This window comes from Candidatus Nitrososphaera evergladensis SR1, assembly GCF_000730285.1.
GTDB classification, from domain to species: domain Archaea; phylum Thermoproteota; class Nitrososphaeria; order Nitrososphaerales; family Nitrososphaeraceae; genus Nitrososphaera; species Nitrososphaera evergladensis.
Window position 1 is genome coordinate 2751129 of the sequence record NZ_CP007174.1, and the last position, 57066, is coordinate 2808194.

General features: G+C 48.5%; 62 protein-coding genes, 1 tRNA gene and 1 pseudogene (2 of these 64 running past the window's edge). 31 read left to right on the forward strand and 33 right to left on the reverse strand.

All coding sequences use genetic code 11. The annotated features are described in order from the left end of the window. Together cysS and NTE_RS15085 are read right to left on the reverse strand one after the other, a co-directional pair. Window positions 1-451: the start of a cysteine--tRNA ligase gene (gene cysS, locus NTE_RS15080; RefSeq protein WP_148701768.1), read on the reverse strand. 959 nt of this gene lie to the left of the window's left edge; only the first 451 of its 1410 coding nucleotides appear in the window; the start codon lies at window positions 449-451; the stop codon falls past the left edge of the window. Window positions 452-494: 43 nt separating this feature from the next. Beyond that, the gene (locus NTE_RS15085) at window positions 495-800 is read right to left on the reverse strand and encodes a Rieske (2Fe-2S) protein (RefSeq protein WP_148701769.1); all 306 of its coding nucleotides are present in this window, start codon (window positions 798-800) and stop codon (window positions 495-497) included. 41 nt (window positions 801-841) lie between these two features. On the opposite strand from NTE_RS15085, the gene NTE_RS15090 reads away from it, so the two are divergent. The 6 genes from NTE_RS15090 (at window position 842) to NTE_RS15110 (ending at window position 5873) form a co-directional block, all read left to right on the forward strand. Continuing rightward, window positions 842-1420, forward strand: coding sequence for a hypothetical protein (locus tag NTE_RS15090; RefSeq protein ID WP_158385649.1), 579 nt, complete (start codon window positions 842-844; stop codon window positions 1418-1420). 48 nt (window positions 1421-1468) lie between these two features. Further along, window positions 1469-2710, forward strand: coding sequence for an adenosylhomocysteinase (locus tag NTE_RS15095; protein WP_226987055.1), 1242 nt, complete (start codon window positions 1469-1471; stop codon window positions 2708-2710). 41 nt (window positions 2711-2751) lie between these two features. Beyond that, window positions 2752-4413, forward strand: coding sequence for a methionine--tRNA ligase (gene metG, locus NTE_RS15100; protein ID WP_148701771.1), 1662 nt, complete (start codon window positions 2752-2754; stop codon window positions 4411-4413). Next, entirely contained in the window at window positions 4410-4964 is a 555-nt protein-coding gene (locus NTE_RS15105; protein WP_148701772.1) for a nicotinamide-nucleotide adenylyltransferase, read from the forward strand. The genes metG and NTE_RS15105 overlap by 4 nt, the downstream gene beginning before the upstream one ends. 9 nt (window positions 4965-4973) lie before the next feature. Next, the gene (locus NTE_RS17415) at window positions 4974-5108 is read left to right on the forward strand and encodes a hypothetical protein (RefSeq protein ID WP_264357923.1); all 135 of its coding nucleotides are present in this window, start codon (window positions 4974-4976) and stop codon (window positions 5106-5108) included. Window positions 5109-5183: 75 nt separating this feature from the next. After that, complete coding sequence (locus NTE_RS15110) at window positions 5184-5873, forward strand: mechanosensitive ion channel family protein (protein WP_148701773.1); 690 nt, start codon at window positions 5184-5186, stop codon at window positions 5871-5873. 139 nt (window positions 5874-6012) lie between these two features. On the opposite strand, the gene NTE_RS15115 is transcribed toward NTE_RS15110, so the two are convergent. After that, a complete protein-coding gene (locus tag NTE_RS15115; RefSeq protein ID WP_148701774.1) occupies window positions 6013-7686 on the reverse strand; it encodes a DUF7482 domain-containing protein in 1674 nt (557 codons plus the stop codon). Between the two features lie 239 nt (window positions 7687-7925). Here NTE_RS15115 and NTE_RS15120 point away from each other — a divergent pair, with 239 nt between their 5' ends. From NTE_RS15120 to NTE_RS15140, 6 genes are all read left to right on the forward strand, one after another. After that, complete coding sequence (locus tag NTE_RS15120) at window positions 7926-8666, forward strand: pirin family protein (protein WP_226987056.1); 741 nt, start codon at window positions 7926-7928, stop codon at window positions 8664-8666. After that, window positions 8653-9249 carry an NADPH-dependent FMN reductase gene (locus tag NTE_RS15125; RefSeq protein ID WP_148701775.1) on the forward strand — a complete coding sequence of 199 codons (597 nt, stop codon included), beginning with the start codon at window positions 8653-8655 and terminating at the stop codon, window positions 9247-9249. The genes NTE_RS15120 and NTE_RS15125 overlap by 14 nt, the downstream gene beginning before the upstream one ends. Before the next feature lie 95 nt (window positions 9250-9344). Next, window positions 9345-10286: a S1C family serine protease gene (locus NTE_RS15130; RefSeq protein ID WP_148701776.1), complete on the forward strand. Its 942-nt coding sequence runs from the start codon at window positions 9345-9347 to the stop codon at window positions 10284-10286. Window positions 10287-10333: 47 nt separating this feature from the next. After that, entirely contained in the window at window positions 10334-10621 is a 288-nt protein-coding gene (locus NTE_RS15135) for an SUI1 family translation initiation factor (protein ID WP_148701777.1), read from the forward strand. A gap of 134 nt (window positions 10622-10755) precedes the next feature. After that, entirely contained in the window at window positions 10756-10911 is a 156-nt protein-coding gene (locus NTE_RS16820; protein ID WP_158385651.1) for a hypothetical protein, read from the forward strand. A gap of 137 nt (window positions 10912-11048) precedes the next feature. Further along, a complete protein-coding gene (locus tag NTE_RS15140; RefSeq protein WP_148701778.1) occupies window positions 11049-11798 on the forward strand; it encodes a MarR family transcriptional regulator in 750 nt (249 codons plus the stop codon). Here NTE_RS15140 and NTE_RS15145 read toward each other — a convergent pair. Next, complete coding sequence (locus NTE_RS15145; RefSeq protein ID WP_148701779.1) at window positions 11795-12049, reverse strand: hypothetical protein; 255 nt, start codon at window positions 12047-12049, stop codon at window positions 11795-11797. The two genes, NTE_RS15140 and NTE_RS15145, sit on opposite strands and share 4 nt — an antisense overlap. 211 nt (window positions 12050-12260) lie before the next feature. Here NTE_RS15145 and NTE_RS15150 point away from each other — a divergent pair, with 211 nt between their 5' ends. Continuing rightward, complete coding sequence (locus NTE_RS15150; protein WP_148701780.1) at window positions 12261-12866, forward strand: Ntn hydrolase family protein; 606 nt, start codon at window positions 12261-12263, stop codon at window positions 12864-12866. Further along, window positions 12867-13532 (forward strand): Ntn hydrolase family protein, encoded by a 666-nt coding sequence (locus tag NTE_RS15155; RefSeq protein WP_148701781.1) that lies wholly within the window; start codon window positions 12867-12869, stop codon window positions 13530-13532. Here NTE_RS15155 and NTE_RS15160 read toward each other — a convergent pair. Genes NTE_RS15160 through NTE_RS15175 form a run of 4 tightly spaced genes read right to left on the reverse strand, consistent with a single transcriptional unit; the run spans window position 13519 to window position 15270 of the window. Then, window positions 13519-13926, reverse strand: a complete 408-nt coding sequence (locus NTE_RS15160) for a winged helix-turn-helix transcriptional regulator (RefSeq protein ID WP_148701782.1) — start codon at window positions 13924-13926, stop codon at window positions 13519-13521. The genes NTE_RS15155 and NTE_RS15160 overlap by 14 nt on opposite strands. Before the next feature lie 34 nt (window positions 13927-13960). Continuing rightward, window positions 13961-14200 carry a hypothetical protein gene (locus tag NTE_RS15165; protein ID WP_148701783.1) on the reverse strand — a complete coding sequence of 80 codons (240 nt, stop codon included), beginning with the start codon at window positions 14198-14200 and terminating at the stop codon, window positions 13961-13963. A gap of 49 nt (window positions 14201-14249) precedes the next feature. Further along, window positions 14250-14933 (reverse strand): hypothetical protein, encoded by a 684-nt coding sequence (locus tag NTE_RS15170; protein WP_148701784.1) that lies wholly within the window; start codon window positions 14931-14933, stop codon window positions 14250-14252. Window positions 14934-14973: 40 nt separating this feature from the next. After that, a complete protein-coding gene (locus tag NTE_RS15175; RefSeq protein WP_148701785.1) occupies window positions 14974-15270 on the reverse strand; it encodes a winged helix-turn-helix domain-containing protein in 297 nt (98 codons plus the stop codon). A gap of 182 nt (window positions 15271-15452) precedes the next feature. On the opposite strand from NTE_RS15175, the gene NTE_RS15180 reads away from it, so the two are divergent. Next, entirely contained in the window at window positions 15453-15998 is a 546-nt protein-coding gene (locus tag NTE_RS15180) for a PepSY domain-containing protein (protein WP_148701786.1), read from the forward strand. Window positions 15999-16100: 102 nt separating this feature from the next. Further along, window positions 16101-17192, forward strand: a complete 1092-nt coding sequence (locus NTE_RS15185) for a hypothetical protein (RefSeq protein WP_148701787.1) — start codon at window positions 16101-16103, stop codon at window positions 17190-17192. A gap of 17 nt (window positions 17193-17209) precedes the next feature. Here NTE_RS15185 and NTE_RS15190 read toward each other — a convergent pair whose 3' ends face one another. Both NTE_RS15190 and NTE_RS15195 read right to left on the reverse strand, forming a co-directional pair. Beyond that, window positions 17210-17824: a hypothetical protein gene (locus tag NTE_RS15190; RefSeq protein ID WP_148701788.1), complete on the reverse strand. Its 615-nt coding sequence runs from the start codon at window positions 17822-17824 to the stop codon at window positions 17210-17212. 39 nt (window positions 17825-17863) lie between these two features. Continuing rightward, on the reverse strand, window positions 17864-19372 hold the full coding sequence (locus NTE_RS15195; protein ID WP_148701789.1) for an ammonium transporter: 1509 nt from the start codon (window positions 19370-19372) through the stop codon (window positions 17864-17866). Window positions 19373-19711: 339 nt separating this feature from the next. On the opposite strand from NTE_RS15195, the gene NTE_RS15200 reads away from it, so the two are divergent. From NTE_RS15200 to NTE_RS15220, 5 genes are all read left to right on the forward strand, one after another. Then, window positions 19712-20296 (forward strand): hypothetical protein, encoded by a 585-nt coding sequence (locus NTE_RS15200; RefSeq protein WP_148701790.1) that lies wholly within the window; start codon window positions 19712-19714, stop codon window positions 20294-20296. A gap of 30 nt (window positions 20297-20326) precedes the next feature. Further along, entirely contained in the window at window positions 20327-21898 is a 1572-nt protein-coding gene (locus NTE_RS15205; protein ID WP_148701791.1) for a DEAD/DEAH box helicase family protein, read from the forward strand. Then, the gene (locus tag NTE_RS15210; RefSeq protein WP_148701792.1) at window positions 21892-23688 is read left to right on the forward strand and encodes a DUF790 family protein; all 1797 of its coding nucleotides are present in this window, start codon (window positions 21892-21894) and stop codon (window positions 23686-23688) included. The genes NTE_RS15205 and NTE_RS15210 overlap by 7 nt, the downstream gene beginning before the upstream one ends. A 70-nt stretch (window positions 23689-23758) precedes the next feature. Beyond that, window positions 23759-23867, forward strand: a tRNA-Asp gene (locus NTE_RS15215). A gap of 127 nt (window positions 23868-23994) precedes the next feature. Then, the gene (locus tag NTE_RS15220; protein ID WP_158385653.1) at window positions 23995-25266 is read left to right on the forward strand and encodes a tyrosine-type recombinase/integrase; all 1272 of its coding nucleotides are present in this window, start codon (window positions 23995-23997) and stop codon (window positions 25264-25266) included. A gap of 18 nt (window positions 25267-25284) precedes the next feature. On the opposite strand, the gene NTE_RS16825 is transcribed toward NTE_RS15220, so the two are convergent. The 11 genes and pseudogenes from NTE_RS16825 to NTE_RS15260 all read right to left on the reverse strand — a co-directional run bounded on the left by NTE_RS16825 (window position 25285) and on the right by NTE_RS15260 (window position 33160). Next, on the reverse strand, window positions 25285-25434 hold the full coding sequence (locus NTE_RS16825) for a hypothetical protein (protein WP_158385655.1): 150 nt from the start codon (window positions 25432-25434) through the stop codon (window positions 25285-25287). Between the two features lie 162 nt (window positions 25435-25596). Further along, on the reverse strand, window positions 25597-26013 hold the full coding sequence (locus NTE_RS15225; protein WP_148701794.1) for a hypothetical protein: 417 nt from the start codon (window positions 26011-26013) through the stop codon (window positions 25597-25599). Between the two features lie 320 nt (window positions 26014-26333). Continuing rightward, window positions 26334-26876, reverse strand: coding sequence for a P-loop nucleotide/nucleoside kinase family protein (locus NTE_RS15230; RefSeq protein WP_148701795.1), 543 nt, complete (start codon window positions 26874-26876; stop codon window positions 26334-26336). Then, a complete protein-coding gene (locus NTE_RS17650; RefSeq protein ID WP_148701796.1) occupies window positions 26873-27448 on the reverse strand; it encodes an ASCH domain-containing protein in 576 nt (191 codons plus the stop codon). The genes NTE_RS15230 and NTE_RS17650 overlap by 4 nt, the downstream gene beginning before the upstream one ends. Beyond that, the gene (locus NTE_RS15240; protein ID WP_148701797.1) at window positions 27417-28652 is read right to left on the reverse strand and encodes a hypothetical protein; all 1236 of its coding nucleotides are present in this window, start codon (window positions 28650-28652) and stop codon (window positions 27417-27419) included. The genes NTE_RS17650 and NTE_RS15240 overlap by 32 nt, the downstream gene beginning before the upstream one ends. 12 nt (window positions 28653-28664) lie before the next feature. Continuing rightward, on the reverse strand, window positions 28665-29588 hold the full coding sequence (locus tag NTE_RS15245; RefSeq protein ID WP_148701798.1) for a radical SAM family protein: 924 nt from the start codon (window positions 29586-29588) through the stop codon (window positions 28665-28667). Between the two features lie 89 nt (window positions 29589-29677). Then, complete coding sequence (locus tag NTE_RS16830; protein WP_158385659.1) at window positions 29678-30073, reverse strand: DUF4186 family protein; 396 nt, start codon at window positions 30071-30073, stop codon at window positions 29678-29680. Window positions 30074-30299: 226 nt separating this feature from the next. Beyond that, entirely contained in the window at window positions 30300-31697 is a 1398-nt protein-coding gene (locus NTE_RS15255) for an XRE family transcriptional regulator (protein WP_148701800.1), read from the reverse strand. A gap of 68 nt (window positions 31698-31765) precedes the next feature. Next, a pseudogene (locus NTE_RS17655) lies at window positions 31766-32205 on the reverse strand (DUF6932 family protein). 253 nt (window positions 32206-32458) lie between these two features. Beyond that, window positions 32459-32629: a hypothetical protein gene (locus NTE_RS16835; protein ID WP_158385661.1), complete on the reverse strand. Its 171-nt coding sequence runs from the start codon at window positions 32627-32629 to the stop codon at window positions 32459-32461. A 123-nt stretch (window positions 32630-32752) separates the two neighbouring features. Then, on the reverse strand, window positions 32753-33160 hold the full coding sequence (locus NTE_RS15260; protein ID WP_148701801.1) for a hypothetical protein: 408 nt from the start codon (window positions 33158-33160) through the stop codon (window positions 32753-32755). Between the two features lie 325 nt (window positions 33161-33485). Between NTE_RS15260 and NTE_RS15265 the strand changes: the two genes are divergently transcribed. Next, window positions 33486-34481, forward strand: a complete 996-nt coding sequence (locus NTE_RS15265) for a hypothetical protein (RefSeq protein WP_148701802.1) — start codon at window positions 33486-33488, stop codon at window positions 34479-34481. Window positions 34482-34896: 415 nt separating this feature from the next. Here the strand turns inward: NTE_RS15265 and NTE_RS15270 are convergent, their stop codons facing one another. The 3 genes from NTE_RS15270 to NTE_RS15280 form a co-directional block, all read right to left on the reverse strand. Continuing rightward, window positions 34897-35685: a hypothetical protein gene (locus NTE_RS15270; protein ID WP_148701803.1), complete on the reverse strand. Its 789-nt coding sequence runs from the start codon at window positions 35683-35685 to the stop codon at window positions 34897-34899. An 85-nt stretch (window positions 35686-35770) separates the two neighbouring features. After that, the gene (locus NTE_RS15275; protein ID WP_148701804.1) at window positions 35771-38074 is read right to left on the reverse strand and encodes a sialidase family protein; all 2304 of its coding nucleotides are present in this window, start codon (window positions 38072-38074) and stop codon (window positions 35771-35773) included. Between the two features lie 456 nt (window positions 38075-38530). Further along, window positions 38531-39469, reverse strand: coding sequence for a hypothetical protein (locus NTE_RS15280; protein ID WP_148701805.1), 939 nt, complete (start codon window positions 39467-39469; stop codon window positions 38531-38533). A gap of 578 nt (window positions 39470-40047) precedes the next feature. Between NTE_RS15280 and NTE_RS15285 the strand changes: the two genes are divergently transcribed. Beyond that, window positions 40048-40536, forward strand: coding sequence for a hypothetical protein (locus NTE_RS15285; RefSeq protein ID WP_148701806.1), 489 nt, complete (start codon window positions 40048-40050; stop codon window positions 40534-40536). Window positions 40537-40610: 74 nt separating this feature from the next. On the opposite strand, the gene NTE_RS15290 is transcribed toward NTE_RS15285, so the two are convergent. Together NTE_RS15290 and NTE_RS15295 are read right to left on the reverse strand one after the other, a co-directional pair. Beyond that, window positions 40611-41468 carry a hypothetical protein gene (locus NTE_RS15290; RefSeq protein WP_148701807.1) on the reverse strand — a complete coding sequence of 286 codons (858 nt, stop codon included), beginning with the start codon at window positions 41466-41468 and terminating at the stop codon, window positions 40611-40613. A gap of 3 nt (window positions 41469-41471) precedes the next feature. Then, the gene (locus NTE_RS15295; RefSeq protein ID WP_148701808.1) at window positions 41472-42083 is read right to left on the reverse strand and encodes a hypothetical protein; all 612 of its coding nucleotides are present in this window, start codon (window positions 42081-42083) and stop codon (window positions 41472-41474) included. Window positions 42084-42629: 546 nt separating this feature from the next. Here NTE_RS15295 and NTE_RS15300 point away from each other — a divergent pair. Beyond that, the gene (locus tag NTE_RS15300) at window positions 42630-43298 is read left to right on the forward strand and encodes a hypothetical protein (RefSeq protein WP_148701809.1); all 669 of its coding nucleotides are present in this window, start codon (window positions 42630-42632) and stop codon (window positions 43296-43298) included. A 159-nt stretch (window positions 43299-43457) separates the two neighbouring features. Then, window positions 43458-45353: a hypothetical protein gene (locus tag NTE_RS15305; RefSeq protein ID WP_148701810.1), complete on the forward strand. Its 1896-nt coding sequence runs from the start codon at window positions 43458-43460 to the stop codon at window positions 45351-45353. Window positions 45354-45448: 95 nt separating this feature from the next. Here the strand turns inward: NTE_RS15305 and NTE_RS15310 are convergent, their stop codons facing one another. The 3 genes from NTE_RS15310 to NTE_RS15320 all read right to left on the reverse strand — a co-directional run bounded on the left by NTE_RS15310 (window position 45449) and on the right by NTE_RS15320 (window position 49330). Then, window positions 45449-46444, reverse strand: coding sequence for a nucleotidyl transferase AbiEii/AbiGii toxin family protein (locus tag NTE_RS15310; protein ID WP_148701811.1), 996 nt, complete (start codon window positions 46442-46444; stop codon window positions 45449-45451). 4 nt (window positions 46445-46448) lie between these two features. Then, the gene (locus tag NTE_RS15315) at window positions 46449-47600 is read right to left on the reverse strand and encodes a type IV toxin-antitoxin system AbiEi family antitoxin domain-containing protein (protein ID WP_338031177.1); all 1152 of its coding nucleotides are present in this window, start codon (window positions 47598-47600) and stop codon (window positions 46449-46451) included. A gap of 272 nt (window positions 47601-47872) precedes the next feature. Next, window positions 47873-49330 carry a hypothetical protein gene (locus tag NTE_RS15320; protein ID WP_148701813.1) on the reverse strand — a complete coding sequence of 486 codons (1458 nt, stop codon included), beginning with the start codon at window positions 49328-49330 and terminating at the stop codon, window positions 47873-47875. Window positions 49331-49571: 241 nt separating this feature from the next. On the opposite strand from NTE_RS15320, the gene NTE_RS15325 reads away from it, so the two are divergent. The 3 genes from NTE_RS15325 to NTE_RS15335 all read left to right on the forward strand — a co-directional run bounded on the left by NTE_RS15325 (window position 49572) and on the right by NTE_RS15335 (window position 52434). Beyond that, window positions 49572-50255, forward strand: a complete 684-nt coding sequence (locus NTE_RS15325) for a hypothetical protein (protein WP_148701814.1) — start codon at window positions 49572-49574, stop codon at window positions 50253-50255. A 7-nt stretch (window positions 50256-50262) separates the two neighbouring features. Next, entirely contained in the window at window positions 50263-51585 is a 1323-nt protein-coding gene (locus tag NTE_RS15330; protein ID WP_148701815.1) for a ParB/RepB/Spo0J family partition protein, read from the forward strand. 84 nt (window positions 51586-51669) lie between these two features. After that, complete coding sequence (locus NTE_RS15335) at window positions 51670-52434, forward strand: hypothetical protein (RefSeq protein WP_148701816.1); 765 nt, start codon at window positions 51670-51672, stop codon at window positions 52432-52434. Between the two features lie 81 nt (window positions 52435-52515). On the opposite strand, the gene NTE_RS15340 is transcribed toward NTE_RS15335, so the two are convergent. The 4 genes from NTE_RS15340 to NTE_RS15355 all read right to left on the reverse strand — a co-directional run bounded on the left by NTE_RS15340 (window position 52516) and on the right by NTE_RS15355 (window position 54219). Beyond that, window positions 52516-52791 (reverse strand): hypothetical protein, encoded by a 276-nt coding sequence (locus NTE_RS15340; protein ID WP_148701817.1) that lies wholly within the window; start codon window positions 52789-52791, stop codon window positions 52516-52518. Window positions 52792-52813: 22 nt separating this feature from the next. Continuing rightward, window positions 52814-53317 (reverse strand): hypothetical protein, encoded by a 504-nt coding sequence (locus tag NTE_RS15345; RefSeq protein WP_148701818.1) that lies wholly within the window; start codon window positions 53315-53317, stop codon window positions 52814-52816. A 34-nt stretch (window positions 53318-53351) separates the two neighbouring features. Further along, window positions 53352-53642 (reverse strand): hypothetical protein, encoded by a 291-nt coding sequence (locus NTE_RS15350; protein ID WP_148701819.1) that lies wholly within the window; start codon window positions 53640-53642, stop codon window positions 53352-53354. 97 nt (window positions 53643-53739) lie between these two features. After that, window positions 53740-54219, reverse strand: a complete 480-nt coding sequence (locus tag NTE_RS15355) for a PrgI family protein (protein WP_148701820.1) — start codon at window positions 54217-54219, stop codon at window positions 53740-53742. A gap of 73 nt (window positions 54220-54292) precedes the next feature. Here NTE_RS15355 and NTE_RS15360 point away from each other — a divergent pair, with 73 nt between their 5' ends. The 3 genes from NTE_RS15360 to NTE_RS15365 form a co-directional block, all read left to right on the forward strand. Next, window positions 54293-56146 (forward strand): VirB4 family type IV secretion system protein, encoded by a 1854-nt coding sequence (locus NTE_RS15360; protein WP_148701821.1) that lies wholly within the window; start codon window positions 54293-54295, stop codon window positions 56144-56146. A 62-nt stretch (window positions 56147-56208) separates the two neighbouring features. After that, window positions 56209-56340 (forward strand): hypothetical protein, encoded by a 132-nt coding sequence (locus NTE_RS17420; RefSeq protein ID WP_264357924.1) that lies wholly within the window; start codon window positions 56209-56211, stop codon window positions 56338-56340. A 229-nt stretch (window positions 56341-56569) separates the two neighbouring features. Beyond that, window positions 56570-57066, forward strand: the 5' portion of a protein-coding gene (locus NTE_RS15365) for a hypothetical protein (RefSeq protein ID WP_148701822.1). The gene runs 145 nt beyond the window's last position; only the first 497 of its 642 coding nucleotides appear in the window; its start codon is at window positions 56570-56572; the stop codon falls past the right edge of the window.

The window sequence follows — 57066 nt, forward strand, 5'->3', positions numbered from 1 at the left end:
CATACCCGGCAAATTTCTTGACGCGAAAATATACGCCGTTTAGCGTAAGGTAGGCATAGCCCTTGTCCACCAGTCCTTTTATCAGGTTGATCATTTCGGTTATGTGCTCTGTCGCCTTTGGGTGCACGTCGGCCGCAAGCACGTTCAGGCCGCTAAAATCGTGGAAATAGGCGTCGATGTACTTGCTTGAAATCTCTTCTGCCTTTTTGCCCTCTGTCTTTGCGCGGTTGATTATCTTGTCGTCAACGTCGGTGAAGTTCTGCACAAACTTGACTTTATAGCCCTTTGCCATCAGGTAGCGCCTGAGCACGTCAAAGACAATGACCGTCCTTGCGTGGCCGATGTGCGAGCTGTCATAGACGGTGACTCCGCAGACGTACATCCGGACTTTGTCGTCGTCCTCGGGTTTCAGATCCTCGACTTTGCGGGTCAGGGTGTTGTACAGCTTCACGGCAGATGACAGTAGCACAGTGCAAAAAGGGCCCTTTTATCCTTTAGACGTCGATGTAGATGTCGTTGCCCCTGACGTCCACCTTGTACGTGGTCATCTTGACGCCCTCAAGGTAGTCCAAAAGCTCGCCCGTGCGGATGTTATAGTGCCACGAGTGCCACGGGCACTCGACCACCTCGCCGTCAACCTTGCCGGGCGCAATGGGCTTGTCCTGGTGCCGGCACAGCGCCTCCAAGGCGTAATACTTGCCGTTTGAGTAAAAGAGCGCGATCCTGGTGCCGTTGACGTTTATCTCCTTGCCTCCGTTCTCCATAACTTCTCCTTGATTGGCCACTTTGACCAGCGTCAATTCAGGGAAAAAGATTGCAGTATGGTTATAAATTCCATCGGATGGAATTTGGCTCCGCCACACCTAAATACGGCTTGGTCAGCTTTACCACAGTAGTAGCAGGCGATATGGCTTCTTCGTACAAGGCAATCATGGCCGGCGTGGTGGTCTTGATTGCAGTTGCAGTAGGCATGGGGATATGGGGTTACGGCAACACCATCTACCCCATCGACGCAGCGCTGGGATACCTTACGCGCGCCGAATCTGCTCAAACACCGGAAGAAGTAGCAAAATACGTGAATTTAGCAAGAGCAGATCTGCCAGTCAAGGGCAATCCCGTGTGGTCGTTTCCGACAGCAAGGACCGACTTTGGCCTGATACAGCTAGAGCTTGACAACATTGTGTCAAGGGCAAACGCGATATCAAATGTCGAGCCACATTCCAGCGCCTACAACACGGGCATGGAAGACATGCACGTGTCGCTTGACTCGCTGCAGGATAACATCATAGAAGCGCTTCCATACATGTACGTCAGCACGACCAACATGATGTTCAGCGTCGTATGGGTCGCAGTCATTATGGGGCTCTTTGCAGTCATGAGGCGCGGACGGGCCAAGTACCGCGAAGAATACGAAAGCTAGTGGCAGTATAGTAATTCTTATACATCAAACTGCATACCCCACATTTTGTTGCCGGGAAAAACAAGAACAGCGACAATAGCCGATCCGGATCTTGCACAAAAGGGCAGGCTGTCGCATGAATGGGCGCGTGCGCGCATGTCCATCGTTGAAAAAATAGTTGATAAAAATAGCAAGAACAGACCTCTCGAAGGTTTCACGATCGGATTTTGCCTGCACGTCACAAAAGAGACGTCCGTGCTCGTCATGGCGGCAAAAAGGCTTGGCGCCAAGGTTGCGCTGTGCTCTGCAAACCCGCTTTCAGTGCAGGACGACATTGCCGTGTTTTTGCAGCAAGAAGGAGCACGTGTTTTTGCGTGGCGTGGGGAAACCGCGCAAGAGTACCGAGATTGCATAAGGCAGGTGCTTGCGCTTTCTCCCCAGATAATTACGGACGACGGGAGCGACATGCACACAGCAGCCCACAGGGCAAAAACCAAGGGCATCGTTGGAGGCACGGAGGAAACCACGTCAGGCGTCAGGCGCCTTTTGGCGCTAGAAAAGTCAGGCAGGCTGATGTACCCTATCATTGCGGTGAACAACGCCAGGACAAAATACCTCTTTGACAACCGGCACGGGACGGGCCAGAGCACCCTTGACGGCATCATGCGCGCAACGGGCATGTTCCTGCCCGGAGCGCGCGTAGTTGTGTGCGGCTACGGATGGGTGGGAAAGGGAGTCGCAGCAAAGGCGCGAGGGATGGGTGCGGTGGTGACCGTTACCGAAGTAGACCCGGTCAGGGCCCTTGAGGCCAGGATGGACGGCTTTGAAGTGACGACGCTCCTTAACGCGGCCCCGTACGGCGACCTGTTTATCACGTGCACCGGCCAGACGAGCGTGATAAGGAAGGAGCATTTTGCAAAGATGAAGGACGGCGCGATTTTGGCAAATACTGGCCACTTTGACGTCGAGATAGACGCTTCCTATCTTTACTCGAATGCAAAGCCGGAGGAAATAAGGCCCGGCGTGGAGCGGTTCAGCATAGCCGGCAAGAAGCTATACCTGCTGTCAAAGGGAAGGGTGGTAAACCTCGTGGCAGCAGAAGGCCACCCGCCGGAGGTCATGGCGCTCTCTTTTGCCAACCAGCTCATGTCCATACTGCATGTTGCGAAAAACCACGCAAAAATGGAGGAAAAGGTATACAGTGTGCCAGAAGATATTGACGTGCAGGTGGCAAAAAGCGCGCTTGACGCAATGGGCGTCAGGATAGACGAAATGACAGAGGAGCAGAAAAAGTACCAAAACTCGGAGTGATAGGTTAAAATCCTGTTGGCGGGTTGGGAGGTCGTACACACATGCCGGAAAGCAGCAAAAGCGCGATTATCACAAGCGCCCTGCCGTACGCAAACGGCGAGATCCACCTTGGCCACATTGCCTCGACGTACCTGCCGGCAGACATTTTCACGCGCTTTTCAAGGCTGAACGGGCGCGAGGCCTACCACATCTGCGCGTCTGACGACTTTGGCACACCTATCCTCATAAAGGCAGAAAAGGAGGGCAAGACGCCAGAGGAATACGTGGCGCTATGGAACAGGCGCGACTATGATGATTTTGCGGCTCTTGGAATATCGTTTGACTTTTTCTACCGCACAAGCTCGCCTGAGAACGTCGGGTTCGTGCAGTACGTATTTACAAAATTGCGTGAAAACGGCCACACTTACGAGCACGACATCGTACAGTTTTACTGCGAATTTGACGACAAGTTCTTGCCGGACCGCTACGTCGTCGGCAGGTGCCCGTTCTGCGGCGCAGAGAACCAGTATTCCGACCTGTGCGAAAAGTGCGGGCGCGTTCCGGACGAGATACTTGATCCAAAGTGCGCCATCTGCGGCCGTCCTCCCGTCAAGAAGCACAGCACGCACTATTTTTTCAAGCTCTCCAACTTTTCTGACAAACTAAAGTCGTGGCTCCTCTCTAACCAGAACCTCCAGCCGGATGTAAAGAACTATGTCATCAACTGGATAGACGAGGGCCTGCAGGAATGGGACATCACACGCGACCTCTCGTGGGGAGTCCCCATACCTCTTCCAGACGCAAAGGGCAAGGTGTTCTACGGCTGGTTTGACAACCACCTCTGCTACATCTCGACCATGACAAAATTCATGGAAGACAAAGGGCGTGACGGCAAGAAATTCTGGAACGAGTCAGAGATCTACCACTTTATCGGAAAGGACATTGTCTACCACCACTACCTGTTCCTGCCGGCGATGCGCCTTGGCATAAACGAGGAGTACAAGCTGCCAGACTGGATACCAACAAGGGGACACCTCATGCTCCAGAACCAGAAAATATCAAAGAGCAGGAACTGGTATATCGGGCTAAAGCAGTTTCTCGAAGCGTTCCCTGCAGACTATCTGCGGTTCTACATGGCGTCAATAGTGACGTACTCGCAGGACGACCTCAACTTTGACTTTGACAGCTTTGCAGAAAAGATAAACAACGAGCTCATTGCAAACGTGGGCAACTTTGTCAACCGCGCCCTCTCTTTCACGCAGAAAGCATACAGCGGCAAGGTGCCAGAGCCCGGCGAGCTTGGCGGAGACGAGAGAATAGCCAAGGGCATGATCGAGTCGGCCGTCAGGGACGTGGGCGAGCTCTTGTCGGCAAACGAGACTGACAAGGCCCTCAAAAAGATAATGGAGCTTTCGACCTACTTTAACCAGTATTTCCAAAAGAAAAAGCCGTGGAGCGAAAAAGAGACTGCCGGCACGACGCTCTATGTTGCAGTCAACGCGGCAAGGACGCTTGCTATACTGCTAGAGCCGTTCATCCCGTTCTCGTGCGAAAAGATCTGGGCGCAGTTGAACCTGCAAGGTAGCGTGCACGGTCAGAGCTGGCAGTCGGCTGCCGAGTTTGCAGTGCCGGCAGGCCACCAGCTTGGCAAAGTCGAGCCTATCTTTAAAAAGATAGAGGCAAAGGAAATAGAGCAACAAAAGGCAAAGCTTGGTGTCAAATGAGCAAGTTCAAGCGCGGCCTCATGACTGGGCGCTTCCAGCCGTTCCACAACGGCCACCTTGCCCTTGCAAAGCAGGCGCTTGAGGAGTGCGACGAGCTTGCGATAGTCATCGGGAGCGCGCAGTTTAACTTTATTGAAAAAGACCCGTTTACCGCCGGCGAGCGGGTGCTGATGATACACGCAGCGCTTGATGAGGCAGGCATCGATCTTTCAAGATGCTACATAATACCGGTTGCAAACGACGAGAACAACGCTAGGTGGCTTGCGTACCTTCGCTCGCAGGTCCCGCCTTTTGACGCCCTTTACTCTGGCAACGACTTTGTAGACCACCTCGCCCGGTCGCAAGACCCGTCGCTTGCCGTGAGAAAGCCAGAGTTTGCCAAGAGGCAAGAGTACAACGGCACGAACATACGCTCTCTGATCGTCACAGGCAAAGAAGAGAGGTGGGAACATCTTGTCCCGCCGGCGGTTGCAAAGGTGATCAAAGACGTTGGAGGCGTTGAGAGAATGAAGATGCTCTCGCGGTCAGATTCAAATCCTGCCAAGTGGTGAATGCATGAGATGGGAAAAGGCCTGAGAGCGTGCCCCATCTGCCCAGGCTGCGGCAGCAAAAAGTTCCGGATAATAGAGCGGGACGACAGCGCCGGGAAGGTGACGGTAGAGTGCGCCTCATGTGCAAGGCGCATAACGGTTTAACAGAATTTCATAATATTGTTAGGAATTTTCAAGTCAATTACTTAACCTGATTCTGCCAAAGGATTGCTAAAGCACATGTCCGGAGAGATCCTAGACTACTGGCCGATCTTTAGCATACTCTTTAGCTCGATGGGCATATCGTTCGTGTTCAAGGACTATATCGCCGACCTGCTTGCGACCGTGGTCATAAAAAAGACCAAGGACATCAAGCCCGGCACCAGGATCAAAGTCACGGGAGCCGGCCTTGGCACCACCAAGGGCGACGTGATGGACATCGGCCTGCTGAGGACGACTGTGATGGAAGTCGGAGACGGCGAGCGCCTGCCCTCCGTCAGGACCGGCAGGCTGATAAAAGTCCCAAACTACATGCTCATCAACAACCCAGTCATGGTCTACGGCGATACGATAATCGACGAGGCAGTCGCGTACGTTCCCCGCCCGTACCCGGACACGCAGCTGTTGATAGACAGCATGAAGGACGCAATAGTTAGCAACGGGCATGGCCTCATCGAGGTCGGTCTGTACCAAAAGGACGACAGGCTCATCATCCACGGAGTGTTTGAGGTCAAGACGAGCGAGATGGGCGATGAGCGCAGCAAGATCCTCAGGGACTTTTTGATAAAGAGCAAGCAGATAAGCCCCGTCACCACAGAGGCTCCAAAGGTTGAGGCAGCGGTAGCGGTCGTGCAGCAGGAAGCCGCCAAGCCAACAGCAGTAGCCGAAAAGGTCGTTATACCGCTCGCAAACGCTGAACGCGACGATTGAGAGACGGCAAAATGAGACGGTTTTTCCTCTTCATGTACATATACATGCACACGCACTACCATTGACGGCGGTTTTCAAATATTATGACGAGTTTTTGAAAAAAGAAAGGAAGCGAGGATTTTCATTTCATTGAAAAAAGCTATGCCGCGTCCACCTCCACAAACGGGCAATTTACCACGAATCCCGCGACTGCTGTACTCAGCATTCCATCTGACACTTCTGAGGATATCTGCCCGGACGTTGTCAGGAACTTTGCCATTGACGGGTCTTTCCAGGTAGCTGCGTTGATCCTCCACAAGGGGCTGTACAGAGTGTCGCCGACGTTGCTTCCGGCGATGCTTGCCTGAAATCCCATCGGTCCTGTGCCCTTTATGCCGTTTGTAAATACATAGAGGTCAGAGGAAGCGCCAGAAAGGACCGTGCCAGCTGTCTTGTTGACAAAGGTCACGCCCAGCGCTTTTGCAGCATCTTGGGACGAAGCATCCGTTGCGATATAGTAGATGGTCGAGCCATCTGGCGCAAAGCCCCTGTGTGCTACAAATGTCACCTGCATTTTTTGCGTGTCTATGCTTAGAACCTGCCCGGGTCCGTAGGGAGACTTGTCAGTAAGCGCCTTGTCTGCCCTTTCCATCAATTTTCCGCCTTCCCACTGGACGAAAGGACAATTAACCAGCATCGATGTGGGTTCGATGGTAACCTTTCCTTCTTGCGCTGCGGCCAAGATTTCTTGCTCTGACTTTAGCTCGGTTGCGCTGACTCCCTGCTTCCATTCGACAGTGATTATCCTCCAGATCGGGCTGTATTTTGCGTCCCCTGGCTGCGAATCCGCCACGTTGGGCTGAAATCCCAGCGGTCCAGAACCTGCAATCCCATTCTTGAACGCATAGATGTTGGCAAGAGAAGATGCAGGAGTGTGCGAAAGGGAAGGAGCATAGGCTACCCGGGAGCCTGTCACGTTGGTCAGGTGATCGGCCAAGCCCTTGTCTGACGCCTCTGTAGAGATATAGAATACCTCATGCCCGTTTGCATAGCCCCTTGTCAGCGGGAGCGTCAAGGGCAGGGCAGTCTTTGTAAGGTTTTGCTCCATTGTTGTCGTCGTTCCGCCTTCCACCATCATCATTGACATCATGTCGTTCATCATTCCTTTTGACGCCAGGGATAGAATGCCAAAGATGGGGTTTGAACCAAAGTGGCCGTTTACCTTGTCGGGGCCTATCCAGAATCCAACCACGGAATTGTTGAACACCTTTACAGTAAGCGGAACATCATTCACGGGGCCGCCTGGCATTGTGACTGTCGCTGTTCCCTTTAGCACATGGGTAGAGTTGCCTTCCATCGTCATTTCCATTACCTTGAAATTGTAGATGCTATGCTGGTGCGCAGAAGTTCCATCAGGCTTTATCATGGAAAATCTTGCGATCAGGTTGGCCGAGGGTAATGGTTTTTCCGATCCAGCCCCGGCAGCAGCATTAGTTATTCGAGCCACCCATATGCCAGATTGTATCCATTCGGGCTGCCCGTTACCACCCACTTGTACGTTGGAGATCTGGCCCTTGATGACGTGCGGTCCTGCCTTGTTGTTTTCCATCGCCATCATCGTCATACTGTCATCAGCTTTGCCTTTCATTGCAGAGTCCCCCGTCATCATGTGATTGCTTTTTTCTTCCATCATTTCTGCGGCATAGGCGGCAGTTCCGCCATTGTTGCTGCCAGTCGCGCCCGATCCGAGTGCGAAAAGAACCAGGGCAGACAAGAGGATCGCCGCGGTGCCTCCGATGCAGAACGTTTGCGAACGTTTCCTCGCATTATTCATTGAGGGTCGGCGTGCAAAAGAAATTAAAAGCATATTTCCAGATCTCTTCCAGATTGAACTCCATTTGACCCGTTGCCGGCACCCTGATTCTTCGGCTATTCGGCGCTGGTGAGTGCAATTCTACTGCTTGACGGAAGACGCAGCGGCGGTAAGCAACAGCTTACTTAGAAAGGTATTGTAAATCTACTTAGTCAGAAATTGCTACTTTGCTTAAATAACGCGCCTGACATCAGTATTGCGTGACAACAAAAATAGTCAGGGCCAGCGAGCACTTTCACCATGAGGAAGGGGACTGGCTGTCAACGTACTGGCACTTTTCGTTTGACTTTTACCGCGACCCGCAGAACATGGGCTTTGGGCCGCTGCGCGTGTTTAACGACGACGTGATAAAGCCGGGCAAGGGGTTTGGGTTCCACCCACACCGCGACATGGAGATAATCACGTACGTCATAGATGGCGAGCTTGAGCACCGCGACGACAAGGGCAACCACGGCGTGATTTATGCAGGCGAGATCCAGAGGATGACTGCCGGCACGGGCATCGTGCATTCAGAGTACAACCACTCCAAGGAAAAGCCGCTCAGGCTGTTGCAGATGTGGGTGCAGGCAAACAAGCGCGGTCTTGCTCCATCATGGGAGCAGCAAAAGTTTAGCACAGATGAGCGCAAGGACCGGCTGCTTCCAGTGGTGGTCGCCGAAGGAACAAACAATGCTAGCAGCAAAAGAGCCGTTCACATGCACCAGGACGCCTCGATGTACGTGTCGTCGCTTGGCGCAGGCAAGCAGGTGGAGCACGCCCTTGCGCAGGACAGAAAGGCGTACGTCTTTGTAATCGACGGCGACGCCACCGTTAACGGCCAGAAGATGCAAAAGCAAGACGCCGCAAGAATCGAAGACGAAAACAAGGTGTCAATAAGAGCAGGCAAGCCAGCAGAGATTATACTCGTCGACCTTCCGGGGAGATACGATGTCAATAAGTAATGAACTCAAGGTTCTCGGAGTAGCAGGCAGCATGCGCGAAGGCTCGTACAGCAAGCGGGCGCTAAGGGTGGCGCTAGAGAGCGCAAAAAGGCATGGCGCGCAGGTGCGCCTGCTGGAACTTTCCAAGGCAGACCTTCCGATGTATGCTTCTTTAGGTGCAGGCTCATCGCAGGCGCTTGCCAAAGTAGCGGCAGACGTGGAATGGGCAGACGCGTTCATGCTTGCGTCGCCTGATTATCACGGCTCTATCTCTGGCGCGCTCAAGAACTTTCTTGACCACTTTTATGAAGAGTTTGCCGGCAAGGTGTTTGGCTACATCGTTGCGTCGCACGAGAAAGGGCTGACTGTAATGGACCAGATGCGCACCGCTGTGCGCCAGTGCTACGGATGGAGCCTGCCCTATGGCGTCTCGATAAACAGCGAGCAGGACTTTACCTCCGGCCAGCTGTCAAACACGAGGATAGAGCAGAGGCTGAACATGATGGGCCGCGACCTTGTCACGTACGGCCGGGTGATAAGAGGCCAGTTCCTGCAGGACCTTGCAGGGAGCGACAGCGAAACGTTTGCCGCGCGCTATCGCTAGTAATATAGAGTGTGACCGGGTTTTTGCACAGCCGGTCGATATAGCCTCTTTTGTGCAAAGGACTGCATGATGAAGAAGGTGGTATTAGCAGCAATATGATACCAGTTGACGAAAACACACTTGTAAACGCGGTGGACAAGGTAAGCGGAAGCGTCGTGAACATTGCAAGCGTGCGCATGATGCACGACCAGCTGTTCCGCGTCTTTCCGGTGGAAGGAGTCGGCTCGGGCGTAGTTATCGACCAGCAGGGCTACATCCTGACCAACAACCACGTCATTGATGACGCAGAGCGGCTGAAGGTGACGTTTGCAGACGGCAAGGTGCTCCGCGGCAAGGTGGTCGGGACAGACGAGGTGACAGACCTTGCAGTGATAAAGGTCGAGTCAGAAGGGCCTCTGCAGGCAGCCACGCTTGGCGACTCGGCCGCGCTAAAGGCTGGCCAGATAGTCATCGCAATAGGCAACCCGTTTGGGCTGACTGGCGGGCCGACCGTCACTGCCGGCATAGTCAGCTCGCTGAAAAGAAGCATACAGGCAAGGACGGGCGTGCTTGAACTGATACAGACCGATGCCGCGATAAATCCGGGCAACTCGGGCGGGCCGCTTGTCAACACCAAGGGCGAAGTGATAGCGATAAACACTGCCAACATGCCGTACGCGCAGGGAATAGGGTTTGCAGTCCCAATCAACACCGCCAAGACGATACTGAAGGAGCTTGTGGAAAAGGGCAGGGTGAGCAGGCCGTGGATCGGGATAGCGTCGGTAAAGGTAACTCCGCAGCTTGCCCGGCACTTTGGACTTCCGCCAAGCTCTGGTGGCGCGCTGGTAGCAGGCGTGGAACCCTACAGCCCGGCAGACGACGCAGGACTGAGGAGGGGCGACATCATCGAGCAAATAGACGGAAGCACAGTGGACGACCCCTCGCAGGTGGCGTCGCACGTCAAGGGCAAAAAGCCAGGGAGCAGAATAGCAGTGACCGTGAACCGCTACGGGCGGCAGTTCCAGGTGGGCGTGGAGGTGGACGAACGTCCTTCCTAACATTTTTTTCAATAAAGTTTTTGAGCAAAGGACGCTAATTACAGCCAGTGTCTGACGATTTTTCGATGGACGAGCTTGTAAAAGAGCTTGACAAGGAGCGGACGCGGATAATAATATCCAAAGACATCCGCAAATGGAACAAACCTACCACCGTCATCTCGGGCCTGCATGACCGCAAGGACGCCCCGGAGATTACAAAAAAGCTAAAGACAAAGATCGGGACTGGAGGCACGTTCAAGGACGGCCAGATAATACTGCAGGGCGACCACAGAGATACCGTCAAGAACATGCTTGTCTCGATGGGCTTTGGCGAGGATTCTATAGAAGTTATGTAATAACTGTACAGAGAGAGAGAGAGGCGTTTGACAGCAACAATATTTTGCTTCTGTTGTCATCGTCTGTGTGATTGCGTGTATGGCGCGACAAATAACGTAATTCTTTTAATTTTTTGTTGTGAAAAACGCGCACTATGCAAGACTACCAAAGCAACATACCAAAAGACAGGGACAAATCTGGCATACCAGTCGTCTGCAGCAAATGCAATGCGACATTTGCCAGCGACTCGGCGTACATGTCCCACTACAACCAAGAACACGAAAAGGACGAGGAACAACAGACAAGCTAGATTTTATTATCGTGCTATGTGCTCACATACCGCCTGACCTGTGCTAGTGCTTTATAAAGAAGCAGTTTTCCGCGACTTACCAGCTAGCAATCCGGATACTTTATCATTTATATCGTCAATCTGTCTATAGACTTTAAGTGGAAAACGACGCTGACGGCGTAGCGCAAAAGCTAGAGCAGCAGGCAGAAGGTGGCAGCCAGACAAAGGAAGAGGTCGTCGCCAGTACTAGTGGCAAGCAGCAGGTTCTCGTACAGAACAACGAGAGCGAATTTTCTGCACAAGACCTCCACGGAAACGACACCAAGATACTTTCGCTCCTCAACGAGGAAGAGGGCTCTAACTACTCTTTTAAGGGCATGATGCGCAAGCTCCACATACACCAGCAGAGCCTCGCAAGGGCGCTCCACAGGCTCGAAGAGATGGGCCTGGTGGAAAGGTCGCAGGTAGGCTACAGGCTGAGCAAGGTTGGAGAGACGATGGTAGCTGCAAGGGCAACAACAAGGAGAAGCATCATTGCGGTGCCAAAAGGCAGAGAATACATGCAGCTGTTGCAGACGTACATCCCCGTGGACATCAGGCCGGCAGAGATTGTACGTGCGCTTGTCGGCAAGTGGTTCCGCAACCTCCGCTGGGTCGGGCTCATTGAAAGCGGCACCGGCTTTACCCTGCAGTGGGCAAGCGACGACGGCTCGTTCCAGATAAACCTCAGGATGATATCTGACTATGTCGTGATAGAGACGAATGCCGCGTCACAGAAGGAAAAATTGCAGGCGATGGTAGGCTCGTACGCGATATACGAGCAGATAACAAAAATCCTGCAGGACCGGCTTGCTCCGGCAAACGCGTACGTGCTCCACAGACCTGCGCTGCACCAGCAGAACAACTAGCTTGCGGTTATTGTTTTCTCTCCGGTTATTTTCATTATGAAAAAGAACCCAAGTGCCTCTATCACCGTCAGGAGGGACAGCGCGTACAGCCCGCTTGGAAGAGGATACGCCCACGGGTACACCGTGACTCCGACATACACGCCGCCCGCAGTTGCAGCCCAGCACAGCGCAAAGCCAAGGATGTAGATCCCTTTCATGTTCTCGACCCTGCGGCCGATCATCTTTTCAATGTCTTGCTTGTCGTCGCTCATGGGAAGCATTTTGCAAATCCCGTATATCAGGCGGGCAGGCGTTTCCAGTCCTTGATTATATAATCAGAGATTCGTATCGCAGGTTATTACCTACAAGCGTGCCTCACATGAGTGACCCTAACAGGTCACTTGTTCAGGGACTCGCGGATGTGTGACCACTTTATCGCATCCGCGGTCAATTAATCGCCAGCATTCCATACTATAGTTGAAAATGACAACCATAGTCGGTATCAAGACCAAAGAGGGAGTCGTGCTTGGCTCCGACAAGAGGGCAAGCAAGGGCTTTTTCATCGGGTCCAAGATAACGCAAAAGATAGCCAAGATAGACGACACACTGGCAGTAGCAATAGCAGGCCAGCTGTCAGACGCAGAGTACCTGATAAAAGTGGCCAAGGCCGAGCGCAAGCTGATGGAGCTTCGCAGGGGCTTTCCGCTCACCGTCAAGGAATCAGCGCGTCTGATAGCCAACCTGACGTACTCGGGACTGAGAAACTACCAGCCCTATTTTGTAGAACTGCTGGTGGCAGGAGTCGACGAGGAGGGCGGGCACGTGTACACGGCAGACATGAGCGGCGCAATAATCGGCGAGGACTTTGCCTCTTCCGGCTCTGGCTCGCCAATAGCGTACGGCGTGCTTGAGAGCCTCTACCACAAGGAAATCACAAACGATGAGGCAAAAGACGTCGCGTCAAAGGCAGTAGCTGCGGCGATGGAGCGCGATCCGGGATCGGGAAACGGCATCGACACGATGGTGATACCGAACCTTGTGACAGTGTCTGTAGGCAGCAACAGCAGAAATAAGGAGGCGTCGTCCTAAATGGCAGAAGCTGGCGCAGGAGGGTTCAGCAACCGCTATCCTTCATTCTACGGGCCGGAAGGCAGGCTCGTGCTGGTGGACAGCGCGCTTGAAGCAGTAAACAGGGGCTCTACCACGATTGGAATAAAGACGCCAAGCTTTGCGCTCCTTGCAAGCCACATCAAGCCTGCAAGGCCGCTGATGGAGCCGACAGAGAAAGTGTTCCCTGTCGACAGCCACGTGGGGGCGACAGGCTCGGGATACATAGGCGACATACTGCAGCTCATCGACGAGCTGAGACTTGAGGCGCAAAAGCACAGGCTCTCGTTTGAAAGCCCAATCGACATAGGCTCTCTGACAAAGCACCTTGGAGGCTACCTGCACAACTATACCATCTACGCGGTGAGGCCGCAGGCGGCGTCTGTCATTATCGCCGGCGCTGACCAGACGGGCGTGCACATGTACCAGGTGGACCCAAGCGGCACATACTTCCGCGGAGCCGGGTTTGCAATAGGCCAGTCTGCAGACAGCGCGCTAGACGTCATCCAGCGCGAGTACAGCGCCGATATGACGGTAGAGCAGGCAGTCCAGCTAGGCAACAAGGCGATAGAAAAGGCGCTTGGCGAGCGCTCTGTCGTTGAGACAGGAGTGGTGACCGCAAAGGAGGGCAAGTTCAGGAAGCTGTAGTAGTGCTGGACTGCTCTTCTTTTTTTGCCACTGTTGCTGCTGGCGCGGCGACGCTCTGGGGACGCTTCCAGCGGCCGACCCAGCGCGCCAGCTCTTTTATTATCACTTCAAGCTCTTTTGCCTGCGCAGTCAGGCTGTATTCCACGCGGGGCGGAACCTCGGGATAGATCTTTTTCGTTACAAGGCCCTCTCGCTCCAGCTCCAGCAGGCGCTCTGACAGCACAGTGCTGCTGATTCCTGATAATGCCCTCTTTAACTCGTTAAACCGTATGGTCTCTTTTGTGCTAAGGTTCTTTATTATGAGAAGCGACCAGCGCTTGCCCAGGACCTCCCAGATGTCGATCACCGCGCACGTGGCGCCGTGCTTGACCTCTGTTGACGGTGTTTCAGACATACCTGGTAAGGAATACCTACTTACTAATAAAAGTTTACGGCGCAGTCGTTATTGCCGAACGCCGGCCCGTCTCAAACGCCACCATTATCGCTTCTCTGAAAAACTGCTCGGCGCTCTTGTCGCCAGATTCTTTTATCTGCTGAGCACGCCTGCCGAGCCACAGCGCAGACGCGACTGCCGCCGCAAGCTCCTCATGATCCCTTGCCGGCGTGCTACTGTTATCGCCAGAAGGCCAGATCTCGCACAGCTTTTGCACAAGTTCTTTTCTCGACAAAACTTCAGAGTTGTTTTCTTCCAGATATTTTACTAGGCGCCACATTTTTTTACTGGCCTGTAGAGCCATCAAGCTCCTTGTCTACTTTTTCCTGCATCGCCTTATAGTTTGCATAGCGGCTGTTCCAGTGCGAGAAGAACCGGTATTCCTTGATGCCAATCAAAAGCCACGCGCCGGCCATCGTCGCCGACACTGCTATAACTGCCACTATCATCCACGTCACGTCAAAGGGAGAGGCGGCAGGCGCGCTGCTGACGTACATGAAACGGGGCGGCAGAGGCTTGACCTCTCCTTCTGGAGAGACTGCAAAACCGGCCACGTTTGCTGGCACGTAGTCGACGTGGATCTGCGACTTGTCCACGATAAACGACCCCTTATCCACCTGCTGCAGGCCGGTGATGTTGAAGGTTTTCATCTCGTCTCCGGGCACTATTTTGACGGTTATCATTGCCGGCTGGCCGGCCTGCATTCCGGTCGTGGGAACGGCTTTGGAAAAGCTGGCCTTTTGAGAGAACACCACGTCCTGCTGCTGGCCCACGCCAGTGAGAAACTGCGGCGTGAGCATCAATATAGAAAGCACGATTGCAAGCGGCGCGACTACAAACGATGAAATGACAAGTGCCATAAAGAATTTCTTTGTGCGGTTGAGGTGCGACAGCAGGTCGTCCATTATGCCAAAGACGCTTTCCTTTTTTGGCTCGGCATTACCAGAAGAATCATTATCAGAAGACATATTGTTGTTGCCTGATCGTGCGAAATTTTTCTTAAAACCTTTAGCTAACTTTGTTACCTTTGCGCGGAAACATCTCTTCGTACGGTTCCAGGATCATCTTTGAAAACTGCCGGCCCTTCTCAGTCGCGCGGTACTTTGTCACGGACTTGGTTCCCCACTCTTCTGCGAACTTTTCTATAAAGCCCTTGGCCTCAAGGTCGTCAAGGATCTCCTTGTGCTTGACGATGTTGAGGCCGCAGTAGCTCAATAGTTTAGTCTGGTTAAGCTCTCCGACTTCAGTCAGCTTTAGTATTATGTCCTTCCGGATGTAGATCCGGTCCCTGTACTCATGGGTCAATCCAGTTCTCAGTTCTATTATCTATTGCGCACGCGTGCAAGCCAATAGTCGTCATATGTTGCTAACCGCCGCACAACCGCGCAAGTCTTGCACAAATTAAGTTTAAGGTAACATTGTTAGCTAACATTGACGACTTTGATAGTTTGGCAATGCTTTTTGTTATTTGGGCTTGCCTAATTGCGATGGAAAACGACAAAAGAACGTTTTACGCGCTCGTGCTTGGAGCTCTTGCAGTTGCGGCCGCTGTCGGATCGATAGCGTCTGTTTCTTTTGCATCTGCACAGACGTCCAGCGAAGACACCACCACTACCACAAAGGCAAACGTCGTTGCGTTCAAGGGTGCAGACGTGATGTTCCAAAAGTTCTCGCCAATCCCGGACATCAAGGGCTCGGTCAACGCCGGCAGTGAGCTCATGTCAAATGTGAAGGTCAGCTTTTCAGACGCCGCCAAGACAGCCGCTGACGCAGCAAATGGCACCGTGATGGGAGGCAGCCTCACCATAGAGCAGAGCTACCTTGTGTACAGCTTTAGGGTGCTCTCTGGCGACCAGGCAAAGACGGTCATTGTCGACGCAGGAAACGGCAGCGTCCTCTACACCTCTGAAGGGTTCCCTGCAGACGTAATGTCAGAGATAAGCGGCCCGGGCAATTTCTTTGCGCCGGCAGTCAAGGCCTTTAGCGTAAAGGCCGCAACAACTCCAAGCGAGGAAGGACAGCAACAACAGTAGTAATAATCCTGCTTTCCTCTACTTTTTCTTTTTTCTCTCTCACTCCCAGGTGGAGTTTTTCTCCATACGGCCTATATTGAAGGAGATTACTGAAAGATATTGTTGAAATTAACAACAGCGGTCGTCATCGCCGTCGTCGTTGCAGCATCATTGATGTTGTCGTCTCTATCCGCGTTTTCTATCATCACTGCCGCCCAAGCACAAAGCGCCTCAACAGCAGGAGCGGTAGTGCCTGCAGAGCTTGACAAGCCGTTCAAGCTAAAGGTCGGCCTGCAAGCGGCAATTGATTCTGAAAAGATCGCCATCAGCTTTCTCAACGTCACCGAGGATTCAAGGTGTCCGTCAGACGTGGTGTGCATATGGCAGGGGCAGGCCAGCATCAAGATTTCTGCAGAGGCAAACGGCACCGACGCGGGGCAGTTTGTGCTGACCATTGGCGGCAATGAAAAGCCGTCAGCAACGTTTGGCAAGTATTATTCAGTCAAGATGTCAGGCCTAGAGCCGTACCCAGTAAGCACGAACCAGACAGAGCCGGAGGATTATGTGGCAACTCTGGTAGTTTCCAAGGTAGCGGCAAACTCGGCCAGCGTGCATGTCAAGGCAACAGCCAACGGAACCAGCAATAGCGTGGCTGCAATAATTTCCGGCTGGAACTTTCAGAAAGAAAAGGGCACGCTTGTCATGTTGAGTCGCGATTCAGCAGCAGCTATCAAGATGGCGATTGCGCGCTTTACGCCTGCAGAGGCGCAGTGCAAGAGCCCGGATGCAAGGGAATGCACGGATGGGCACATCGTCAATTCAAAGGGAATTGACGGTGACACGCTCCACTTTGAAGTGTTGCCCGGCGACAAGCTCTACCTTGCGGCCGGCGGAAGCGAGTACACGCTTGACATAAGGCAGATAAAAGCAAGGCCGCAGCATCAAGGCAGTACTACCACTACTACCATCACCCTGACAGAGGGGCAGCGCGACGGGCCGCTTTTGGTACAGGAAATAGGCAACGGCTATGTCAAGGGGCTCAACTATGTGGAATACCCGCTTGCCCGGCAGGAGGGAATCCCAGTCACGCTGCACGTTGGCGACACGGTAAGCAACGGCTGCACCGTGACGCTCACGCTCCTCAAGACGCAGCAGAATGTTAGTAGTGCAGTGTTTTCAAAGACGGTAGACTACAGCAGGCCGTGCCCGCTCTAGCCGCAACCGCGCATTTTTTAGGCCGTCGATGATGACGCCGCAGTAGGGTTTTGTCTCCTTCGCGTTGGAAGTATTGATAGGGGGTGGTCAATCTTGCCTTCCAGGTACTGTGCCGCGCCATGCTTTAGGAGCTCTAGCGTAAACTCGGGGTACGCCTCCAAGTGTGAAAGCAGTTCACCCTTTCTGGAATCCTGCCGCCATGACCTGTCAGAATCAATGTACTGCCGGAAGAGCGCCATCCTTTCATTGATGTCAATTTCTTCGAGGCAGCAGGCCAGCAGCATGCCAAGCCCCGACAGGCGGAAGCACGGCACGCCGTTGACCTGAAATATCCGCGGGCCCCTTGTTGCAGGCACTGCCCCGTCCTGCTCCACTATGCCGCCTGGGATCAGGCTGTCGTTGAGCTCCATGTACGTGTGGGTGTACGCGTTACGAAGAGACATGCCGAATCTTTTGGCCATCTGCTTTGCAAGAACCCTCTTTGTGATGCTTGAGCATGCCTGCTGCGCCATGCACGCGATGATGAACCGCTGGTATTTGCCTCTCTTCCTTAGCGTCCCGCCAGTGCCCGGAAAGATCCAGACCTTCTTAGAAGGGGGAGGGGTTATCGTGGCCAGCATAGGTGTTTTCACTACGCCACCAAATATAGTGAGAGAGGGGCAGTGTCCCTCTTACTCTGTCACGTACGCCCTCTCGCCGTGCTGGGAAAGGTCGAGGCCGACTTCCTCTTCCTTTGGCGTTACACGGATTCCGCCGGGCCAGACCACGTCCATTATCTTGATGATGACGGCGGTGATGCCCATAGCCCACGCAAGGGCGGCAAAAGCGCCTACAGAGTTTTCATACAGCTGTGCAGGGTTGCCAAACGCAAGGCCGTTGTCTCCCCAAGGCGTGAACCTTTTCTCGGCAAATATGCCTGTCAGGATTGCTCCTGCAAGACCGCCGACACCGTGCACGCCCCAGGTATCAAGCGCATCGTCCCACTTGCGCCTGTTCTTGAACGCGACTGCCGCATAGCAGACTGTGGAGGCCAGTATGCCTATGATTATCGAAGACATTGGCGACACAAAGCCGGATGCTGGAGTGATTGCCACCAAGCCTGCCACCGCACCTGATGCGGCACCTATCGTTGATGGCCTTCCAGTGTGAGCCCACGAGATAAGGGCCCATGTGACTGCGGCCATCCCTGTAGCAATCTGCGTTGCCACGAACGCGCTTGTTGCGTTTGTAGCGGCAGCCGCTGCAGAGCCAGCGTTAAAGCCAAACCAGCCTGTCCAGAGGAGTGCTGCGCCAAGCACCACCAAGGAGACGTTGTGCGGCTCCATCGGTACTTTGCCGTAGCCCAGCCTGCGGCCAAGCATCAACGCTATGACAAGCCCGGACCACCCAGACGTGATGTGGATGACTGTTCCGCCTGCAAAGTCAAGTGCACCAAGGCATCCGCCCCATCCAAAGTTGCAGTATCCAGGGTTTCGGCCATAGTTGTCAGGCGCAGTAATTTCCCACGTCCAGTGCGCGGCAAAGTCATAGACAAACGTTGCCCAGATGACAATGAATATTATAAACGCGCTGAACTTCATGCGCTCTGCAACTGCCGCAACGATAAGCGCTGGCGTGATGATTGCGAACATCATCTGGAACACCATGTACGTCATGTGCGGTATGGTAAAGCCATCTATGCCTCCGTACGCGTTTGACGGCACGTCATGCAATACATTCTGCAGGCCCGCCCAGTCAAGCGTACCTATAAAGCCATATCCTCCAGCGTCAGGTCCAAACGCAAGGCTGTATCCCCACAGCGCCCATTGCACGGCGATGACACCCGTGGTGATGAATACCATATGGAGGGTGTTTACCGCGTTCTTTTGCCTTGCAAGGCCGCCGTAAAAGATGGCCAGGCCAGCAGGAGTCATCATGAGCACGAGCGCCGAAGACGTCAGCATCCATGCGTTGTCTCCGTGATTGATTTCACACGGAACTAGGCTCTGGGCTCCAGTACTGTTATCGACGACAATCTTGTTTGTGCCGTCCTCGTTTGTCTGCCAGCAGTGAAATGGCACTGCCGGATCATCTGGAGCGTACGCAAAGGCGTATTGTTGTTGCGAAAGTCCTAAAACCACCAGGAATGCAATTGCTACTGCCGCAACGACTGCATACATGTGCCAGTTGGGTCTAGACATATTTGCGCTATTTCATCAGCATATATAAAAAATTCTTTAATTTTTATGGTAAATGATTGATAATAGATTGTATCAAAAGCGTTATGATAATTATTTGAAGAAAGATTTAGAAAAATATCGCGATATTGCACATGTCCTGATCACTTTATTTTTGCACAGACGATTTTGGCATTACTTTCAAGATCATGTGCTGATTTTGACATTTTTGCCATCCCTATCCAAGAACAATCAACTATTTTGGCATCGTAATGGCTTGACCAAAAAAACCATCCGCTTAACATGCATGCTGGCAAGAAAAGATTAAAGCGCGACACGAGTACCCGGATCGTGTGACCTGCTTTGCAGGCTCCGCTTGCATCAATAACAATGCCCCGCATCAACTCCAGGTACAAGAACAGCGACAGAATCTGTTCCAGGGGAATAAAAGAAAGATGCATAATCAAGTCTCTTGCCCGGAACCCGGGCCAGACCAGAAACTCGGTGGCAAAAGACATGGCGCGCGAGCTGGGCCTGCCGTTTTCCAACGCATACGGCTATGTGTTTAAGGAGCTTGAAGGGTGCCTCGTCCCAAACGGCATCATACAGGAAGCGGGCCGCAAAAAGACAAAGATGGGGCCGCGGGCACTGCAAGAGTCAGGAATACCATCCTTCCGCCTCACAGAAGCAGGCATGATAGTTGCCGCTTCGCTTGGCGAGCTGGAGCTTCAGAAAAGGATGGAGATGGTGGAAAAGTGCCTCACGTCCCGGGCCGTCGCAAACTCTAGCGAGTTTCCATTTTACGAATCCGTTCTTGCCCGGTTCCGCAGCAACCCAAAAGCCAAGCTGCAGCTTGTCGAGACAGGAGTGGCAGAATTCATCGAGGGCAAGATATCGCACCCTATAATTCCACTCCTGGAAGAGAGCAAAGAGCAGCTGCAGGCATAGGCTTTTAACGCTTTTTCGCCAAAAATTTCAGTGCTCAAAGCCGTACTGAGGTATGATAGGGGCACCATAGTAATCGAGGGCCTTGCTCATATCCCATTTGCAACACGCGATCCAAGGATAAGCGCGCTGCGAGCGCAGGCCATGTACTATCCAGATATCGTAGAGTATCTGAAGCAAAGCGGAATAGAATACGACGACAGGATATTTTTCTCAGATAATAATAATTCCATGCCTCTTGACAGTCATTACAACAACAAGGACAGCAGCAATAACCTTTCTTCTTCTCCCTCGTCACCATCACTGAGGGACTATCAGCAGAGGGCATTTGACAACTGGGTAAATGCCGGCATGAGAGGATGCGTCGTTTTGCCGACGGGTTCCGGCAAAACCCTTGTGGGCGTCAAGGCGATAGAAAAGGCAAATGCCGCGTCTCTGGTGGTTGTCCCGACGCTGGACCTGATGGACCAGTGGACCGCCGTCCTTTCAAAGTATTTTTTTGCTTCTTCTTCAAGTGCAACAACGACGATAAACAGGATAGGAAACCTGGGTGGCGGATCAGAAGACATCCAGCCAATCACTGTGTCAACGTACGATTCGGCGTACCTGCGCGCGGCGTTTCTTGGCAACAAATTCAGGCTCGTCGTGTTTGACGAAGTGCACCACCTGGCGGCGCCCGGCTACAGGACTATAGCTGAGCAGATGGTTGCTCCTTTCAGGCTTGGGCTGACCGCGACGATTGAGCGCGAGGACTCGCTTCACGTGGATCTGCCGAGGCTTGTTGGCGGCGTCGTATATCAGGTTACGCCCGACGTGCTTGCAAGGCAAAAGCACCTTGCCCAGTACGAGGTTGAAAGAAGGAGGGTCGAGCTGTTGCCGGAAGAGCTTGTCCAGTACAAAGCAAGCATGCAAAAGTACCACGAGTGCCTGAACAGGCTGCTGGGAGGAGGAGGCATGACAACAGATGCAGCGGCGGCTCGCTATACAATTTCGCTTGAAAAGCTGATAATGATGTCTGGGAGAAACCCGCTGGCTCGGGAAGCCCTGCTGGCAAGAAACAAGGCGATAAATATCGCGCTAAACAGCAAGGCCAAGCTTGAAGAGCTTAAAGAGATCCTTGCAGAGAACAGGGGCGCCAAGACGATTATTTTCACGCAGTACAACAACATGGTTTACGAGATATCCGACAGGTTTCTCGTACCGTTCATCACCCACAAGACGGGCAAGGACGAGAGGCAGGACGTATTGAAGGGGTTCAAGGACGGCCGCTACATGGCCATCGTCACGTCCAAAGTCCTGGACGAGGGCGTGGACGTGCCGGACGCAGAGCTTGGCGTAATCGTCAGCGGGACCGGAAGCGCAAGGGAGTTCATACAGAGGCTTGGAAGGCTGCTTAGGCCAAAGCCAAGAGCGGCGACAGCAGAAGCAAAGGATGACGGCGGTAGCAAGGAAGAAAGCAAGAAAGCCAGGCTGATCGAGATAGTGTCCTCTGAAACCAGAGAAGAGACGATCACAAGCGCCAAGAGAAAGAGAGCCCTCAAGCGAGTCCAGGAGAACCATAATGATCATGACAACACAGAGGTGTACGGCAACAGCGTATGCTAGCTGCGCCTCTGCTCAGGGTCAGGACGACGAGGAACGGATCCATTGTTCCATTGTTTTGCACCCGGGATGAAGAGACAGGTCTGGCCAAAAGGCTGATCCAAGAGTTTGAAGCGGCATGGAAAAAAAGGGAAAGAAAGGCCGAGCTTGACGACAGGATAGCCGAAGTAGAATCTGAATACAACAGAGATTTCAAGCTCGTACGGGGGCTGTGCGCGCTTCTTGAAAGAAGATGCACTTTTGAAAGCGCGACCGTATCGACAGCAACGACAATTAGTGCCGCCACTACTAATGTCACCCTTGTCGAGCCGGCTGCAGTCAGAAAAGCATTGTTTGAAGAATCGTCAAGGCGCGGGTTTGCGCTAACAGACATGGAAAGAAAAGAGATCATCGATATAGTTGCATCAAGGTTGCACCTCTCTGCAGATGCCATTGCAAGCATCATGTGGAGTGACCTGGATGACAACCTGATTCTTGAGAAATTCGATGCGATTGACGCAAAATCGCTGGTAGGATGGTACAACCTAGCGCTGGTCCAGACCTTGCTTTTCAATTGCACAAAGCTAGAGTTTTCTGTTTCCGGCGGGCTGAACTGGAAGCGCATTTTGAGGAGGGTGAAAAGGCTCGGCCTGATGTATTATTTGCAGCAAGAAGATCATGACAAGAGCAGAAAAAGAATTGTCTGCTCGATCGAAGGACCCCTGAGCCTTTTCAGGCTGACCGACAGGTATGGAACAGCCCTTGCAAGGTTGCTTCCATCAATCGTCGTTCTGTCCAAAGGAAGCGAATGGCGCATCAACGCCTGGATCATGCGAAGGACGATGGAAGGAAAAAGGACGCTGTACGAGTTCAACCTGTCAGATTCCGAGGCTCCGTCGCTGCTGACGGATCCGTTCTATTATTATTACAACAATAATAATGAAGGCAGCAAGAGGGGAGAAGAACTGCAGCTTTCCCCGGACTATTTTGACAGTGCTGTTGAAGAAAAATTTGCGCGCAGGTTTGAAGCTGCCGCAGCGGCAGGCTGGAAGCTGGTAAGGGAGCCCGATCCCCTGATTGTATCTGACGGCAGGGCCCTTATCCCCGATTTCATGTTTGAAAAGTATGGCAAAAGAGTGTACCTTGAAATTGTCGGGTTCTGGACACCAGAATACCTGGAAAGAAAGCTAAAGAAACTTGCAGACATTATCATTGGCAACTATAACGCAGGGCAAGCAACAGACCTGTTTATCGCGCTGAACAAGGACCTGGCGTGCTCTAATGCAGTGTTGTCGTCGCTTTCCTTCCACCTGATCCCAAAAGAGAGGCTGATACTTTATGGAAGCGATGCAGTGCCCATAAAGCCCGTGCTGGATTATTTAAAGTCCATTGACAAAGAAACTGCAGAGCAGAGCATCAGCAACCCCAACCTGAAGGCAGAGCTTGACCGCGCCAAGGACGTTATCTCGATTGACGAGATTGTTATCGAGAATAAAGAAAGCAATTGTCCTTCTCCCTTGCCTCCAGAAGTTGTAATGAAGATTGCATTACGAGATCATGGCGACAGGTACATGGAAGTGGCAGGAACGCACCTGATATCAAAGGAAAAGGCGGGCAGGCTAGAGTCTCTTCTAGCATGCATCATCAAGTTTACAGACGCGTGCGCAGTCCTTGCCCAGAACGAGATTCCAGAATTGTGCCAGGCAGAACTTGTGTCAAAGCTTGGCTATGACGTAGTGTGGCAGAGCATGGATCCAGGTTCGGCAGTCATTGTAAAAAAGAGGAACGAGAAAAAAGAGAGCGATGCTGCCTGACCACCCACTATTCTTTTTAGAAGTGACCAAAACGTTTTAATTGCTTCCCCAAAGTGTTTGCCTTACGTGCGCCCGGGTAGTATAGAGAAGCCCGGCTATTAGCAGCTGGCCTCGTACAGTCCGGTCCAGTATGGGGGACTGTCACTCCTCCGACCCGGGTTCGAATCCCGGCCCGGGCGCTTCACTCCTATGTTGACGCCCGGTTTAAAAAAGCCAAGAGAAGCATACGAAAGTCAGACATTTTTAGAAAAAGCTGACGAAACTCGGACATCTGGCCGTTTTAAGGCCACGCGCAGGTCCGGTGGCGTGATAGACAGTGACGCCATCTACAACTACACTGGCAAGTTAAAGGCTATACAGCGGCAGTTCAAGGGAAAGGAGGCGAAGTTGGTCTCCGATTTCCTGAACGCACTCTCCGACCATGGGTTGAGCAAGGGCAGGATAACGTACTATGCCTGCAGGCTCCCCAAGATAATGAAGTGGTTCAGAAAGCGTCGCATAGCCCTAAAGGATGCAACGAAGGAAGATTGCAAGCAGTGCCTGAGAGATGTGAACAGCTCTGGCGACTATGGAGGAGAGACCAAGTCCGCGTACGCAAAGACCCTGAAGCGGCTGATACACTTTGCCAAGACGTCTGAGATAGGCGAGAAGAAGGAGGGCCAAGACTATGTGCAGGAAGTTGCTTGGATAAGACCTACTGCCTACCTGAAGCAGGGAGAAAAGCAAGAGATCAAGCCCTCAGACATTCTGACCTATCAGGAACTTGAGATGCTGGTCGAAGCGGTGAACAAGATCAGCCGGTATCCTGTAAGAGACAGCGCCATGGTCATCTGCATGTACGAAGGAGCGTTTAGGTCCGGCGAACTGCTCAGGATGGCAATTGGAGGGGTTCTTTTCAAGGACAAGGTGGCGGTGATATCGACAACTGGAAAGACAGGAAGCAAGACGGTGCCTCTGCTTCTCTCCTACAAACCTCTGCTAGAATGGCTACAGCAACACCCGGAGAAGGATAACCCTGATGCGGCCGTCTGGATGGGAATGACAAGGAGAAAAGTATTGCATTACCAGTACCTCCGGAACCTGGTCAAAGATGCAGCCAGACAAGCTGGAATCAAGAAGAAGGTTTGGAACTACCTCCTTCGGCACACGAGGCTGACAGACGTGGCAAGGAAGCACCCTGACCAGATACTGAAAAAGTACGAGAACTGGAAGGGTAACACTAGGATGGTGGAAGTGTACATCCACCTTTCAGAATCAGACCTTGAGGACGCGGTGTTAAGAGAGCACGGACTGCAGCAAGAAGAGAAGGAAGAAAAGTTAACACTGAAAAAGTGCCCAAGGTGTGGAGAGGGAAACACCATAGGTGTAAAAAGATGCGTTAAATGCGGTTTTATTATCGATGAGCAGCTGGCGATGAAAACAGTGCAGGAAGAACAGGATGTGTTTGGCAGCTTGAGCAAGCGGATAGAGCGGCAGGAAGAGGTTCAAGATAAGATACTCGAAGTGCTCGGTTCCATTGCAAGAGATGTCGAAGGGATGAAGGCGGCAGAGGAGGACGATATAACCACTAGCACTTAGCAGAGCCTTACTCTTCCTCTAGCTCTTTATTTTTCTGAGCTTTTCCAAGTCCTTCTTTATCGCATTATGTTCCTTGACATAATCCTCTATGGCGCTCTTGAGGGCAAGAAGTTTGCTCTTTGATACGAGTGCATATTCCTTGTCCTCGTGACTGTTGCTTTCTTCCATATACGCACTCAATGTCAGGGATGCTTTTAAGGACCTAGTGGATGTGTTGAGTGGTGCATAATGCTCCGAAGATCTCCTGCAAGAAGAAGATCTATACTGCGAATTTTGGCGAATCCAAAGGAGCTTACTCTTACATAAGATCCGGACTCTATCAATTATTTTTTATTTTATTCGAGTCCTACCGAAGACGATGATCAAGCTCGCCATTCCAGCTGTCAAGGCCAACATAGCAAACGGGAATTCAGGAACGACGTTAGTCCCACTGATAGTTATTTCATGAGCGCCGGCATTCGGAGCTAGCAGCCTGATGGTTCCATTATCACCGTCATCTACTACTATAGCGTCTGTTAATTCCTGACCGTCGAGAGTTACTACATATGGTCCGTCTAGCAGCTTATCAACGGAAACGCTAGTCATGCTACCAGTTTCATTTCCAACTCCCTCCATCCTAAAGGATAGCCTCTTCTCTTCCTCGTTAAAGTTCACGTTGGAGATCTTTGCGTTGCTCGATAGATTCAAATCAACTATAGTCCCATTCGCCTGAACTTGATGCAGATTATCAACAAGGTGGTACAGCATAGCAAGGTCCCGTTATCCTAAAGGTCTAGAAGGACCGGGGAAGCCGACGCGATAAGGCAGCTTGTAGCAGAGGGCAGGCGGATGAGAGCTAGCGAAGTGCTAAGGTACGTAACTACATACGGCAGAACTTCAAATTGCAAGAGTACTCCTGCTGAACTTTTCGATGCCGATACGAAATACAACGTTGACAGGTATATTGAACTGCGCAAAGATACGTAACTCTGTTGTTACACCATTCGGATATTCAATTGAGGTCGCTGAAAGTCGGATGCTCCAAACAAAACTTTTGGAAAAAAAACAAAGATGAGACCATATCAAGCCTACACGGTTTGGAGAAACGATGTAACTTGCGCGACTAATTTATCCACGGGCGTACTTCCATCTACTTTCAGATCCGCCAACTCAACAAGTTGAAAACCTACTTGACTTTCCGTGGAGTGCGAGTCGACTGCAGTCAATCCAACTCTTCCAACACCGTCACGTCTTTCGATCCTCTCCAGACGCTCAGCTTCTGGTAAAGTAATAAAAATAAGAGCTACCCTTGCAGGATAGACAATATCCTTAATCGCATTCAACGCCTCAAGATGCCGAACACCGTCAACAATTAATGGTTCTGATGGATCCCAATTTCCGAAATCTAAGACTGCTTTACAAAATGGTTTCCACCCGAGCTCAACTATCAGAGCCTCTCCAAGTTGTTGTAATGTTTCTCTCGAGTGATCAAGGTTGCGATCGGATGCCACACTTCTGACATAGTCACCAAAGCTTATTCGACGCCATTTCATTTTCTCAGAGATCTCTTTCGATAGTGTCGATTTTCCGCTTCCTATCCTCCCGGCGAAAGCTAAAATCAAGGGCTTCAAATGTCAAGCACCAAAGGATTATTTTTTTGCCTATTGTATAGGATTACCCAGCCTCTGCGATCTTTCTTTTCAATAAAAAGAGGTCCGAGAGTTGCTACCTTATCTATCCTCATTAGCGTGGCGAAAGAGGCATGTTTCCTGTCCGACCAAAAACTCGGATCCTGCACACATAAATAGTTAGTAAATTCCCTCTTGATATCAAGCCATGAACGAGGATCTAAACGATAGTACCAAACTTCGGTAACCTCACAAATGCCCATAATAGGGCCACCAGAACGCTTTAATAATATCACGTCACCATTCGCCACCTTCTGGTACGGAGCGACGCGATGTGAGGAAAATCTAGACTCAACAGTCTTCTTTCCTTCAAGGATGAATTGAAGGTAGGGTTCAACAAGGACGGCTAGATGAAGTGAGAAAGGGAGATCGGATCGCTTTTTCAGTAGTGGCGTCAAGTACTGCCCCCAATAGTTATCTTCACTTACTGACGTGGAGAGAAATCTAACTAATTCTGTGTGAATATCGGCAGACCAAGAAGGACTAATCAAAACGTTCAAACTCCATTCTCTCATTCGATTCCTTATCAACTATATCAATAATTTGAGCAACTGTCAGGAGAATCTTTTTTCTTTGGTCTGATTTCAGACGGCGATTTATTCTTGACTCGACTTCACATACTGGTGAATGACCACAAGCAAGCGCTTCAAGAATAGTTATCAATATGTTGCGACCCTTACATGCAAAAATCCTATTACCAGAAGTCCAGACATCTGCCAAATCTCTTCTTGAATCCCTACGGCTAACAGAGTCCAGGATATCGGATGGAACAATTGAAATTAGACTAGGATCTAGATAGCTGTTTGATTTGTCATTTCTAATCAATATTCTAACTCCCTTTACGTTAATTTCTCTCCAGGGTTCCTTAGCGGAAGAGCGGGGTCTTGAGACATCGCGCATCTTTGTTTTTGAAAATATTGCTAGATCTCCTTTTCTCCAGTCAGATGGTATAGCATTGATACCTTGTATCCGAAGAGCGTTTCTTTCAAAGAATGGGCTCTGATATTTCAATTCGCCAGATAGAAAATCAAGCAAAGTTAGTCCAAGTTTTCTTGCCCATTGGAAAACCGACTTGATCTCTTGATGTATTCCCGGTCTTGCTCCCACAGGAGGCAATACGATAAGTACATGTCCGTCAATTTCACAAATCTGAGTAGCTGCCCAAAGAAAGGACTTGATTTCCTCCAAGTACCAAGGTGGATCCGCAAATACAAGTTTGGCGGAAACTTTTGGTAGTTTTTCCCGAATTAAGTCGCAACGATAGAACGATTTGCCGGTCTTAGAAGAAGCAATTGTTGGATTTCTATCCACTAAAATGAACTTCCTATCAGGTAGCTGACTAGATTCATGAAACAAACTAGGCGCACCTAGTAAGCATATCATATCTCCTTTCTTACTGTAGATTTTGCAATGATGCATAGCACATTTAATCCCACGCTCAGAAAATCTCCAGTCGAAATCGAGTGGATGTGGGATAGGGAGGATTTGTCCCCTCTGGGATTTCCGTGCTTTTCCGCCAACATATGCAAGTACTTCAGTAGCAAGAGTGCTCTTGACTTTATTGTTCTGGACTAGTCGTTGGATTGATTCTAAGACCGTGACAGGATAAATTCCAGGGAGTATTGCGAGAAGAGAATCGAACCGTCTAATCCCTGAAGAAGTTGCTTCTAAGACCCATTCGTCAATCAGCTTAACGAATGCTGAAGATTCTCGGATCAATCGATATTCAACCTAGCCCAAGATTACTTGAGTTATGGGTCGTGCAAGTTCATTGTCAGAATATCTACGTCTAAGTTCATTATTCCATTCTTGGATAGCCACCTCTTGATTTGTTAATGCACGACTAATAGCGTCATTATTGGATGTTGTTATTCTGGATTTTACAGGGCTGAAAATTGCAATTTCAAGTGGAATCGTTCTTAGTGGCAAGTTAGTGTGGACTTGTTGGAGCTTGTCTACAAAATTCCGGACTTTTAGTGAAATGCGATCCGTATCTGCGGGAGATGTTAGTGTCACATATGCATATGTGTCAATACCCAACTCAATGAACTTGCGAATAAGTTCGAATTGAAAATCAAAGAGATCAGGATCTGCCAGAGTGTTAAATGAAAATGACTCCCTATCAAATCCCTTGAAGCAACATACCCTGCCGTAATTCTTGTATCCACGCACCAGTTCTAATTGCTCGCCGCTAAGATACCTCCAAAAGTAATCATTACTAAGGTTATCGTCAGACCATAAGTAGACGGAATCTTGCAGTCCTCTTGCAATGAGCTCTTCCATCATCCAAGGTGTCCATTCTGGAATAAGGTCTGGCTGTCCTCCACTTAGATCTATAACGCTCGGCCTATCATTTTCATTTAAGTATAAATTCACAAGGTCAGATGCTGAGACCCATCTTGACCGTTCAACATCCGCTGAGAGTAAGTTGAACGGCACGAAACAATACCAACATCTCCAATTACACGCCCCATTCTGAAATACTTGTGCACGCATCACGTCCTGCATGGGAAGATTTAGAGCCTTGCAGGCGGGTGCAATTGGAAGAGGATTGCTTGGCCATCCTGTAGAAGTCTCAATTTTGAAATGACGGATCCTACCTAAACCACCGCAGTTTGGGGCCTCACTTAGATCCACTTCTTGTTCTGAACCCAATAAATTGCTTACAAGCAACCGCTTGTTAGAAAGATCCACCGATTTGGATCGAAGATATTTGGACCATTCCTCAGTATTGATTGTCTTGGTCACTTTTTGTCCTTCTCTTTTGCATTGATGTCATCACTGGCTTCAACAGCTAGAGCGGGCAGTTTCTTTTCGACATAATACATCATTAAGCCAACAAGATACTGTATTTCCTCGTCAGAAAGAGGATGATTCCTATTAATCCCATGCCAAGCCTCAATACATTTTCTACAACAAGTAGCAGTTGCATGTTGGGAATAGTAGATTATGTTTCCTTCGAGAGGAGTCTGTCTACCATCCCAGGGGTTTTCATTGGAGCATTTGTTTACATACTTTCGTAGCCGATTTTCAGCCTCCTGTCGAAGCATGCCTAAACCTTTTTTCTTCGCAGATTCAACAATTTTTCGTTCAATGTCACGCTCCCAATAACCGAGCCGGAAAGCTTCCATCCTAAGCATGCTTGTGGTATAGTCTGCGTCGTCGATATTGTGTGAATCCAATCGATCCCAATCAATTAGTTGTTTGCCGCAATCTACACAAGTTTGACTTCGGTATGAAATTGCGTCATCAAGTTTTTTCCCACGGAAGTCATGGATGAAAGAATGCAACCCGCGTTTACAATCCGAACTTGTGCATGTTAGTCTTCCTAATGGCTTAGTATTTTGCCAATCAGGAACCTCTTCCTTATGCATCCCGTTGTTCCCCCGGCCTTATTGCTTGTTGAAGTAAATCAAGATCAGGTAGAGAAAGCGATCCGAGATCAGCATATTCTAGAAAAATGTTTAACATTATTTCTTTAGGATCTTGGGTAATTTTCCTCTGTAAGTTCTCAGCAATACCCCACAAGCTGTCGTCACCTTCCATAGAATAACGGAAAGCGACATAATTTGCGAGGATATCCGCGCGTACGCCTTCTTTTTCTGCCACAATCCTGATCGCCTCCTTCATTCTGGACCTATCACCACTTGAGACATCACGACATAACTCGGCGAGTCTTTGGGGATTCTTGCCAAGCAAGACAGCAGCTGCAAACAAGTTAGCTACTATCTCCTCTTGAGAAGAATACTCAGGAGCGCCGGGGTCCGAGGCAATGTGAATTTTTTGCTTTGAATCTTGAGCGGCGTGCCAGACTTCATGTAACAAGTCAAACATCCAACGTGATTCAGATGACGTTCTCTGCTTTAGAACAATGACATTTCTGTTATTGATATTGAAGCACGCGGCGTGAAAAGCGCCAGGGTCGTCTAAAGCTATAACAGGAACACCTAGCTCCCAAATGAATCTGGTGAGCGACGCCACACTAAGCGATCCAGACTTCGCAATTATTGTCTCATGAATTACATATGGATCCTTTGGAATAGCCTTCCTAGGCAATTGTTCTGTCGCCTGTGCTATGATCGAAGCAAGGTAATGTGCATAGAAGGTATATGCATTAACACGTAGTTCATTTCGACCTTTCGGTAACTTAAAGCGAACTTCAGGTATTACTGCCGTATTTAACTTAAGTTCCGCATCTCCAAATATTTCCTCAGGAGACCAGTGGAACACTCTCCCAATACGAAGTGCAGCTTGAAGACCCATTAAATCAGATTCGGAGCTATCAACATTCTTTTCCGCTAGATAGTTGGCCAATGATGAAGGCAATATCTTATCCATTATGAAGTTTCGATCTAATCCAACGCGTTCCATTCTCTTGAAGAATGAGGATAGAGGAACTCGACCGGTGGTGAGTTGAAGTCCTTCAGGGCTTGCCATATTAAGTGCTCTTAAGACCTCCTTAATTTTGCCCAGACTAGCAGAAGAATATTCTGTAGATTCCCATCGTTGAATCTGTTGTTCGGCAATATTCAATCTGTCCGCCAATTCTCTTTGGCTAAGGCCCAACGAAATTCGGGCTTTAATCAGTGCTCGTGGAAGTTGTTCAAGCGAATGCAGCTCTATCAGAGGAAGTCTTCCGCCTTGTCTAAGATCCTCATACTCAGTCAATTCTTTCTGAAGTTCTTCAACTTGGTTCTGAATTGCCTCTCTACCGAGCTTAAGAAGAAGGGGATCGATCTTACCGGATATTTCAGATTCCCTCAAAGAGGCTAACTCCGCCGAAAATTTCTCAATATACGATTTAGTTATGCGATATTGTCGTTCATTTTTAATCAAGGTAATCCCCCCAAGTCGATACCGATTATACCCTTCTGTATTCCTCGTCGAGTATCATTCTGAAAGAAATCTAGCCATGTTGAACGACCAGGATTATTTAGACGAATAATAGGATAAAGCTCTCCCAAGAATTTCATTTTTTGAACGCGTTTATCTCTGAGAAGTACTGGATCTACGGTTTTTAGCAATTGCATATCAACCCCACGCGATTCCCATGCGGCATCAAAGTCATTAGGAAATTCTTTGCTGTGGTAAAACTCCCATCGAGGTAAGCAATACTGCAACCCGCAGTTTTTAGCGAATCGAACGCCATTTTCATTCCGTCTAATATTCGCCTCCTATTCTCATTATAACCAAATCTACCACAAATCTCTTGCCATGATGCCCAATGAATGCCCGCCGGTAAAACTCCATTTATATCGAACTCCGGTATCATGACACAACATTTTTGTTGTGTTCACTTCTATATATTTATTGCTAAATATGGCACTGTCAAGTTGTCAGTTGCTGTAGCGTGTCACTCATGCGTCAGCAATCGAAGACTCTAGGTCCGGCTCCTCGTACGTATCGAGCTCCCAGCTTGAGTGAACTATTGGCCTTCACAGTTTTTACATTGCCATGCCACTTTTCGTGATACTTTTCGTGAACGGTATGGATTGGGATTAACGTTCTAGATTTCGACTCTTCTATCACTTTATCTGGGTGCCATCTCCATGGCCAGAGACGTGGGTATGGTTCCACTGCTTCTTTAAGGTCAGCAAGCTAAAATGCTGCAGCCACAGCTTTACCCTCTTTTCATCAAGCCTCATTTCTTGGTCAAAAGGTTCTGTTGATGAGCGAATGTAGCTGGAGCCTTCCAAGGGTCGAATATCAATCGGGTTTTGAAGCTGGTAGTCATTACAATAAAATATCAGGTCCTTTTGTCGTTCGGCAACAAATCTGTAATTTATGACGTTTGGATGATCAAGGAATTTCCTCTCCCTCTATGTGCAAACACCACAAGACGCGCAGCCGTATGCCAGTATTTTGCCGCTAAATGCATCGACGAAGTATAGATAAAAATCCCGATGTAGAAAGTATGCATATCGTTCATTGCTCCGAAAATCCCTGACAACCCACACGTACTTGTCGCTCGTATCATTCTTTGGCATGAGAAATGCATGATCACCTGCGTAACTTATGAAGGCCAATGTATGAGTTCTATTAACTGAGAGTGTTTCTGGATTAGCTTCATAGACAATGTAATCTGGCCTTGTATCGTTACCCCATGGAATTGTGCCGTTGTATTGCCAGAAGTCAAAACCAACCGTACGGGCGACAGTATCGTTCTGGATGCCCGGCAGGTGTGAATCAGCTACAATTTGTGCAGCTGTTTCGTTTGATATCATCATCTTCGTCGTGTGTAAAGACCGGATAGGCGACTGTATAATAGCGATAGCCGCATGGTTATAGGAGGTGGTGCCAACGCCTGGCGCAGCAAGAGGAAGTGAAGTCAGCAATACAAGGCCGACGACAGGGATAATGCTGCTCTTCCTCATCATAATCACCAGTTAACAGTACGCGAGACTAGCGCTAAAGTATTGAGCAGAAATTCTAGGTAATAGTAGAAGATAACAAAAGCTCTCATTACAATGGAAAATAGAGAATGTATGTTCTAGATCGACGATCCTGCAAATTTAAGTAGATGGCTACCTTACACATAGACAAGGCAAGCTGATGGGAATGCAAAACAATGCAAACCATCATTGGAACGCTACGAGAATTATTATGATGACAACACTGTTGCTATTTCTTGTACTAGTACCATTACCATTACTACCTGTGTCTCAATCATCTGCCATCTTCTTTATGGCTGACCGAAGCGTTATACATCCGCATAATAATATTGCCTCAGCTGTTGCAGCGTCATCAATAACTACAACAAACATGGATGACCAAACTGGCGCTTCCTCACAACAAATCTCTTCTCTTTTAGCAGTTCGAACTATAACTGAAAGTCTTGGTTATCGCGAACTTGTCGGAATACCTTTGATATTCTCTCATCAAGGAAACGTGTCTATAAAAGAAACTCCAGCCAAGATAAACATTCCAAATGATGTACAGAATTATACGATTACCGCACCAGATATGCTATTCAGGAATTTTGATAATGTAACTTTTGACCACTGGCAGGACGATACCAATTCCACAGACAGGACTAAAACAATAGCCATCTCAGACAATAACGGACGGGGGATTTCAGAAGATTTAACAGCCGTTTATAGATGGTACACTGCTGCATGCGATAGCTGCAGAGCATTTTTGCGAGAGGGCTTTGTTGAGCCATTAGTGATAAGGATTGTAGATTCTGAAGGCAACTTGCTAACAGGTGCTAAGGTGACAGTTGCACCGAAAACCGTAGCCTCACAATCTTCCTCTGGCTTTTCACCAATAGCTACTTTTTCTAGCTTAAAGAATGCAACAACTTACGTTGTTTCTGTACCAGCCACTTTTGTTGGCAATAATTTTGTAAGCATGAGCAATAATGGTAGCAGCAGTAGTAATGATGGCAGCAACAATAGAAGCATTTACCATTTCGATCATTGGCAGGGAATAGACGGATATTACCATAATGACCGCAACACTAACCACATACTGGCAACGATTTATTCATCAAATCATTTCTTCTCGAACTATGAAATAACGCTCACTGCAGTTTATGAGAAAGAATAATGACCAGATCTTCTTGATTGCATATGTATGTGTATGAGATAGCGAGAAATCGCTCTCAATACCACAAGATGTTGTTTGTTACCATGCATATTGCGAGCGGCACTTCTGAAGGCCAGCTCTCTTATTTTCCAACTGCTGACCTGCCTTGATGCAACTTTCTCTTCGAAGAATGGCTTCGTGGTCGAAGACAATAGTGACTTGTTCTTGGTAGGTTTGTGTACCGGTTATGGATAGCAGCGTTTCAGCTGTTTTTCTTTGCCCATCATGGGTACGTCACAAACTGCATCGAGACGTTTCGGTAGTGTATGAATCTATGTGTGAATGTAAACGCGCTCCCTCCACCAAGTACATATTCTTGATTGTTAACAAAAGAAAAAGAAGAGGAATGAAGTAGATGAGAGGCAGTTCAACCATGTTACGATTTGGTCATATCAAAATAGATATCAAAATTATGCAAGTTTGATGGGTTGATATTTCTGCTGTCTGTCCATACGATATACGCCTCTCTACCCGGAGATGCTTCACTGGATGTTGCTATGCCATGGTAATCATCTACAAAATTTCTAGCATGAGTGGTTCCGTCGGTTGTGTCCAAGTTTGTACTGTTTACTAAGGTAATCTGCTTGTTAAACCACAACGACTGGCTGTCGCATGCAGTGAAACTGTAGTAGCAATAGTAATCGTACTGCCTGTACCAAGTGTTATTGGCATCAAACCTCCTGTCGTAAGCGCTTACGTGAATTACAGCTGCATTAGAGATGGCGATGGCAGGCTCCCATTGGTCGGTTTTGTTTGTTTCCAAATCGATTTTCACGGGTGTAGAAAATGAACAACACGGGTCGGCATTTGCGTACAGTACGTCAGCGCCAGTGTTAGTATTATTGGTTGTCCACACAACATGGACTCCTGTTTCCGGGTCAGTAGCAATGGAAGGATAATGTGTTACTCTAATTGTATTTCCGTTGTAACCCTTTATGCATTGCACAAAATTATCTCCACACGTAAGTGTAAATCTCGTCCAATTCCCAACCGTGTATGTAGTGCTATCCCATCCTCCTGAATCTCCTCCAGCAGTATTTCTTCTTAGTTCTATGCCGCCATTTCCATTAGTACCTGTTCTTTCATAGACTACGTAAATTGTACCATCTTGAGCTACGGCTATGTTGCATCCTTGAACAAAACCAGGAGCCGAACCGGTGGCCAAAGTAACAACCGTTGAGCTAAGCGGTATGAGCCGTTTAAAGAGTATGGTGTTACCACCTCCGGTACCCGTCCAGCACATGTACAACCTATTTGCAAATTGCGAATTGCCCCCCCGCATCTGCTGCAATCCATGGTTTATCTGCACCTGAGGTACTAGTCGAAAAAGCGGTTGTCACATTGGTCCAAGTCAGGCCACCGTCCGTGCTTGTGCCAAGCCTGATGTAATAATTATTCCCGTGTCCTTTAGGAATCTCTACACATGTAAAATAAAAGTTCCCATTTTCGGATGATGTTACAACAGGATCGGACATGTAATCAGTTGCATTCTGTTTGCTAAGATGAGTTCTCATCGACCATGTTGTCCCTCCATTTTGGCTTTGGTAAATGGTGCAGTTGAGTACATCTGTAGATCTATTGATATTATTTGCACCTACCACGATTTGGGATGCATTTGTAGTTCTAACTGCTATTGTTGGTTCGTTTTGGTTGTTAGTATCTGTCGACACTTGATATCCGGTGCTTGAATCCCATTCCGGATTAACGCCAATGCGTAGATCCCAAGGTGAAGATGTGCCCTCTTCCCACAAAGCCGCTGCTTTAGAGATGGCCGATGTCAGTTGATCGGGCGAAGTAAATGACGTGCCGAATGGATTTAGTGGCGCTAGCCAGGAACCATCGACATTTCTTGTATCATACACTTTTCCTCCAGACAGGCTGTATGCATGTATCACATCGTACTCTGTTGTTGTGAGGGATGGCAACGCGTGAGACAGCGTCGAATCAGCGGTTTCAAACGACTGGAATGTGCCGTTGCCGTACCATTTTGCAATCTTTAGCGAACCAGAATTTCCACCTGTAAGATAAGCTACGTAAACCGTTTGCAAAGAATCGCCATCAGAAGATATCTGCTTGATAGATGGGTTTGCCATTCCGGCACCGGATGTGACGCTTACGGCGCTCCAGCTCGTGCCGTCATATGTCCTATAGTAAAACTCTGAGGCGTCATATCGGGCAAATGCAAAGAGCATTTTGCCTGATTCCAGTTTGCCAAGTATTGATGGGAATCTGGTTCCATACCCCGGACTGACTGTATTCAAAGACGTACTCCACGTCAAGCCACCATCTGTCGATTTCAAAATCTTGTAGTTCCACGCAGAACCTGTGAACCACCTAAATTCAGCAAAGATATTTGCATTCGTCGTGTCGGTATTTGCAGCAGGAGATAGGCATATGCCCGCGCCGCATTGTACGTCATTTGTAGCTGAAAATAGGAGGGTGGCATTGTTCCAAGTAATGCTACTACCACTCACAGTACCTCTCTTTGCGTAAACATTGGTAGTAGAACCTGAAGGTACACCATAAAACAAGGTTATCCTATTGATAATGTCGTCAGGGGTTGAGTAAACTATAGTCCAAGTGTTAGTATCAGTTGCCATTTGCCCTGTAGAAACGTCAGTTGTTGAACTCCAAGTCGCGCCGTCATCAGTTGACGTCCTATAGGCCAGATTTTGATTAGCTGCGTCATAAAAGAATGCAAAGAGAACCCCGTCAAATTGCGCTAGTCTTCTTTGTCCCTGATAATAGTCTGAAGAAGAAGGAGATACTGAACTTGTAATCGAAGCAACGGTAGTGGGGTCTATCGAAAAGGAGGAGGAATTTTCAACAGGCACCTCGATAGAAGAACTAGTAGAATTAAAGGCCATCTTGTATCCCGAAGTTACTGCATCAGACCAGTCGATGCCCAAGCCAATCACGGTAGAATTGGAGAATTTGCTGATGAAGGGCAGCAGTTCGCTCTTATCAGACGTCGGTACAGTTGAGAAGGAGGTCAAGAATCCATCCTCTTGCAGGATAATGTACTGATCAGTTGATACGTGCAGCGATATCTTTGATGGGCTTGGACTTGTCCCTACGATTGTGAATTTGTATCTGTCCGCGTAGCCATTTTCATTTTGAACCGCCTTCCAGTATACGTCGTATTGCAGACCGGTTGAGGTAACGACCTTTTGATCGACCATCGTGCTATTTTGCAACAGAGAGAAACTGCTGCCTTGTGGTACTGTTGCATTAGTATTGGTGGTAGTAGTTGTTGATGTTGGAATACTGCTGATTCTATAGCTGTATCCTCTGCTATCTGCGACTCCCAGCGTACCGTTGGTGTACCACGTCATCGTTTGCGTAATTGTGGAAGGCTGTGATTCTCCTTGAGCCTGAAGTACAGGGTATGTCACCGTTCTGGTTATGGTATCTGAGGAGACCTGAAGCGGCTCGATAGTAGGAGAAGAACTGCCGGCAGCCTGTGCGTCACTATTCTGCCAATGAATGTTGAATAAGCTGGCTGATAAAGGGAAAGTCGACAAAGAAATCATAATTGCTACAAAGATAGCCAAAAATCTAGTAACAGTGACCCTACTGCACCTTATAGAGGAATCTCCTCTGAATTTTTTCATGTATTGGCGTATATAGAACAGTTATTAAAGCTTTTTATAAGTAAATCTCCTAACTTGTCATCAATCAGCTGTTTTTTAAACGATTTCCAAGAGTTAATAGCATTCTAGTTATTTGAGAGAAAAATGTGGACGCTACTGTTCTTCTTAGTAGTCAGATTATGACCATGCAAACTATTGAGCTAGACGCAGCTCTGCTTCAAGCAACTGAGCGAACACAACAGCCTTGATAGCGGCCTCTTGACATGTAACATGATCAGGCTCGGCTAGAATGATATCTCGCAAGTGGCTGCCTGCAGGCAGGTATTTCTGTGCAATTGGCTTCAATCTCCTCAGATCAGCATAACCGCCGCCTTTATCTCGCATGTCTAGGTTTGATAGGAAATTCCTGAACCCCATTCACGGCTCTCCGGTTGCCGCCTGGCTTGGTCCACTGGTGTAAGTCTCCTTTCTGCTGATATTGAACCGGTATATGCGCGGATTGTCCGGCAACGAGATGATGTTTGCAAGCTCGATGTCTGAAAGGACGCAGAAGTGACTTGCAAAGAAGACAGGCTTTTTCACTACTTCCATTCTGTAAACGGAATCTCGCACCATCGAGGATAGCGCAAAGCCCTCGCTCTCAGAGAGGACCTTCATTATTGACCTGGCAGCGCCTATTTCTTCAGAGCCGATTGCAATACTGCAGTGAAAATGCCGTAACTGCTGCTTCTCCTTTGCTAGCTCGGCAAGCATCAACTTTTCCGGCGCCGTATGTTTCTTTAGGTTTCTCTTCTCTGAATCGCTGCCAAATGAGGTAATAAACATGCCAAGAATATCACGCCAGACCGGAGGCTTGTCGTATAGGTTCTTTTCTGCAAACTGCGATATCTGGTACGATTCATCATGATACTTCGCGGTTACAGCGACAAAGCATGGCCTACCTATCTTCTCCATTGTCGCATACACCAATGACGGTACAAGCTCATGCGCAATTGGGATAGCATAGTGCCTCCTCATTTTCAGGTATACAACCATGCTTGCCGAGAAGGCCTTTCTCGGCGTAGGTTCCATGAGCGCATTTCTTAGTGCGCTCTGAGCTACTTTGGCATCGCTGGCATCCGGGATATGCATGTAAAGTTGCATCACCCCATCCGCTTTTGACGGTCTTACCAAGAAGAACGAAAATTCCTTTATCCTCTTGATAATTTCATGCATATCGGGGTACTTGTTATCTGCAGGCTCGAAAAACGGCCTAAGCTCATACCAGCCGACATTTGTCTTCGCCGCCATCGTCGCTACATTCGTTGTCGACTCCGACGCTGTTGGTATCGTATTCTTTGCATTTTCCGTACTCATGCAAATTCAAGGACGTAAGTTGTTTTAAGAGTGGAAGTGAAAAGCACGAACATTCATTTAAATGCAATTTCTGTATGCTCTCCTATAATACCGAAAAGGAGCGGCGTGAGCACGAGCTCGCCTGGCACCTTCTGATAGAATGAAGGATGCTAGCCAGATAAAGACTAAGTGAATTATGTGACGTCATAACCCTCTATTCGAAACTTGTTTTGGCTGTTCACACGTTTTTCTCAGTGCTTTGATAACATCAATCGTACAAAGGTTCGCCTTTCCGCTTGTCGGCTTTATGTAAAAGTGACTCTACCATACACAACCACGATTCATTATTCCATAGATCTCGCACTCAAATTCTGGCCCTTTAAACAAGGCAGGAGTAACAGTGAATAATATGCGCAACAATCCTTTTTATCGAAAAGTATAGCTAGTGACGCTCGCCAAATTGAATTTTTCATCGAGAATATTGCATTCGATGATACATAGAGTCAGCAAACACTACGCTTATTATTGAACAGCCAGAATGTAAAATTGTGTCCGACGAGCCACCAATTCATTGGCCTCGCAAACCACTGGCTTTCATAATGGCTTCACTAACATTCTTGGCATTTACAGTAACAATAGCTTCTATTCATTTTCAAACTGCGAATGCAGAATGTCTAAGAGACGAGGACTGGCCAGAAAAACCGTGCTTTGATGTTGGTTCTTCGGCCCCTTCGGATGCAGAACTCCGGCAGATATGGAACAAGTACTATGAGATGAAGGGACAAGCCTGGATGGAGATGAAAAAAGCAGAGATGGACAAAGCCATCAACGATGGCACCTTTGGAGATTGGTTAAGCGACCCTGTTAAAGGTTCAGCTAACAAGAATGTATATGCCTATTACCGCGTATACGACGCAGTTCCTAACATGGTCTTGGATCCATACTCAGGGAACTATGTTGTACAAGGGTCAGAACCACCGCGAGGGGAATGGTATACCAGTACCATGGGAATAGCGGCAATCATTGGTATGGGAGCCGTAGCTGCGGTAGCTTCATTCTTTGTATTCAGAAAGGCTGGACGGAAATAACTCTATCATTTACTTTTTTCAGCATGGTATAGAGTCATGTTAGGTAGCTTAATCAAAAAAAGAAAAAGGAGGAGTCAATACCAGCTCCTGTGTGATTCCATTGTTGTATCGTCGTCGGGGACCCAGTTCTTTATGTAAAGGCTGTCGCCGCAGGAAGAGGCCATTATTCCCGGTATTTGGTTTAGGCAACTCGTCACATGGTCCATTCCATAAGCGTGGGTTACTTCATGCATGACAGTACGCGCTATGTCAGGACTCCAATTTGAGACCATTATGTAGGGATGAGTGCCGCCTGCAGTCGGAACTGCGTTGATGCAGCCGTTGGCATCAGGCATCTGTTTTCCTGTAAAGCCTATTAGAATTTCGGCAATGCCATAATTGCCAGAATTCCAATTGACGTCGTTCTTCATGTCGTTAAGGAATGTTGTATAGCAGAAATTGTCTGCGGTGCCTGCTGTCGACCATGCCGTTCCGGCTCCTGTTTCTTGGAAATCTATTGAATGCTCGTCAAGGTACCAAGGCTCTGCCTGATATAGATAGAATCTTGCCTGATCGATAGTAAGTCCGGAGCCTGCAGATGTATCGAAAGCTATCTTGAAGATGATGTTTGTTTGCGACCGAGTTGACAAGTTCAGATCCGGTGCTGCACTTCCACCGTTGACTGTTGCACTGGCGCGTGTGTAGCTTGTTTTGGCCGATGCAACGGTGTATGAATTTGTCGAACCTACTGTCAAAGTATAGCTACCGACCGTCCCACTTGTGGCTGTCCGGGTCCATGCATATTCACCAACTCTTTCAGCTGTTACTTTGGCGTCACCCAGACCCACTCCTCCTGATTTGGTCGTACCGGTAATACTTACTGCATAGGCGGGCTGCACAGCAAGGATCAGCAAGAAGGCGAACATTACTGAAACGGTAGCAAGCTTTTTCATTTCTTATTGACCTCCTGTGCTTGCCGTTATTTGCCCATACATCGCCTGAAATTCTGGAAGTCTCAACTCCTCAGAAAATGGGCCGATATACATGATTCGCATCGTTTTCTCGCCTTGACTCGTCGGGACATTGAATTCGTTACTTTGTGCTGAAATACGCTTAACTATGTCTGACGCGGCACTGTCGCCGATTTGTGTCCACCTATATGGCCGGTTTATGGCATCTGAAAGATACGTGGTTTCAGCTTGCGAAAGATCTTGGCGAGAAGAATCTAGCTTGTCTAATATGCTTATTAGGACATTGTGGTTGGAAAGCGATATAGGTGGTTCAAAATAGTTTATTGTATAGTATCTCGTCATTATTCCGTCTGCGGAGGTTACCGCGAACTTGTACCCTTTGTCTGAAAATGTCTTGAAGTATTCGTCCATTTCCGTATTTGATAACAACGTTGTGCCTTTCTGAATGGCCCTGTCTAAGTAGCTATACTGGCCTTCCTTTACCTTATAGTAATCTATTGAATCAGAAAAGTTGTTTTCAAATGAGGTCAATGTGGGAATTCCTGTTCTATACCGTATTTCATTAGGTTTTGATTCCGTTGCTGGTGCTTCAAGCATACCCTGCTGCGATTGAGCAACCGTGAAAGAATTTTGATTTGTTTGCGCTAATACAGCTGCGAAAATGATGCCTGCAGTGACGACAACTCCTGTGAGCGTGTAGAGAAGTCTTTTGTTGCTTACGGGAGACTTTTTCCGAGAGATTTCTGAAATCGGATATCACCAACTTCAAAGTTATGAAGCTTCTATATTAATTCTATGGAAGATGATAACTGACTATATTCATAACCGCTTTAGGAAAGCTTTTACAAGTATATCCAACTTTGCATTCTGACCAAATCTTCTGAGTTGTGGATATTTTGAATGCTAACTGTCATAGCTTCTTTGATCTTGATCCTTGTTTCGTGATTTCTTGAACCTTGTGGACAATTCTTTCGTTCTTTACCAGTTGCACCCGCTTGAGCCGCTTGTTAATCAGCGATTCTGCTCGACTACAACTGGATACCGTTAGATGGAGGAAGATTTGGCGGCGGACCTCGCCTGCAATGTCCCATTAAAGGGACATATGAGCATTAAGCGCACATGGAGCTGCTGGGACTAGTCTCGTTGGGAACGGCATCAGCCTACTTTGGCCTATCAGACTGGAAGACACGCGTGGTTGATCATCGCGCAATACTAGCATGTTATGTATTGGCTGTCTGCGTTAACAGTGCCATCATCCTCACAGCTGCATTTACCACGATTGACAAAAGTACTTCTAGTCATGAATCGACAATATCAGAATGGCTTGCAATCATCAAAGAGTCTGCCATAGCGACCATTCTCAGAGCTCACGGCTCTATTTTTGCAGTACTTTTTCTTGCTTGTACGCTCTTTGTATTCTATCGACTGAACTTGCTTGCATTAGGAGATGCGCTTGCGATTCCGGCAATGCTAGTCATGCTTTTACTTGCAGCCCGGCCCATCGAGATAATCGTCTACTTTGTCTCTGCGTTGGTCTTTGTGCTTGCGATTTCTGTGGGCAGAAATCTGGGCAATAATGTGAGGTGCAGAGAGGCTCTAAACGGGCCTCTCCGGCGACGGCTGTACCTCCTGCTTTTTTGTTATTATGGCGATGGCGCAGCATGCAGGTATTCGTTTAGGTATACTGGAGGCACGAGGCGCAACTATGATAGAGAGTCCTACTATGTTGGAACAGAGAAGACGTGGTTGGTTCCAGGCATCCCGATGCTTTCAGGGTTTATGCCTGCCATTCTGGTATTGTTGCTGATTTGACGAGAATACTATTATTGTTGTTACAGACTTTGGAACGAAAAGACTCTCTCTGACGAAGAGAGCGATAGCATCCGGCTCTTTCGGCGCTTAAAAGCGTGTGCTTACCTTGCGCTGTGAGTGTATGCGATGGAGTTCTGCTGACGGAGAAAGAGCATCGTCATGGTAGACTTTATCACGCCTATAGTCATCGTGATAATACTCGTAGCGCTTGTCGCGATAGTAAATGCATGGGTGATAGGTAGCGCCGATAAGTCGTTTTTTGAGCTCATGGTAAAGATGCCCAAGTTTGTTGACAAACCAGATGCCACGCTTGCAGACTATGAAGCACCACCCCCATCATCTTCTTCTTCACATGCACCAAGCGCAAAGCCGGGAATGATAGAGACGTACCACAACCTTCGCCTAATTGCCATCTTTGTCATGGCCGGCGCGTTTATCCTGGGCATGATCCTCTTTCTGGGCGAAGAGTTTGGTATCCAGAAGAAGGGCCAGGCAATCGAACTCGTCGCAAACGCGCTCATCTACTCGCTCTTTCTTATGGTGTTTCCTGTGCTGTGGGATAGCGTGGCTACGGGCGTCGAATACCTGAACGTATACATCCTAAACCCTGCAAACCCAACTCCGGAAAACGCAGCAGCAAGGGCCAAGGACCTGTTCATCAAGCTTGGAGGAATAAACACAGAGTTTGACATGGGCAAGCTGCTTGAAGGAACCGCCAAGGCACTGGTCGGCGACCAGAGCGGACTGACGCAGCTCTTCCATGACGTCATGACTGCGATTTTCCGCGCTTTTCTTGCGGCGCTCATCTTCATGATGATGTTCATCATAGGCACCATACGAATAGTGCTCACAGCGTCAATCATAGTGGGCCTGCCGATGATTCTTGCGATAAAGCTAGTGCCATGGGTGCGCAGGCCGGCTGACAGGCTGCTTGAGACTCTTTACGGGTTGGTGGTGGCTACCGTCATATCTTCAATGGTAGTTGTGGCTGGAGGTGCGTACCTGGACACGCTGCCAAAGGACAGCGTTGTGGAGAACTTTCAGGCTTTTGTAGCAGCTGCGGCAGTGATAATACTTGCAATCTTTATGCCGGTGATGCTCTCGCCAATGCTGGGCTCCGTTGTTTCGAGCATAACTGGCATGGTGACATCGTCACTTATGGCTGGCGTAGTGGCTGGCGGCTCGGCAACAATGGGTGCTGCAAGAGGAGCTGCCGGAGCGCTCGGGTATGGAGGCGCTGCTCCGGGATCATTGAGTGGCATGGGTATGGGGAGCGATGGCGGAGGAGCATTTGGAGGAGGTATGGCCGCAGCAAGTCTCGGCTCACGCCTAGCACAGAACGCCATGCAGGGTATATGCGGCGCAAACAACATGGGCATGGGCAGCCGAAGTACACAGCAGCAGGACCTAGCGCCGGAAATAGTAGCTGCAAAGGAAGAAAGAGCGATGAGATATCTTCCTCCTTCTGGTCGTGCGCCCGTAACTGTGTCAAGTCCAGCGACGGGGAGCGCGCCCTCTATCAGGCCAGAGCCACCGTTGGCTGGGACCTCCAAGCCGGTGGTAGAAACACCGTCATCTTATAGAGCCGATGTTTCAACTATTGAAGACGCGGCGGCTGCAATCAAGACACCTGCAAAGGAGAGCAGTAGGATGCCAGCCTTTGCAATTCAGCCCGGCTCAGTCGTGTTTGCTCCGGACCCGACGCCGCTTTCGTCCGCGCAAAAGCTGCACATGGGAGCAAAGGGGACCATCATAGGAGGAATGTCTGGCCTCGCGCAGGGCCTTGGAAAGGGTCTTGCCATGGAATCGAGAAGTGCAGGCATGGCCGACATTGGTAAGGCCATATCTAGCGCCTTCGGAGGCGGGTTTGACTTTGACAAAGACGGCAACAACTACTTTGAATTTGATGACATGAAGAAGGGGGTTGAAAAGCTGAGAGAACTTGCCACAAAACAGGTAAGGATGGTGTCTGAAACGTATGCAAGCGAAGCAGAAGGGAAACAAGGTGAGGAAATCCAAGATTTCCTTGCAAGGACGAAGCGAGAGATCGAATAATTACTGCCCAAACTATCATCAGATGAGCGTAAAAATGCTCAGGAGGAGTAGTAGATTTCATTCCATGAGTTTCGCCTCAGTTTCATTCGAAAAGATTAGCTGTCTTTAGGCTTTTTATACATTAGAATATCTTCTGTTCTTATTTCAAAGATATCTGGATTTACATCACGAACTCCATCGAACAATACCCTGAACGGATAAACAATGTCCAATATTGTTTTTTTCATTTCTTTCTTTATGTCATCGCCAAGCAAAAATCTAGCGAATGTCAAGAATTGTTTATCAGCATCATCAAGATTTCTGAGAAAATTATAATTTTGCATAACCTCCTTTTTGGCTAATTCTAGGTCGAACCTGATATCTGGCCTGATGAATCCCTTGACATCATCCTCATAGCTACTACTAGAAACCTTTTCGAAAAATATCTTGGGATCGAAAACTTTTCTATCTCTGTAGAAGTAGTAGAGGAACATTTTTCGGAGTACAATTTTGTCAATAACCAGACGAAAGGATGAAGTGAGATCATACAGATCCCGCCCTTTCATCCTATCATAGAGAGCTCGAAGCTTGGTAGCAAGTAGTTCTTCTATTCTGTAGGTTCCTATCGAAGTTGATGTTTCAGTATCATAAAGCATCAATTCTTTGTTCTCAGTTTTCAGGATGGGAAACCTTTCAACATGCGATACCTCAATTTTTATTGGCTGAACTGGCTGCTGCCCAGTTACGCTGTTATATTTTAGATGAATCGTTGTCTGCTCGTATCTCCGGTCAAAGGTTATTTTGTATGACTGGTCCTGTTCCTTTGCTATTTGAATCAGAATTTCTCGAATCCGCTTGACGTTTCTCAAGACTTCATCTTTTGAACCTATTTGATTGAAATCCAGGTCCACAGAGATTCTGCTTAAATTTTTCAGATGCAGCTTGTTTATCGCAGTGCCACCCTTGAGGAGCAGATTATCCTTAAGAGAATCATTTGAATAGATGTCATTTAGTAGGTAGCTAATTCTATAATCGTGTTCTGCGAGGGTCAGATTATCTATCCCGGCAAGGTCGCCCCAATTCCTTAAGATCCTTTCTGTTATCTTAAGCATACCACTAATTCTTCCAACTCATACAATCTGCATTTTCAATTATTTTCCATTTTTTTGACATCGTGCCGCTTTTTGGTTTTGTAAAGTCCAGTCTGTAGACATGTCTAAACTTCAGATTTTCCATATTTTGGAGAAGCTTTGGATCTACCTCAAAGCCTTCTTGTGTCAATTTCTCTAAAATAAAGCCCAGTCTTTGAATTACTACTTGCTTGTTGAATTTCTTGAGATAGTTCAACAATTTATCTCTGTCTATCTGCTGCAATGATTCTGACAAAATTCTTGTAACCTCGCTTATTCCGCCGCATAAATCATGCCTGTCGATACAATCGATAATAGTCTTTTCCAGGTCTGAGACTGAGGTATACGAATTAAGATACCTTTGTTGTTTGTATCCAAACATTGCCTCTGCCATAATGCGCACAAATTTTATAATCGAATTATGTCCTACTTTGACAGACCTTTTCTGTTTTGTTACTGCTACGGTTGTTTCAAATGGTAACTGAAGTGACAATCCATGAATGTATAGGGCGCTAGTGTAAGCAAGATAATAAGGCTCATCACCCACCAATTGTTCTAGCATCACTATAGGGTCTATTGTGTATCCTTTACGCCCATAGACAACATCTGGCGAGATAATGACATACTTTCCCCTACCGAACCTCGAAAGCATTCCTTTCCTTGCCAAGCTTGATAAGATATTCTTGGAATATCCATTTGGTACCATTAATTCCTTAGAGAGCAATTCGGGTGTGACAACTACTATACCTTTTCTTAATAGAAGAAAATATGATTCCTGCTCCTTTGGAGAAAGTTCTAATTTTTTATTGATTCTTTTAGAAGGTATGATTCGAAGGGTCTGATTAGAATTGGATAAGTTGTGCTCTAACTCTATGACTTCTACTCCTATTTCCTTTAGTACTTCTTTATGAATTGAATCCACTTTCTTAGCTATCAGAACAAGTTTTGCAGATGGTATTTTCTTATGCAGTAAAGTTGCGTATGTGGCTAATTGACCAACATCGAGTTTTGTGATTCTTCTAGACTTTACTTCTACAAAATATTCTTGCCCATGCTCATCTCTAAGTCTATAGTCCAAAGTTCCAATGTTCGCGATTTTAGCCTCTCGTTCGATTGTGACTTTGGCATTACCTGTCAATGACCGCAATAAGTCTGAGATTGTCGATTCAGGATGACTGGTTGCTATATGCATAGCGCACATGATATCATGTGCGCACCGTATATAAAAACTTAGATCTACCCAATTATTCTGGACTATAGTTTACGGGGCAATAACAGGGACGGATTTGAAAATGACGAGGGGATGGATCTGGGCAAAAAGAGTTGAGATCTCGAAGATAATTAGCTTACTGTGGCCTTACCAAGGATGAATTCTTAGATTTTCTCTAGCGTGTGTAGGAACAAAGGATGTTACGCGGGTGACGCATTAACACGCAACGGAGTCACGTTGACTGGCTTCCATATTCCACGCCTGACAGATTCGCCAACGTATGCTTGAAGGACATCCCACATGAGCATGATAGGCAGCCTTTCAATCCACAACATCATAAAGTCCTTTCCTGTGTCCTTCGCACCATTCTTTAGGTACTTCTCGAAGGTCTCATACATCTCTCGCTCAACTTTGGCGGCGTCTTCCCACTTGCCGGCAAGCAAAAGCTCGGTCCATTCTATGCATTTGTTGATATGCTCTACGCCGCCAGCATGGTTGAGCCAACTAGGGCTATCAATTCGATCAGTTCTGAATGCTTGCAGACCCTCTACTGCATGCTCGTATGATAGAACCAAAAAAGGCTCCGTCTTATCGATACATTCGCCCAGCCCTATTAGATTGCCGACCACGTCAGCAAGGAATACCTGATTTTCAAGATGGGCTTCCAGCGCATCAGGTACATAGTTTATCTTCTGCATCATTCTGACGTACTTTGTTGCCAGCGCATCTGCGGTCCATTCAGGGTATAGGTTGGCAAGTTCTGGGTGCCTGATGACGTGTCTTTCAATCGCAGACGATGCAAATACATAGCGTGAAACCCAGTACCGCTCAGGAGCCCCTCCGCCACCTACAAGTTCAGGCAGTGGCAAAGCAGGATCTTGTTCCATCCTTCCCCGAGCCCTTCTGAACAGCATTAGTTTGTTCGTTGGATTCTTGAAAAAGTGCTCTCTGAGGTTTATCTTCATCATCTGTTCCTTTGGCCATTCCATAGCCAGAGTGTCTGCAGTGAGCAAGCTCCAAGCTTCTTCCTCGTCAAAGAGGTTCCATCCCATTATCTTGTTCAATGCGTACTCTAGGAGCCAGTTGTTCTTGCCTGCTTCAAAAAAGGCCCAGCCAGATAGCTCATTGACATCCCACACAATGTTAACCCCAGTCCTCTTGGCCAACCGGCCTGCCTTCTGTGCCCTATGCCACCCAAGCATATCGTTTCCAGGTACTATGCGCACAAGCGGCCCAGCTTTGTCATCAACAAATGTAAAGATATTCGGAATATTCTTGCCAGGAATGCGCCACTCTGGAAATCCGGCCCGCCTTGCTGCTGTATCATCTGTAAAACCTTCTATGCGTATGATGCCATTTCCGTTGAACGGTACTTTGCCGTGGACGCCCTCTACCTTAGCTGGTATTTCAATCGGGAGCACGAAATGCTCCCCTTCTTTGATGAGGTTCAAACCCGCCTTGCGGTATTCCCTGTCTCGGACCTTGTTGATATCCTCCTGGGCCATAATTATACTCACTAATCTCTTTTCTATAATAGAAATGTAGAATCTCCTACTTAACATTATTATTTCAAAATTGCTTGTAGGTCCTTCTGGGATCATCTCTGCCAGAAACTTTACTGGTAATGACGGTTCTGCTCTACTTCTTGATTCATTCACTAATCCTTGTAGAATCACCGCGTTGGTTGATGTATCGAACGTATAATTGCGTCACCCTCTGCGAACGACAAACCACTTACAGAACTGGATTTCTGCACAACTTCACTGCGCGGCAGAACTCGAGCGGAAAAACTTAAGCCGGAGACAGAGAATTAATTATTGCGGGATGAAAGAAGAGCATTCCGCAACGGTACAACACTCCAGCTGCTATCCGTGGAATTGTTCCAAGCACCGGCCAGTTATGGCTCCTGATGGCGAGTATGTCTGCACCAAGTGCGGCATTGTCCTTTCTGATAGTGGCTCTGATCTACCAGAGGATGAGAAAATTGATTCTTCCTTATCGTCATCGTCATCACCGATAACAGACTCGCAAGTACAAAATCCAAGGTCAAACATCAGCCTGTTTCTTTCCCACAAGCTTGGTGGAAGCGAGGTTAGAAACCTTCCCGGCCTATCGACAGCACGCAGCCTAGAAATTGCAAACAGAGAGGATGACGATTATACCTCAGACAAAGGTGGCAAAAAGAAGGACAGGAGTAAGAAAAAGAAGAAAAAAGGTGCAATCCCATACCTCTCACGGTTTTCCAACGCATGCTCCAAACTCGGCCTGACGCATGCGGAATCGGAGCATGCTTGGCATCTCTTTTCTAGACTCTGCGATGAGCTGAGAAATCCCGATGCACACATAGTCATCAATACGTCTGAGATAGCTTGCTACACGATTGCCGCTGGCGTGGCAGCTACCACGAAGCGAGTCCTAGGCGAGCGAGCTATTGCTAACGCGGTAATGTTTGCATTTCATTCAAAGTCGGTGCGCGACCTCTACTGCATCAGAAGGATAGTGGAGACGCATTCTGAGGCTGTCACTGGCATCTCCAAGCCTGCGCTCACAGCGTCTGCAAAGTGGATAAGAGGGAGATACTAGCACAGAGATGGCATCGTCACCACCATCATCGCCATCGTGGTCGTCATCATCACCATCATCAAAACCAAGAATATTGCCGATCTCGAGCCTGCGCAAGTCGCGTGTGCGCGTGAACCTGCAGACGGAACAGATGATAGAAGCCATAAGGGCTTCTGTCGAAGAAGGCAGGGCGGTGCCTGGCATCACCGTGGGGCATGTGGGCAAGGCGGCATCCTCTTCATCCCATCACCACTACTACATCGTAGATGGTCACGCGCGTGTAGAGGCTTACCAGAGGGCAGAAATCGAAGAAATTAACATCGCCGAAGTATTAATTCTTGAAAGCGAGACGGATGTTCTCATAGAGCATGTAAGACGCAACCTCCATAGCCCAATGAATCCCATCAGGGTAGCCGCAGTAGCAGCACTGCTCGCAAAGGCACAAGTAGAAAACCCATTCAAGGCACTTGGCATTTCTCCTGTCATGGAAACTGCAGTGAACGTGCTGACCCATTGGCCAAACGATGTGCTTACCAAGCTCTCACGCGTCCTGGATACGAATGCGAGCAGATTCTCCGACGTGTATGCACTGCCACATTTCTTTACGGCGTTTGAGGAGCTGACTGAGAAGATACGTAGGGGCGACAAGGATGCAGAAGAAGAATTGCGCGGTGTAATCTCGTACATTGCACAGTACCTTGAATCAATAGGCCACGAAAATGAGTTCACGCTGCCTACTCCCGATCAGGTCTATGCATTAATGCGCGGGCGCAAACAGAGGATGGCTGCTTCCGCTTCACCAGGAGCTACGGCCACCGGTGCATCGCCGCTACAACAAGCGGCAAGACCATTATCGTCATCGTCATCAACCATTAGGAATCGTATGAGTAAGAAAGCTGTCGCTCAAGATGACGACGAGGAGGAGGATCATAAAGTAGGTAATGGAAGGGATGCCGGAGGAGAAGATAGTGATGTTAGATACAAAGCTCCTCTATTGATGCCCGATAGGAACAAGAGCATTATTCAGTGCACCCACTGCGGCAGGCCACAAGTAGTAGATCTCAAGACTGGCCATGCGTGCCCTCTTGAGACAGTTGCGGATGGGATGATCGAGGTAATACGAGATGGTGACGGCAAGAAGGCATACATTCTTGGCATCAAGGCGATGAGATTCCTTGGCCTGGATAGACCTGTTGAGGAAATATCACCCTCGAAGTACAGCGTGCTAGCTACCGACAGAAAGAGCGATGTCGAGCACATGCTAAGGTCTGCAAAGCCAATCTCGCGCTTTGTAGTCATAATATCTGATTCTGATGACTACAGTGATGAGGATGACAACGGCAGCAAGTAGGAGCCGTAGATACCGTTGGAGGCAGAGAGATTTCTGTCGTGCCAATCAGCTGCTGCGCCAACATATGAAAAATAAAGGTAGATAATGAAAAAGATCAATCAAGCACAGCACAGGAGTGACGGTAATGATAATGACGATAACTATTCCACTAGTATTAGAGAAGCTACATTGGGGACTGCTGTGCAAAGTCGCCGGCTTGTCAACTATAACTCGAAGGCATTTAGAATTCTAGAACAACTCTTCAAAGCTTCAGAACCAAAGCATAGTAGTTATCGATTTGCGACAAGAGCAGAAAGAAATGCGATGCGTCGGTTAGTGCGAGCAGGCCTCATTAAGGCTGAAACAGAAGAAGAGAGCATGCATGATAATAATAGTAATTGCTGTATTACCAGCAGTAGCCATCTATATACCAAATATTCCATTACCCTTGCAGGCAGAGCACACTACGTAGCTGCAGAACTCGGTCTATCTTTTCCTCAGCTCTGCTACCTAGCATGTGCCAGGAATGCTGTGCACAATTTCATCTTTACAGATGACCGGGTATTTTTTGCGAAAGATGTGTACACAATCTTTGGCTTGGTCTTCAAGGATATTTCGCCTAGCATTACAAGGTGGGAACTTGCACGGAAGGGATTTCTTGCGAGATATGCATGGCACATATCTTCTCTAGTAAGGCCACACTTTGTAGAATTAGAAAGAAGATACGCTACAGTTATGGATGAGCTATACCACTGGATGAAAAAGGAATACGATAGACAGTTTGCAGAAGCCATGCATGACCCCGTTATCGCCAAAATAGTGGTAGGCCCTGCGCAGCCACCGATAACAGAAGGAAAGAGAGCGGAATGATCGGCGGTGGTACTAACAACAAGAGTAATTACAAAAACAATCAACCTGAGTTTTCATCCTTGTTGAAAACATCATATTCTTTCAGCTGACGTTAGAGTGTCGATTATACTCCTTCAACGGAGCACGCAGAAGCACCGGTGATTTGAGTACAAGCTCATTTCTGTGGTACACCTCGATCCTGTAGACGGTTCCAAACCTCTCTTTTTCTTTTGATACGAGCAGGAATGAATAATCCCCTACCCTTTTGGCACGGTCTTGCTCAAGCGAAGATATTATTTCTTGAAGTGTCGAAATTTCAAAGCCTGTACTGGCACAGAACCGGAGAAAATAGCGCCAGTACTTTGTTTTGAGCAGCATATCTCCTCTTTCTCCCCACTCATCACCAAAAGGACAATACTTTTTTGGTCTCCTTCTCTGCTGGATTCTGCTGCTCGCTTGCCTGACTTCCCATCATCATCGTCGTCGTTGTCGTCCTTACGAACGTGCGGCTATGGAAAAAGGCATCAAGATGCAAGACCCCAAAGGCAGCCAGGATTGAGGACACGAGAAAGAGATCAAATGTGTGTGTGACCATAGACTGTAAACCAGTCGCTACTCCTACGGAAAAGGCAGCATGCACTGCAAACACTATCTTGGACTTGCGAGGGGCAAGGCGGGCCAGCACCAGAACAAGCACGTTGGCTTCGCGGCCTTCCATTACAAGCCGCCAGTGCTTTGCGGTAAAGCCTGCATCAGCAAACCAAGCCACGATCCAGAATAGTAAAGGCGGTAGCGAGGCAATCGCAGGTAGTGAGGAGGTCGAGAGTGGAGGGACAAAAAAGAGGATGGCACCAATCCAGGCAAGCGCAACTGCGTGGACAAGAACGTGGATGGTGTGGGGCATTTTCGCTTCTCCTTCGCTCCAATCTTATTGTTTTTTATTGCAGTTGCATCTTGATGGCGCCAAGAATGAGACCACCAGCTGCGATGACTGCGCCAAGGACAGTTATCACCGTGAACCCATTGCGCAGCACGTTTGCAAGTGCAGGTGGGAGACCGCCCGAACTTCCTGCAATGGTGTTTGAGGTTGTCTGTATGTTGTTGATGTCAACTCCAGAAAGCCATACGATGAGGCTGGGCGCAATTGCAACAGCTATTCCAGTGACTATCGATGCAACCATTATCCTCGTTACTTTTTCTTTTTCGTTGCCTTCAAGCTGAGACAGCATATCTACCTCGCAAGGCTTTTGTCAATATTTAACAAGGCAAAATCATAGGAAAAAGGTCGTCGGTATTTCTTTTACTTGTGAATCGACACAGTCAACTTCAGATTTTCTTTTTTCTTCCAAACGGAAATGAAGAGGATAGGAAACGTCTTTCAATCCTACTTTTCTCAAAGAAACCACTGGTGCCTTTGTCTAGTGGCTCTTTCTCCAGATATCTGGCCCTGTTGCTTTCAGATTCAGGTTCAGAGACCTCCGCAACATTATTGGCCATGAGTAAGGCTACTCTCTGTTTTTCTGTAACACGTTGATTCTTTGCAGCTAGAAACCGAGTTGCGGCAACGAAGTATTGCTCAAGGGGCATGACCCGGGGCCGGTAGAATGTGACCAACAGGGCAAGACAAGCAATGGCGGCGCCGGAGACGGACTGGTCAAGGCCTGTCGAAAGAGCGTACGCGAAGAGCAGACCACCAAATAGAGTGCCCACCTGTCTTAATGTCAGCCGCACAAACGAGAAGTTAAAGATCGGCTCTGAAAAAACACCCATGCTTTCAAACCACAAGACATCCACTTGGCCTACCATATCATATGTTCTGTCTATTCAGTCGTGATTCTGCTCTTAAAAGAAGAAGAGGACCACCACTGTTGTAGAAAGAATGGACATCTTTACCTACGAGATTCAGCCAACAAATTTTGATTCTCTACCTGACGAAAAGCAGGAAACTCTGCTGACACGCTTTGCATCCTTGCTAAACACTGCCGGAAAGATTACGATGACTCTTGCAAGAGAGAGTGTTGACTTTGGAGGACAGCGATTCTATACAAACAAGACCTACGTATCAAGCCCAGAAGAACAATTTGGCGAGTACCTCGCCTCTCTTGGTTTCAAATTCCGGACCGTTGATGCTGCACCTACTCTTGAAATTCTCTCTGAAAACACACGCCATGTCATCGCCAAATACACTCATGATGGGCCTGACAGCCCGCCCACAGGCCGCTTTGGACGCTTATTGGTATTGACGGGATTGAGGCCTGCGATGTCGCCGGCATGGATAAACTCGTTGCTGCAGCACTGCCATATAGTCGTAGTCAGGACAAGGAAGATAGATTCTGATCAAGCCTTGAGCATGGCGCAGAAGTATAAATCCACCATCGAGGCCGCAGCTGCAAAGAAGCCGAGCCTCATACCTAGGCTAGAGCGCGCGGCGGCTGTCTACCAAGGATTGCAGGCCCAGAGGACCGCCTTGTTTTACACCAGCGTATCCTGTGCTATTCTTGCCAATTCCAATAAAGATCTCGACATACAGTCCAAGAGTTTTATAAAAAGCATGAAGGCCGCAGAGGTACGTTTCGACGTCGTTCCTTTCCTGCAGCGCGATGCCGCACTAGGTAACTGGCGCAAGGACCTTATTCTCGAACTTGGCTCGCTTGCAATTACCTTTCCATTCGTCTCCTCAGACTTGCTTGAAGTTCAGGGCGGGATGCTGCTAGGCCAGAATGTCATAACCAAAGCGCCGGTTGTCTATGATTACCGGCTGCGCGACAACTATAACGTATGGCTGCTTGCCGCGTCAGGTTCCGGCAAATCGGTCACAGCCAAAGTCATTCTAAGGCGCATGACAGAAAATTACCCTGATGCCCATGTCTACGTCGTTGACCCACAGGGCGAGTATGAACAAATCTCGGATTATTTCGGCCTTACAGTAACCAAACTGACTGACGGTATCAACAATAAAAGTGTACGTCGCATGGGTTTCGACCCGTACGAGCTTTTCGATCCGATTGATGTACCTCAAGTCATCTGCGATATGGCCAAAGCTGACAGCCTGGCCCGCAATGAGATAACCGCAAAATCAGCTTCGGCCACTTCGATTTTTGAGCTTTACGACAAGGTAGACGAGAACACAAAGAAACACCTCGTCCAGTTGGTACAAGGTCCTTTCGCGGAATTGTTCAAGAAAGGGGCCGGGGACACCACCGAGATATCGACCAAGACGGTGATATCCCTTGAAGGCGCATTCGACAATGAAGAAAGAGAGGGTGTGCTTCTCACGCTTGCCCTTGCAAGAGCATGGAAGTCAATAGTAGCTGCACCGAGGCATCTCCCTAAGATTCTTGTCATTGATGAGGGATGGCTTTTGTTCAAGATACCCACGGCGGCACGCTTTGTCGAGATGATTGCAAGGACAGGACGCAAGCTAAACGTTCTATTCCTCTTCATCACCCAGAGACCAGCAGACGTATTGGAGAGCGAGAAGGGCAGGGTAATCCTGGAAAACTCTGACACGAGAATCCTCCTCAGGAATGCCGAGATTGCATCGCAGGAGGTCGCAAATGCGCTGTGGCTTTCAAAACGTGAGCGGGATATCTTGCCGCTGCTGATGAAAGGAGAGGCCCTAATTTTCACGGGTGAGCATCGCTTGAGAGTCAGAATAACGCCTGCATCGCCGGAAGAGCTTGCCATCTTCTCGACGTCGCCAAATAGCTTTACCCCTGAGTGTCCGCCTTGACATCACATCATCAGGTTCGGATTTAGAAGTGCCTTGCGCCTTCTAGAAGGCGAACGCTCCCATTGGAGTTGGTCAGGGATGACACGCAGTATGATGTACGCAGATATGTGGAATTACTGGCAGAGGTTTGCAATTCCATAACCGAGCCATTTGGGTTCACCGTCGAGACAGGCATCAATTTTCCAATCGCATAAGATAGTCAGAAGTTTTGGTGACAGAGATATCTTCTACCAGAGCTCCATTGTTAGTTTTCCATTGATTGAGGTATTTACAGAATAGTATCCCTTATACGTTATATACTTATAGAACTATCCTCTTTTTAAGCTGATGTCCAACAATCGGAGAACATTCGTTCTCTTTTCCGCATTCGGGGCTGTGGCACTGGCAATCGTATTGGCATTCTCTTCAGGAGTCAGAACTCCGATGCCAACAACGAACCTTGACGCAGCATCGACAATCGACAGCCAAATTCTGACATCCGTAGTAGCATCAGAGGAAGACTTACCGGCAATAGCTAGTTCGAAAGATATTCCATTTCGGGGTCCAACGAGCGACAACATGAAGTACTTCCTGATAGGCTATCCGCTGGCTATCAAGATGGAATCGGCTAACAAGGTGAATATCGGTGATTATCCATGGCTAGCCGGAATAGTTAATAGTGGCGAGACAATTGTGACACCCGAGCAGGCCGCACAATTCCTTAGTGGTTTCAAGGACAACAACTTTTTCGCGATCGCATTGCTGGATGGAACCACAAAGTACTACAACATTGATGTATACAACATCGACTTGATTCCAGGCAAAGCATATGTCAAGGCATACTTCATGAACGACTTTGAAGGAAAACCGTCTAAGCAGATCAGCGAAGCCGATGTTCCTTTCCTCAAAATTGCTATTGAAAACATGGATATCTGGACACC

What these genes read in the sequence shown, in the direction of transcription:
- NTE_RS15110 (WP_148701773.1), top strand. Translation starts at nt 5,184, where the DNA reads ATGTCCGGAGAGATCCTAGACTACTGGCCGATCTTTAGCATACTCTTT.
- NTE_RS15090 (WP_158385649.1), top strand. Translation starts at nt 842, where the DNA reads ATGGAATTTGGCTCCGCCACACCTAAATACGGCTTGGTCAGCTTTACC.
- NTE_RS15295 (WP_148701808.1), bottom strand. Translation starts at nt 42,083, where the DNA reads ATGCTTGAAGCACCAGCAACGGAATCAAAACCTAATGAAATACGGTAT.
- NTE_RS15195 (WP_148701789.1), bottom strand. Translation starts at nt 19,372, where the DNA reads ATGTCTAGACCCAACTGGCACATGTATGCAGTCGTTGCGGCAGTAGCA.
- NTE_RS15325 (WP_148701814.1), top strand. Translation starts at nt 49,572, where the DNA reads ATGGCTCCTGATGGCGAGTATGTCTGCACCAAGTGCGGCATTGTCCTT.
- NTE_RS15265 (WP_148701802.1), top strand. Translation starts at nt 33,486, where the DNA reads ATGGGAATGCAAAACAATGCAAACCATCATTGGAACGCTACGAGAATT.
- NTE_RS15355 (WP_148701820.1), bottom strand. Translation starts at nt 54,219, where the DNA reads ATGGTAGGCCAAGTGGATGTCTTGTGGTTTGAAAGCATGGGTGTTTTT.
- NTE_RS17650 (WP_148701796.1), bottom strand. Translation starts at nt 27,448, where the DNA reads ATGAGAGAATGGAGTTTGAACGTTTTGATTAGTCCTTCTTGGTCTGCC.
- NTE_RS15350 (WP_148701819.1), bottom strand. Translation starts at nt 53,642, where the DNA reads ATGCTGTCTCAGCTTGAAGGCAACGAAAAAGAAAAAGTAACGAGGATA.
- NTE_RS15340 (WP_148701817.1), bottom strand. Translation starts at nt 52,791, where the DNA reads ATGCTGCTCAAAACAAAGTACTGGCGCTATTTTCTCCGGTTCTGTGCC.
- NTE_RS15335 (WP_148701816.1), top strand. Translation starts at nt 51,670, where the DNA reads ATGAAAAAGATCAATCAAGCACAGCACAGGAGTGACGGTAATGATAAT.
- NTE_RS15305 (WP_148701810.1), top strand. Translation starts at nt 43,458, where the DNA reads ATGGTAGACTTTATCACGCCTATAGTCATCGTGATAATACTCGTAGCG.
- NTE_RS15160 (WP_148701782.1), bottom strand. Translation starts at nt 13,926, where the DNA reads ATGTCTGAAACACCGTCAACAGAGGTCAAGCACGGCGCCACGTGCGCG.
- NTE_RS15150 (WP_148701780.1), top strand. Translation starts at nt 12,261, where the DNA reads ATGACAACCATAGTCGGTATCAAGACCAAAGAGGGAGTCGTGCTTGGC.
- NTE_RS15115 (WP_148701774.1), bottom strand. Translation starts at nt 7,686, where the DNA reads ATGAATAATGCGAGGAAACGTTCGCAAACGTTCTGCATCGGAGGCACC.
- NTE_RS15290 (WP_148701807.1), bottom strand. Translation starts at nt 41,468, where the DNA reads ATGAAAAAGCTTGCTACCGTTTCAGTAATGTTCGCCTTCTTGCTGATC.
- NTE_RS15125 (WP_148701775.1), top strand. Translation starts at nt 8,653, where the DNA reads ATGTCAATAAGTAATGAACTCAAGGTTCTCGGAGTAGCAGGCAGCATG.
- NTE_RS15155 (WP_148701781.1), top strand. Translation starts at nt 12,867, where the DNA reads ATGGCAGAAGCTGGCGCAGGAGGGTTCAGCAACCGCTATCCTTCATTC.
- NTE_RS15210 (WP_148701792.1), top strand. Translation starts at nt 21,892, where the DNA reads ATGCTAGCTGCGCCTCTGCTCAGGGTCAGGACGACGAGGAACGGATCC.
- NTE_RS17415 (WP_264357923.1), top strand. Translation starts at nt 4,974, where the DNA reads ATGGGAAAAGGCCTGAGAGCGTGCCCCATCTGCCCAGGCTGCGGCAGC.
- NTE_RS15170 (WP_148701784.1), bottom strand. Translation starts at nt 14,933, where the DNA reads ATGTCTTCTGATAATGATTCTTCTGGTAATGCCGAGCCAAAAAAGGAA.
- NTE_RS16830 (WP_158385659.1), bottom strand. Translation starts at nt 30,073, where the DNA reads ATGCTTAGGATGGAAGCTTTCCGGCTCGGTTATTGGGAGCGTGACATT.
- NTE_RS15130 (WP_148701776.1), top strand. Translation starts at nt 9,345, where the DNA reads ATGATACCAGTTGACGAAAACACACTTGTAAACGCGGTGGACAAGGTA.
- NTE_RS15360 (WP_148701821.1), top strand. Translation starts at nt 54,293, where the DNA reads ATGGACATCTTTACCTACGAGATTCAGCCAACAAATTTTGATTCTCTA.
- NTE_RS15225 (WP_148701794.1), bottom strand. Translation starts at nt 26,013, where the DNA reads ATGCTGTACCACCTTGTTGATAATCTGCATCAAGTTCAGGCGAATGGG.
- NTE_RS15285 (WP_148701806.1), top strand. Translation starts at nt 40,048, where the DNA reads ATGGCTTCACTAACATTCTTGGCATTTACAGTAACAATAGCTTCTATT.
- NTE_RS15180 (WP_148701786.1), top strand. Translation starts at nt 15,453, where the DNA reads ATGGAAAACGACAAAAGAACGTTTTACGCGCTCGTGCTTGGAGCTCTT.
- NTE_RS15280 (WP_148701805.1), bottom strand. Translation starts at nt 39,469, where the DNA reads ATGAGTACGGAAAATGCAAAGAATACGATACCAACAGCGTCGGAGTCG.
- NTE_RS15260 (WP_148701801.1), bottom strand. Translation starts at nt 33,160, where the DNA reads ATGATGATATCAAACGAAACAGCTGCACAAATTGTAGCTGATTCACAC.
- NTE_RS16825 (WP_158385655.1), bottom strand. Translation starts at nt 25,434, where the DNA reads ATGGAAGAAAGCAACAGTCACGAGGACAAGGAATATGCACTCGTATCA.
- NTE_RS15145 (WP_148701779.1), bottom strand. Translation starts at nt 12,049, where the DNA reads ATGAGCGACGACAAGCAAGACATTGAAAAGATGATCGGCCGCAGGGTC.
- NTE_RS15105 (WP_148701772.1), top strand. Translation starts at nt 4,410, where the DNA reads ATGAGCAAGTTCAAGCGCGGCCTCATGACTGGGCGCTTCCAGCCGTTC.
- NTE_RS15330 (WP_148701815.1), top strand. Translation starts at nt 50,263, where the DNA reads ATGGCATCGTCACCACCATCATCGCCATCGTGGTCGTCATCATCACCA.
- NTE_RS16820 (WP_158385651.1), top strand. Translation starts at nt 10,756, where the DNA reads ATGCAAGACTACCAAAGCAACATACCAAAAGACAGGGACAAATCTGGC.
- metG (WP_148701771.1), top strand. Translation starts at nt 2,752, where the DNA reads ATGCCGGAAAGCAGCAAAAGCGCGATTATCACAAGCGCCCTGCCGTAC.
- NTE_RS15345 (WP_148701818.1), bottom strand. Translation starts at nt 53,317, where the DNA reads ATGCCCCACACCATCCACGTTCTTGTCCACGCAGTTGCGCTTGCCTGG.
- NTE_RS15310 (WP_148701811.1), bottom strand. Translation starts at nt 46,444, where the DNA reads ATGCTTAAGATAACAGAAAGGATCTTAAGGAATTGGGGCGACCTTGCC.